This window comes from Pigmentiphaga sp. H8, assembly GCF_003854895.1.
Classification (GTDB): Bacteria; Pseudomonadota; Gammaproteobacteria; order Burkholderiales; family Burkholderiaceae_B; genus Pigmentiphaga.
The window spans coordinates 3,327,601-3,385,271 of the sequence record NZ_CP033966.1 but is presented as its reverse complement, the minus strand read 5'-3'; the positions used below and the strand labels follow the sequence as shown (position 1 = coordinate 3,385,271).

The window sequence follows — 57,671 nt, the reverse complement described above, 5'->3', positions numbered from 1 at the left end:
TCGAGCGGCTTGCCCGATGACGTGCGCAGTTCGGCCAGCCGGGCAACCAGGGTCTCGATGTTCTTGCGCAGCAGCGGCTCGCCGCCGGTCAGGCGGATCTTCTCGACGCCGTGGGCCGCGAACACCCGCGCCAGCCGCACGATTTCCTCGAAGCTGAGCAGGGCGTCGTGGGGCAGGTAGGGGTAGTCCTTGCCGAAGACTTCCTTGGGCATGCAGTACACGCAGCGGAAGTTGCAGCGGTCGGTGACGGAGATGCGCAGGTCGTGCAGCATCCTGCCGCGCGTGTCCGCCAGCCGGCCGGAGGGCGTGATGAGGTCGCCGGCGGCGACGGGAACGGGGCGGCGCGCGCGGTAATCGGTCAGCAGGATGGTTTTTGCGGTCACGGTACGAAGGGCAGCAGCAGGGGCGGGACCGGCCCGCCATGTACTGTAATACTACCCCATGGCACGGAAGGGTTGCGCCGTAGCACCGCGCCTGAGATCAGAGCGAGGACCCGGGGGCGGACAGCATGGCCTCGATGCTCTGGGCGCACGCCAGGTAGTCCTGCGTGGCCTGGCACCGCGGGTCGTAGTCAAGCACGCTCTGGTTGAAGGCAAGGGCTTCGCTGACCGACTGGTCCTGGTGGATGACGCCGACCACGCGCTTGCCGAAGTCGGCGCGCATGACCTGCAGTACGTCGCGCGCGAGCTGCCGCGAGTTGTCGACCTGGTTGACCACGAACACGTGGTTGATGAAGTCGGGCCGCGTGACGCAGTAGGTCTGGACCAGGCCTTCCATCATCGGAAGCGTGGCATAGGAAGCGGCGTCGGGCAGCGTCACGATGACGCTCAGCTGCGCCGCCGACAAGGCGGTGCGCATGTAGATCGAGGGGCCCGGGGGCGTGTCCAGCACGACCAGGTCCTGGGCGCCCAGGCCCAAGCCCTGGAGGTTGCGGGGCAGCCAGTCGGCGTGTACTTCCAGGTGGCGCTCGAAGGCCCGCCGGTCGTCCTCGTTGACGGCCCCGTAAGGCAGGACGACGACGCCGGACGAACTGGAGAAGCGGATGTCGCGCCAGTCCTGCCCGGCCAGCGTCGCCCGGGACGTGCCCGTGATGCGCTGGGGATCGTCGCCGAAATGCAGGTGCAAGGCGTTCTGGGGGTCGAGATCGATGGCGAGCACGTTGCGGCCGCCCTGCCGCAGGGCCGCGCAGAGGTTCGCGGCGGCCGTGGTCTTGCCGACGCCGCCCTTGGCGGAAACGACTGCAATGATCTTCACAGTCGATTCAAACGTTCGAGAAGGGATTCGCTTTTCTTGCCGGCCGGGGTTTGCGGGGCAGGTCGGGCCAGGCGGGTGAACAGCGCTTGCAACTGGGGTTCCGGTCCCCGCTCAGGAGCCATGCGGGCGTCGGTCGTGGAGACGCCGGCGTCGGCGCGCGGAGCGGCGGGAGGAGGCGATGCCGGCGAGGCGGACAGGTGGGGCTCGATGCGCCCAGCCGGTGACGGAACCGGTTCGGCGGCCGGCGGCGCGGCAACCGGCCGGGCGGCCGCGGGCAGGACGGTCGGCTGCGGTGCCTGCGGAAGGTCTCCGAGGACAGGCGCTTCCACGGGGGGAAGCCGTGCAGCCTGGTCCGCCTCGATCGAGGCCAGCAGCGGCCAGCGCTCGCGTGACTGGCGGGCTTCGTTGGCGCGACTGATTTCCTGGTACTGGCCAGGCTGGCCGCCGAAGTGCCGGAACAGGTTGGCGATGTCGTCGGATTTTTTCATGTATTTCCCATTGATCCGTTTGAGAGCATAGGGTATTGCCGAAGGGGGTTCGTACTGAAGGCAACAGTTGTTAACATTGTAACGGGCAAGCCCGTTCTTGCCGCCTATGCGTCTCGTAATGATCCCATACTGATTATCGGGTGAAGTCTAATGTTGGCGTTTACTAACTTGCCGCGAAAGGCGCGTGTTTCGCCCCGGATGACCGGGCTGGCCCCACGGGGCGCGGTTTCGCTTTTGCGATGATCGCCTCTGTGCGATGATCATGTATCACGGCTCCGTGTGCCTGGCGCCGATGACGGACTAGCGGTATATCGATTAAAAGAAGCGTGATGTTTGTTCGATTTTTCCATGTCGCCGATGCCTAGAAGGTCCAAGCCCGCCGAGGCCGTACGACAGTTCGCCAATGTCAGCGAACGGGCCATGCTGTTGCGCGAACTGGGCGTGCTGATCGGCGAGCGCCGGCGCGCCGCCGTCATGGCGCTGGCCTTGCCCTCCGACGCCGCTCCCCATCAGCGCGACGAAATCCTCAGCAAGATCCGCCGCTTCATCCGGGCGGACGACCTGCTTTGCATGCTCGACGACGCCAGCCTGATCGTCGTGTTGCGCGACGTCAACGACAAATCGGGAGCGATAGGCGCTGCCCAGCGGTTGTTCCAGCGGTCCTCGCTGTTGCAGATACTGGGTGCCAGCCAGGGGTCCTCGCTGGCGGCCTTCGGCATCGTCATGCTGCCCAGCGACCTGCCCCAGCCTTCCAACGTGCTGCTGCGCGCCCAGCAGGCGGCCCGCTACGCGCTGCGCACCCGCGCGCGCTGGGTGTGCTGGAACGACGGTCCCGAGGACCTGGACGGCGTGCTGATGTCGCGCGAGGACACGCTGGTCACCGAGGTCATACAGGGCCTGGACCGCGGCGAGTTCGAACTGTTCTACCAGCCTCAGCTCGAGATGCGGACCGGCCGGGTGCGTGGCGTCGAAGCCCTGGTGCGCTGGCATCGCAAGGGCACCCTGGTCATGCCCAACGACTTCGTGCCCGAGGTCGAGGCGGCGGGGCTCAGCTCCGCGCTGGGCATGTGGGTGCTCAGGCGCGCGTGCCAGCAACTGGCCCAATGGCGCGAGGAAGGCGTGTTCTGTGCCCAGGTGGCCGTCAATCTCAGCGCCGCCCAATTGCAGGGGGACCTGGCCGAGAGCGTGGGCCGGATCCTCGAGGAATACGGCATCGAACCGGGCCGGCTGGAGATCGAGCTGACCGAATCGGCCGAGATCCCCGATCCGGAAGAGGCCGGCACCATCACCCGGCGGCTGGGGGAAATGGGGGTGGGCTTCAGCCTGGACGACTTTGGCAGCGGATATTCCAATTTCCTGCGGCTGCGCTCGGCGCAGTTCGCGGCGGTCAAGCTGGACCGGCAGTTCGTGGCCGGGATGCTGGACAACACCTACGACAAGGAAATGCTGCGCACCGTCATCCAGTTCTGCCGCTCGGTCGATATCCAGACCATCGCCGAAGGCGTCGAGACGCCGCAGCAGCTGGAAGCGCTCAGGCACCTGGGCTGTGATGCCTGGCAGGGTTTCCTGTGTTCGCCCCCCATGGGGGGCGCCGCCGTCACCGATTTCCTGCGCCACGCCGACGCCCGCCAGGGCGTCGCGGTCACGCTTTAGCGCGGGCGGTCACAGCAGCGTGGCGGCCAGCCTCGCCTGGTTCTTGCCGCTGCGCTTGGCTTCGTACATCGCGTTGTCGGCCGCCTGCACCAGGCTGTCGCGGTTGATGCCGTGCTGCATGGCGATCGCGGCGCCTATGCTGGCCCCGACGTGGGCCGTGAAGGCCTGGCCGTTGCTGGTCAGACGGTAGGGCGCGCGCAGGATCTCGCACAGGTCGACGCATTTCTGCTGGATCGCGCCGCCATCGGCGGCCTTGCACAGCAGGACGCCGAATTCGTCGCCACCCAGGCGGGCCACGACATCCTCGCCGCGAAGAGCGGACCGCAGGCGCAGCGAGAAGGCCTGCAACAGCATGTCGCCGGCTTGGTGGCCGTGGCTGTCGTTGACCTGCTTGAAGCCGTCGATGTCCACGTACAGCAGGGCGAACAATTCCTCGTGCCGCTGGGCGCGGCTCAGGAAGCGATCCAGGGTCTCGATGAACAAGGCTCGGTTCGGCAGCCCCGTCAACTGGTCGTGCGTGGCCTGGTGGCGCATCTGCTCCTCGATGCGGCGCCGTTCGGCGATCTCCACCTGCAACTGCTGGTTGCGCTGTTCCAGCGTGGACAGCGCCTGCGCCAGCTGCTGGCGGCCGGTTTCCAGTTCCAGGAATACCTTGACCTTGGACAGCAGGATCGAGTCGTTGACCGGCTTGGCGATGTAGTCCACCGCGCCGCTGCGATAGCCCTTCAACTGGTTCAGGTCGTCGGCGTAGGCGGCGGTGACGAAGATGACGGGCGTGTCGCGATTGAGCGGTTCGTTGGACAGCAGGGCGGCGACCTCGTAGCCGTCCATCTCCGGCATGTTGACGTCGAGCAGGATCAGCGCGAAGCGCTGGTCCAGGCAAAGCGCCAGCGCTTCGTTGCCCGAGGTGACCGTGACCAGTTCGGCGTCGATCTGCGCCAGCAGCTTGCGCATGGCGAACAGGTTGGCCGGCGTGTCGTCCACGATCAGGATCTTGGGAGCGGGCAGATTGGTCTTCAAGATAGGCACATCCGGTTGAGTTCGCTCGCGATGTCGACGAGCGCGAGGCAATGGTCGGCACCCGCCAGGGAAAGCGCCGCTTCTGGCATGCTGGAGGCTTCCGCTTCCTCCGGGTCCTGCACCAGCGCGATGCCCGCCTGTTGCCGCACGCAGCGCAGTCCGCGGGCGCCGTCGTCGTTGGCGCCGGTCAGGATCACGCCGGCCATGCGGTGGCGGTAAGCATCGGCGGCCGATTCGAACAGCACGTCGATGCTGGGTCGCACGAAGCAGACCTTGGGGTCGACATTCAAATAGAAATATTGGTCGCGCCCGATCAGCAGATGATAGCCCGGCGGCGCGACATACAGCACGCCCGGCAGCACCGGCGCACGCTCCTGCGCTTCCTGCACGGGCATGGGGGTGTCGCGGGCGAGCAACTGGCACAGCGAGTCGCTGTCGGCCGAGGCCGTGTGGATGACGACGACGAACGCGGTCCGGGGGCAGGGGGCCAGGCCGCGCAGCAGGACTTGCAGGGCCCGCAACCCGCCGGTGGAACAGCCGATGGCGACCAGTTCCATCGCATCCCTCCGTCAGGTCGCCCGCACCGACCGGAATATCCGCGCCGGGCCGTCCACCGTGGCGAAGCTGGAAGCGGCCGAGGCCAGCGCGAGGTTCTCCTTGGTGCCCAGGCACAGGAAGCCGCCGCGCACGAGGCTGTCGGCGAACAGGGCCAGCGTGCGATCCTGCAAGCCGTTGTTGAAGTAGATCAGCACGTTGCGGCACAGGATCAGGTGAGCTTCGCAGAACACCCCGTCCGTGGCCAGGTTGTGGTTGGCGAACACGACGTTGCGGCATAGCGATTCGTCCAGCTTCACCAGGTCGTAGCGCGCATGGTAGTAATCGGCCAGCGTGCGGGTGCCGCCCGACTGCTGGTAGCGCAGCGAGGCCGCCCGCGCCTCGCGCACGGGGAAGATGCCTTCACGGGCACGCGCCAGCGCGGCGTCGGAAAAATCGGTGGCGTAGATCTGGCTGCGTTCGTACAGCCCGGCTTCCTCGAGCAGGATGGCGAGCGAATAGACTTCCTCGCCGTGGGCGCAGCCCGCCTGCCAGATGTTGATGCTGGGATACGAGGCCAGGGTCGGGAACACCTTGGTGCGCAGCGCTTCGAACACGAAGGGGTCGCGGAACATTTCCGAGACCGGCACCGACAGTCCGTCGATCACCTGCGGCAGGAAGGCGGTATCGCGCAGCATGCGCGAGGTGAGTTCGCCGATGTGCGCGACGCCATGCTGGCGGACCAGCCCCTGCACGCGCCGCTTGAGCGAGGGGCGCGCGTATTGGCTCAGGTCATAGCCGTGGCGCCGCCGCAGGGCTTCGACGAACAGGTCCAGCTCGATTTCGTCCAGGTCGGGTTCCATGGCGTTCCAGGCGGGCCTAGCGGTGCAACCATACTCGCATCATAGACAGCAGCTTGGGAATGTCCACCGGTTTCGGCAGGTAGTCGTTGGCGCCCGAGGCAAGGCTTTTCTCGCGATCGCCCTGCATGGCCTTGGCGGTGAGCGAGATGATGGGCAGGTGGGCGTGGCGCGGGTTCTTGCGGATCTCCTGCGTGGCCTCGTAGCCATCCATGATCGGCATCATCACGTCCATCAGGACCAGCTCGATGTCGGGGTTCTCTTCCAGCTGGCGCAGGGCCTTGCTGCCGTCCTGCGCCATCAGGACCTCCATGCCGCGCCCGCGCAGCGCCTTGGACAGCGCGAACAGGTTGCGCATGTCGTCGTCCACCATCAGGACCTTGCGCCCCTTCAGGTCATCGTCGCTGCCCGAGGCCGGCGCCGCGGGCCGCAGCCGCACGCTGTGCAGGAAGAGGCTGACTTCGTCCAGCAGCCGTTCCGACGAATGCGCGCCCTTGATCACCACGCTGTCGGTGTGGAGGCGTATCCGAAGTTGGTCTTCGCGCGACAGTTCCCGCGCGGAATACACCACCACCGGCGGGCGAGGCTCGACGGCGGACAGCCGTTCAAGGAAGTCGAAGCCGGAGATGCCGGGCAGGCCCAGGTCCAGCACGACGCAGTCGAAGGTCTCGTCGCGCAGCATGGCCAGCGCTTGTTCGGCCGAGCCGGCTTCCGAGATCTCGACGGGCTGGGACGACAGCAGGGTCCGCACCGACGTGCGGGAGGCCGGGTCGTCGTCGATGATCAGCAGCCGCCGGGCCTGTCCTTCGGTTGGCAGCATCAACCGGTCGATGGCGCCGTTGAGCGCGTCGGCCGACACCGGCTTGGTCAGGTAGCCGGCCGCACCGGAGTCGCGGGTGCGTGCCGGTTCGTCCAGTGCCGAGACGATGTGCACGGGAACGTGGCGCAGGCCGGGTTCGGCCTTGAGCCGTTCCAGGACCGTCCAGCCATCCATGTCGGGCAGCATCAGGTCCAGGATGATGCCGGTGGGATGATGCTGGCGGGCGAGTTGCAGGCCGGCTTCGCCGCCGTGGGCCACCAGGGCCGAGCAGCCCTTGCGCCGGATCATGTCGGCCAGGACGCGCGCGAAGGCCGGGTCGTCCTCGATCACGAGGATGGTGGTGTCGCGGGGGGAGGCCGGGTCGCCGGGCGGCGTGTCCGGCAAGGTCGTCGTGGCGTCGCTGGCGGTGGGGGCGGCCTCGACCGGGGGCGGAGGTTCGGCCGCGCCGGGCTGGAGCTGCGGCAGCACCACTGTGAAGACGCTGCCTTGCCCGGGCTCGCTGCGCAGCTGGATGTCGCCATGGTGCAGGCGCGCCAGGCGGCGCGAGATCGCCAAGCCCAGGCCCGTGCCGCCGAACTGGCGGCTGGTGCCGGCGTCGAGTTGTTCGAAGGCGCCGAAGATCTGCGCGAATTTCTCGGGCGGGATGCCGATGCCGGTGTCGTGCACTTCGATCGAGACGGACCGGTCGGCCGGAAAACCGGGAAGGTCGGTGGCCGGGCGCCGCAGCACCAGCCGGACTTCGCCCGACTGGGTGAACTTGAAGGCGTTGCCCAGCAGGTTGGTCACGATCTGCTCGAGCTTGCCGCCGTCGGCCTGCACCGCGGGCGGCAGGGTATCGCCGATCTCGACGGTGAAGCGCAGGCCCTTGCCGCGCGCCACGTGGTCGAACTGGCGCTTGAACCGGGAGGCGAAGCCGCGCAGGTCGACCTGTTCGAGCGCCAACTCCATCTTCCCGGCCTCGATCTTGGACAGGTCCAGGATGTCGTTGATGAGGCGCAGCAGATTGGTGCCGCCTTCATGGATGATGCGGGCCGATTCGATCTGGTCCTCGCTCAGGTTGCCTTCGCGGTTCTCGGCCAGGTCGTTGGACAGGATCAGCAGGCTGTTGAGCGGTGTGCGCAGCTCGTGCGACATGTTGGCCAGGAAGTCGGACTTGTACTGGCTGGCGCGGGCCAGCGCGTCCGCCTTGTCGGCCGTTTCCCGCTGCAGGGCCTCCAGCAGCGTCTTCTGCTGGTTCAGGATTTCCGACTGCTGGCGCAATTCCTCGTTCGAGGCCTGCAATTCCTCCTGCTGCGTGCGCAGTTCCTCCTCGGAGGTACGCAGTTCGGCGGCCTGGCTTTGCGTGCGTTCCAGCAGTTCCCGGGTATGCACGGAGCGCGTGATGTTCTCCAGCGACAAGGCCACGACGGGCAGCAGGGTTTCCAGCAGGCGATGGCGGCGGGCGTCCAGGGGGCTCATCAGGCCCAGTTCGATGACGGCCAGGACGTGCTCCATCGACAGGACAGGGATCAGCATCAGGCGGGGAGGCACCGCCTCGCCCAGTCCGGACCGCATGCGCAGGTAATGGCCGGGCACGGCATCGAGTTCGATGGTCCGGGCCTCGCGGGCGCACTGGCCGACCAGGCCTTCGCCCATCCTGAACGGCTCGAGTCCATTCTCGGGATCGGGCCGGTATCCATAGTGCCCGACCGGATGCAGCGTGTCGTCCTCGCCGCGCAGGTGGAACAGCGCCACGCCCGCGCCCAGCTCGGGACTGAGCTGCGACAGCAGTGCCTGAGCGAACTCGGTGTGCGAGGAGGCGCGCTGCAGGCGGTCGGCGACCGTTCCGACGCAGTGGCCCACCCAGTTCTGGTCCGAAATATCGATGGCCATCTGCTTGAACTCGGTCAAGGCCCTGGAGATGGTGCCGATCTCGTCGCGCCGGTCGAGCTGGGGCGTCTCGACGGCGTGGTCGTGCCGGGCCAGCCGCTCCATGAGTTCGCTCATCAGGCGCAGCGGCTGGGTCACGAGAGTGGCCGACAGCCGCAGGGCGGCCACGCCGCACAGCGCCGCCAGCAGCAGCGTGCCCCACAGCAGCCACTCGCGCTGGGATTCGGACTGCTCCAGGGCATGTTCGCGTTCGTCCAGCTGCTGCCGGGCATAGGTGCCGAAACCATCGAGTGCCGCGACGATCGCGGGCGTGGCGACCGGAGTGCTGTTGGTGAACTTCGGGAAGAGCCGCTCGCGTTGGCTGGCGGCCTCGGCCGGCGATTCCCTGGCCAGGCGCCGCAATTCGGGCAATACCTGCTGTTCGACGTTGTTGCGCCAGCTGGCGTCCAGGTCGCGGATGGTGTCCAGGCGGGTGCTTTGCGCGGCGTCGTGCCGGACCTGCTGTTCGAGGTGATCCAGGTGCCGGGCGATCGCGGCGTTGGCGGTATCCAGCGTCTTGGTGTCGGGGTCGCCCGAACTGAGCAGCAACTGCCGCAGTTCGGACTGCCGCTGGTACAGCACGCGGTTGGTCTGCTCGACCTCGCGCAGCAGGTTGACCGTGGTGCTGAACGCGGCCCGGTTCTGCTTCTCCTGTTCCAGGACCAGCGACGTGCCGATGCTGGAGACGATGAACAGGGTCAGCAGCGAGCCCACCAGCAGGGATACCTTGCCGGTCAGCGGGATGTTCCCCAGCCATGAGTTCTCGAGGGTCTTCTTGCTGGACATGGAGGGAATATCCCGTAGGGCAGGCCAAGCCGCCATTCTAGGCGTTGCGGCCGGGCGCGGGCAGCTTTGTGGTGATTTTGCGGCACTGCCGCGGGTGTTGCGTTTCGTGGCCCGAGGCCCGGGTTCGAAGCAAAAAAAATGCCGCACGCGAACGTGCGGCATCGTGACGGCCCGGCTGCGTGATCAGTGATGCAGGTCGGGACGAGTTTCGACCTGGACCAGCGCCTCGGACGTCGCCTGCGCGTGGACGCGCGGCTCGCGCCCCAGGCGGACCGGCGCGGCGGCCGGCGCGGCCTGGCGGGAGGCGGCCAGCTTGGCGCTGTCCGTTTCCACCCACTGCATGCCGGCCTGCTCGACCACGCGCACGAGTTCGTCGTGCGACGCGGCGGCCTGCGGCACCACGATCTGGGCCGGCGCATCCAGGATGGAGGCCGGTTGCGGGACCGGGGTTTCGGTCACGGGCGCGGGCGCTTCGGCCTGGGCTTCCACGGCAACCGGTTCGGGCTGCGCGGCGGGGGCTTCGGCTTGGGGCGCGGGCGTGCTCACGGCCTCGACCGGCAGGACCGGCTCGACCGGGATCGTGGCGGCCTGCTGGACAGGGGCCTCGGCGGCCGCCGCGGGCGCGGGTTCCTCGGCCGGCTGCGGGATCGCCACGGGCGCGGGTTCCTCGGCCTGGGAAGGCGCTTCCGAGGACGGCTGGGCTTCCTGGACCGGTTCGGCCGGCGCGTGCACGACTTCCGCCACCACGGGAACGGGCGTGTCGATGGGCCGGGCCTCGGCGGTGATCAGGATGGGCTCGGACACGACGGCCAGCGGCTCGACCGGGGCGGACACCGGCGCGCCATCCTCGTCATCGGCCGATTCGTCATCCGACAAGCCATCTTCGCCCAGGGCGGCGCCGGCTTCGCCTTGGCGGCGGCCACGGCGGCCGCGACGGCGGCGGCGCTTGCGTTCCGGTTCGCCATCGGCGCTATCGGCGCCATCGGCGGATGCGAATTGCTCTTCGTCCTGGAGGTCTTGCGGCTCGGCGGCCACCGGTACCTGCGGCACGACAGGAGCTTCGGGCGCAGCGACGACGGGCGCGAGCGTCTCGCCAGCCACGACGGCGGCCGCGGCCACGGTCGAGCCGGCGGCCTCATCGGCCGGCAGGTCCTCGCGGCGTCCCCCGCGGCGGCCGCGGCGGTTGCGGTTGCGGGCCTCGCCCGACTGCTGCTCGGCATCGTCGGCGGCAGGCGCGGCGGCGACGGGGCGCTGTTGCTCTTCCTGCCTGGGCGCGCGGGCGCGGTCGTCCCGGCGTCCGTCGCGGCGCTGGCCGCGCGAATCACGGGCTTCCTTGCGGCCTTCCTCGCCTTCCTGGCGATCGCGGTCGTCGGGGCGCGCTTCGCGGTTGTCGCGGCGGCCGCGGTTGCCGCCGCCCTGGGGCGTGCGGCGGCGGTTGCGATGGGCGTCACGTTCCTCGCGCGATTCGTCCTTGCGCGGGCGGGCGGCCGGCTCGGCCGGCTGGGCGGGACTGCCCTTGAGCCAGGCGAACAGGCGCGACACCAGCGCCGGGAAGCCGCCAGTGGCCGGTGCCGCGGCGGGTTGGGCCTTGGCGCTGGGCGAGGGCGTGGACGAGACGGGCGCCGGCTGGGCGGGGGTGATGCCCTTGACGATGGCCTCGGGACGGGCCTTGACCTCGTGTTCCTGCGCGGAATAGGCGAGATTGGTCTCGGGTGCCTCGGCCAGCTCGAAGCTCGCCTTGGCGCTTTCCAGCCTGGGGTCGTCGTGCCGCAGGCGCTCGATGCGATGGTGGGGCGTCTCGAGGTGCTTGTTGGGGATGAGGATGACGTTGACCTTGGAGCGCGCTTCCATCTTGGCGATGTCGGTGCGCTTTTCGTTCAGCAGGAAGGTGGCCACTTCCACCGGCACCTGTGCGTGCACGGCGGCGGTGTTTTCCTTCATGGATTCTTCCTGGATCAGGCGCAGCACCTGCAGCGCGCTGGATTCGGTGTCGCGGATGACGCCGGTGCCGTTGCAGCGCGGGCAGGTGATGTGCGAGCCCTCGTTCAGCGCCGGGCGCAGCCGCTGGCGCGACAGCTCCATCAGGCCGAAGCGGGAGATCTTGCCCATCTGCACGCGGGCGCGGTCGAAATGGAGGGCTTCGCGCAGGCGCTGCTCGACGGCGCGCTGGTTCTTGCCGTCTTCCATGTCGATGAAGTCGATGACGATCAGGCCGCCCAGGTCGCGCAAACGCAGCTGGCGGGCCACTTCGTCGGCCGCTTCCAGGTTGGTGCGCAGCGCGGTTTCCTCGATGTCGCTGCCCTTGGTGGCGCGCGCCGAGTTGACGTCCACCGCGACCAGGGCCTCGGTGTGGTCGATCACCACCGCGCCGCCCGAGGGCAGGGGCACCGTGCGGGCGTAGGCGGTCTCGATCTGGTGTTCGATCTGGAAGCGCGAGAACAGGGGCACGTCGTCGCGGTAGCGTTTCACCCGCTGGACATTGTCCGGCATGACCACGCTCATGAAGGCGCAGGCCTGGTCGGCGATGTCGTCGGTGTCGATCAGGATCTCGCCGATGTCGGGCGAGAAATAATCGCGGATGGCCCGGATGACCAGGCTCGATTCCAGGTAGATCAGGATGGGGCCGGCGTTCTCGCGGGCGGCGCCGTCGATCGCGGTCCAGAGCTGCATCAGGTAGGACAGGTCCCACTGCAGTTCTTCGACGTTGCGGCCGATGCCGGCGGTGCGGGCGATGATGCTCATGCCCTGCGGAACCTGGAGCTGCTCCATGGTTTCACGCAGTTCCTGGCGGTCTTCGCCCTCGACGCGGCGCGATACGCCGCCGCCGCGGGGATTGTTGGGCATCAGCACCAGGTAGCGGCCGGCCAGCGAGATGAACGTGGTCAGGGCCGCGCCCTTGTTGCCGCGCTCTTCCTTCTCGACCTGGACGATGAGTTCCTGGCCTTCGCGCAGCACGTCCTGGATGCGGGCGCTGCGGACGTCCACGCCTTCCTTGAAGTAGGTGCGGGCGATTTCCTTGAAGGGAAGGAAGCCGTGGCGTTCCTCGCCATAGTTGACGAAGCAGGCTTCCAGGCTGGGTTCGACGCGGGTGACGACGCCCTTGTAGATGTTGCCTTTGCGTTGTTCGCGGCCGGCGGTTTCGATGTCGAGGTCGATGAGCTTCTGCCCATCGACGATGGCAACGCGCAGTTCTTCCTGGTGCGTTGCGTTGAACAGCATGCGCTTCATGTATGAAGTTCTCCGTGGTCGTGTCGCGCCGAAAAACCGGCGCGCAGCCTCGGGCCGTCCGGAAGATGCGGGGTGCGCGGAGCGAGTGGAGGAAACCGGTGCGCGAAAAGCCGCACCCACGGACTCAGGTCACGATGACCGGCCGGGTGGGAATGCGCAAGGTCGGGAGAGAGCGCAGGCACCGTGGATGCCGCGGCCATCGCCCACTGACCGCGGTTCGCGGTGGGGGAGATGGACGGTTGCGGTATCGAAAGCAGTGGTATTCACGGTATTTGCGAGCCAGACAGACTCGCCTCTTGGGCGAGCCTTTGCGTATACGACGACGGTTTCTTTGTACTTGCGTCCGCGGGCGCATATCCGTCGTCGCGCGGTTGGGCTTCGGGTTCGAAGCCATTGCGGCGCGACGAGCGGGCGACCATGACGGCCCGGAAGAATCCGGCGGGCGGGACGGGTACAATTCCGGCACACTTTGCGACCTGTCCTGACCCGGCGGCGTGCTGCAAAGGCTGCACGGCTTGCCGCGAAACATTCAGCGGCAGGCGGCAGCCCGATAGGGAACGCGGCCTGGATTTGGAAAGGTCTCGCGCACATCTGGCGGAAACGCCGCATAAAAGCGCGTCTCGACGCCGGAAGCGCGGTTCAGGGACACAACGTGTACGTCACCCCTGTGCTCCAACCCGCCTGATTCGATCAGGCTTCAGGATTATATGTCGCTACCATTGTTGCGCAAAGCGAAATCCACGCCCGGCCAGGGCCGCCCCGCCCGGAACCCCGAACCTGCGGCGGCTCCCGCCGTGCGCCTGGTCGAAGTGGACGAGGCGCACGACGGCCAGCGGCTGGACAATTTCCTGCTGCGGCTGTGCAAGGGCGTGCCCAAGAGCCACCTGTACAAGGCCATCCGGGGCGGCCAGGTCCGGGTCAACCGGGGGCGGGTGCCGGTGGACCACCGGATCGCCACCGGCGACCTGGTGCGGGTGCCGCCGTTCCGGCTGCCCGAGGCGCCGGTGCGCTTCGTGCCCCCCAGCGAATTTCCCATCGTGTTCGAGGACGACGCGCTGCTGGCGATCGACAAGCCGGCGGGCGTGGCGGTGCACGGCGGCAGCGGCGTGGATTTCGGCGTCATCGAGCAGTTGCGGCGGGCGCGGCCCGAGGCCCGCTTCCTGGAGCTGGTGCACCGGCTCGACCGTGACACGTCGGGGCTGCTGCTGGTGGCCAAGAAGCGCAGCGCCCTGGTCGGCCTGCACGAATCGCTGCGCAACGGGCTCTGGAACAAGCATTACCTGGTCCTGGTCGCGGGCGACTGGGTCAACGACCGCCAGCACGTGCGCAAACCGCTTACCAAATGGTCCACCCAGTCGGGCGAGCGCCGCGTGAAGGTCGATCCCGACGGCCAGCCGGCCCACACCATCTTCACCCTCAAGCGGCGCTACGGTTTGTATTCCCTGCTGGACGCCGAACTCAAGACCGGGCGTACCCACCAGATCCGGGTGCACGTGACCAGTTGCGGGTTTCCCATCGTGGGCGACGACAAGTACGGCGAGGACCACGCCAACGCCGCGGCGGCCGGGCGCGGGTTCCGCAGGATGTTCCTGCACGCCCATACCCTGGCCATTCCGCATCCGCTGACCGGCGAATCGCTGGCGCTGGAAGCCCATCTGCCCGAAGATTGCGTCAAATTCCTACAGCAACTGGAACATCCATGACTTCACCCCTCCCGGGCTATTCGCTGGTCGTGTTCGACTGGGACGGTACCCTGATGGATTCGACGCCGACCATCATCGCCGCCATCCAATCCGCCTGCCGCGACCTCGGGTTGCCGGTGCCGCCCGACGAAGCGGCCGCCTGGGTCATCGGCCTGAGCCTGCAGGACGCGCTGATGGCCGCCGTTCCCACGCTGGCGCAGGACCAGGTCCAGGCCTTCGTCGCGCGCTACCGCTTCCATTACCTGACCCGCGATCCGCAATTGCGCCTTTTCGCCGGCGCCGAGCAGATGCTGGCGCGCCTGGCCGAGCGCGGAGCGCGGCTGGCGGTGGCTACGGGCAAGAGTCGCGTCGGCCTGGAGCGGGCCCTGGACGCCACCGGCATCCGCCGGTATTTCGACACCACCCGCTGTGCCGACGAGACCTTCTCCAAGCCCAACCCGGCCATGTTGTTCGAGATCATGCGCGAACTGGGCGCGGATCCGGCCTCGGCCGTGATGGTCGGCGATACCTCGCACGATCTGCAGATGGCCCGCAATGCCGGAATCCATGGCGTGGGCGTGACCTACGGGGCGCACGCCGTGGACGAACTGGCGGGGTGCGCGCCGCAGACGCTGGCCGGCAGCATTGCCGAGCTGGGCGACTGGCTGCACGGCCGCATCGCGGCCCGGGCAGCCTAGGGCCCGGCCCCCGCGTCCGCTGTCGCCGCGCCGCCACTTGCCCTATCCTAGCGATTGCTTACCTCGATCTTCGACCTTTCATAGCGAGTTGTCTTCATGTCCCAGGATGCCTATTCCTCCCCGCCCGATGCTTCGTCCCGCGCTCCGGGGGAATGGGAGCGCGATGTGCTGGAGAAGCTGGTTTTCGCGTCGCTCAAGGAGCAGCGCGCGCGGCGGCGCTGGACCATCTTCTTCCGGCTGCTGATGCTGGCCATCGTGATCCTGCTGGTACTGACCGCCACCGGCGTGCTGTTCCGCGGATCGGGGTCGAGCACGCCCGATCCGCATACCGCGCTGATCGAACTGGACGGCGTCATCGATGCCCAGGGCGAGGCCAGCGCCGACAAGATCAACGCCGCCCTGCAGGCCGCCTTCGACGACAACAACGCCAAGGGCGTGGTCCTGCGCATCAACAGCCCGGGCGGCAGCCCGGTCCAGGCCGGCATGATCTTCGACGAGATCCGCCGCCTGCGCGCCCAGAATCCCGATAAGCCGGTGTACGCGGTGGTCGAGGAAATCTGCGCCTCCGGCGGCTACTACGTCGCCGCCGCGGCCGACAAGATCTATGTCAACAAGGCCAGCGTGGTCGGCTCCATCGGCGTCATCATGGAAGGCTTCGGCTTCACCGGCCTGATGGACAAGGTGGGCGTCGAACGGCGCCTGGTCGTGTCCGGAGAGAACAAGGCGCTGCTGGATCCGTTCTCGCCCGCCAATCCCGGACAGCAGGCCCATGCGCAGGCGCTGGTGCAGGAAATCTTCCAGCAGTTCGTCGGCGCGGTGCGGGAAGGGCGCGGCGAGCGGCTGCATGAAACGCCGGACATGTTCACCGGGCTGATCTGGACCGGCACCAAGAGCGTCGAACTGGGCCTGACCGACGAACTGGGCACGGTGGACAGCGTGGCGCGCGACGTCATCCAGGCCGACACCGTGGTGGACTACACAGTGCGCGAGAACTTCGCCGAGCGGGTCGCCAAGCGCGTGGGCGTGTCCTTCGGCGCCGGACTGGCCAAGACCGGCCTGGGCGGGGCCGGCGGCGTCTGGCATTGGAAGTAAAGGGCCGCTCCGCGATTCCGGGGCGCCAGGCGCGGCGCCCTTAGCGCCGCAGTTGTCCCAGGATGGCGCGCCGGATTTCGCCGAAGCGTGGGTCGGCGCGGTCGCGAGGGCGCGGCAGGTCGACCCGGGTCGCGGCGACGACGCGGCCGGGGCGTGGCGCCATGACCGCGATGGTGTCGCTCAGGTAGACGGCTTCCTCCACGTCGTGGGTCACCACGATCACCGTCACCCGCCGCTGCGACCAGATGCGCAGCAATTCCTCCTGCAGATGGACCCGCGTCAGCGAATCCAGGGCGCCGAAGGGTTCATCCATCAGCAGTATTTCCGGTTCCGAGACCAGTGCGCGGGCGATCGCGGCGCGCTGGGCCATGCCGCCCGAAAGCTGGTGCGGATAGGCCTTGGCGAAGGCGGACAGCCCCACCAGTTCCAGCATCGCCGCCACGCGGCGGTCGCGCTCGCGCGCAGCGAGATCGAGGCTGTCCAGTCCCAGCGCGACATTGCCGGCGATGGTCAGCCAGGGAAAGAGGCGATGGTCCTGGAACACCATGCCGCGCTCGATGCCGGGCCCGGCGATGGGCCGGCCGTCGATCAGGATCTCGCCGTCGAAGGCCGCGTCCAGGCCGGCCACCAGGCGCAGCAGCGTCGACTTGCCGCAACCGGACGCGCCCACGATGCTCAGGAATTCGCCGTGCCGCAGGTCCAGGTTGATCCGCTCCAGGACCGGCAGCGGCTGGTCGTCCACGGTGTACTGCTTGGCCACCCGGCGCAGGGACAGCGCGTACGAAGCGGGTTGGGCAAGGGAAGGGGAGGAGGTCGTCATTCAGCGGTCCCGCCAGGTGATGATGCGTGAAAAGACATGGCGCGAGGCCCGGTTGCAGGCATAGCCCACCAGGGCCAGCGCGACGGCGCCGGCCAGCACCAGGTCCATGCGGAACAACTCCCGCGCCGCTACCAGGAACGAGCCCAGGCCGCGTCCGACGCCGATCGCGTATTCGGCGCCCACGGTGCCTATCCAGGCCGTCAGCAAGGCGATTTCCAGGCCGATCAGGATGGCGGGCAGCGCGGCCGGCAGGACCATCTTCGTCACCCGCCGCCACGGCCGCAGCCTGAGCACCGCCGCGGTTTCCCAGTAGGCGGGGGCGATGGCCCGCACGCCTTGCTCGGTGTTCAGGAAGGCGGGGAAGAAGGCCGACAGCGAGATGAAGACCACCTTGGCGACCTCGCCCGTGCCGAACCAGGCGGTCAGTAGCGGAATCCAGGCGAACAGGGCGACCTGGCGCAGGCCGTGCAGCGTGGGGGCGATTGCGCGCTGGAGCGGGCGCGACAATCCCAGGGCCACGCCCAGCGCGACGCCGGCGCAGGCGCCCAGCGCGATGCCCGCCGTGGCCCGCGTCAGGCTGGCGGCCAGCGCCGCCCAGATCTGCCGCCCGTCCGGATCCACGAATGGCGACGACAGGACCTGGTGCAGCGGCACCAGCAGCGGGGTGCGCACGAGGCCGGTATCGACCACGGCCAGCCACAGCAGCACCAGGGCGGCGGGCAGGGCGGCGCCGCGCCGCACGCGGGGCGCAAGGCGTGAGAGGGCGGCCAGCGGCCCTGGCCAGGCCGTGTCAGCCATGGGAGGGCACCTTGCGGTTCAGGGCCTGCTCGACGGCCAGCAGCGCGCGATCCAGCGCGAAACCCGCCAGGCCCACCACGATCATGCCGACGATCACGAGGTCGGTCTGGAACTGCTTGCGGCCCCACACCATCATGTAGCCGATGCCCTCGGTGGCGGCCAGCATCTCGACCACGATCAAGGCTATGAACGCGTGGCCCAGGCCCAGCCGCACGCCGCTGAAGACCGGACCCAGGCTGGCGGGCGCGATCACCCGGATAAAGCGGGTCCAGGGCCGCAGGCGCAGCACCCGCGCGGTTTCGAGGTGGGCCTTGGGGATGTCGCGTATGCCCTGGGCGGTATTGATGACGATGGGCACGAAGACCGCCTTGGCGATGATCAGGATCTTCAGCGTCTCGGCGATGCCGAAGACCAGGATCAGGATGGGTATCCAGCCGATGGAAGGAATGGCGAACAGCGCGCGCAGCAGCGGGTCGAGATAGTCGCGCACGGTGTCCGAGACCCCCAGCGCGATGCCGGTGGCCAGGCCCAGCGCAGCGCCCAGCAGGAAGCCCAGGCCGATGCGGTGCAGGCTGACGGCGAAGTTCGCGGCGATGTCGCCGTTCCCCAGCAGTTCCACGAAGCTGGTCCATACCCGTTCCGGCGCCGGCAGGATCTGCGGCGCCACCCAGCCCTGGGAGGCGGCCAGTTGCCAGGCGCACAGGGCCAGGGCCGGCAGCAAGAGCGGCAGCAGCGCTGCGCGCCAGGCCCGTGGCGCACGGGGCCGGGCCGGGGAGGCGGGGACGGCGAGCGCGTCCAGGCGGGCGTCGGTATGGGAGGTCATGGCAATCGCTCCCGTCAGCCTTCCAGCGGCTTGCCGTTGGCGTCGCGCCGCGGCCAGTTCCCCTGCAGGCCGAGCTGGTCCAGCGCCTGGTCGACGTACCTGGGCAGGAACCATTGCTGGAGATCTATGCCCGAGCGGATCAGTTTCTGTTCCTGGCTGAAGGCGACGGCGTCGCGGTACTGGGAGACGAAGAACGTGTCGATGCGCGGATTGAAGACGTCCTTGAGCGCCACCCCCGCGTACTCGTCGCGCAGCGCCGGGTAGGGCACGCCGGAGCGGGTCCAGATCCGCAGGGCTTCCTCGCGGTTTTCCTCATGTCCCAGCCATTCGGCCGCGCGCACCAGCCCGCGCACCACGCGCTGCGTGGCTTCGGGGTAGCGCTGCTCGAACGACTCCGTCACCGTGATGGCGCCGAAACCGGCCGCCTTGGGACCGATGTCGTGCGAGCTGTAGAAGACCTTGGCCAGGCCCTTGTCGCGCAGCGACAGCAGCACGCTCGAACCGATCACCGCATCCACGCTGCCCGCCGTGAGCGCCGCCAACTGGTCGGCGGTGGCAAGGTCGAGCAGCGTCACGTCCTTGAGGGTCAGGCCGTTTCCTTCCAGGGCCTTCAGGAAGGCCCAGTGCAGCACCGTGCCCTTGGCGACGGCCACCCGCCTGCCCTTGAGGTCCTTGAACGACTTGACGGGCAGGTCGGGCCGGGCCACGCCGAAGATGGTGGTGTAGCCGTACGAGGTCACGATGCGCGTGGGCAGCCCGTTGGCGCGGCCGACGATGTTGGGCAGCGACCCGTACTGGGCGAAATCCAGCCGCCTGTTGGCGATGGCCTCGTTGATGGCCGGCCCCGTGCCGGTGAAGTACTCGAAGCTCAGCTTGACCGGCGTGCCCTTGAATTCATCGGCGATGAACCCCTTGCCCTGCGCGATCGCCAGCACCGCCAGCCCATAGGGCTTGCCGAACCCCTGCCCGAAACCGCCGAACCGCACCTGCTCCGGCCAGCCCTGCGCCTGCGCGCCCGCCGCTACCAACCCCGACACCACGACCGCCGCCGCATAACGTATGAACCGCATATTCCTATCCTTTTAAAAAACGATGCTCTTGCCGTTGCCAGGGCTATTCAATGGGCTCGGCTCAGGAGCTCGAAACTGCTGTCCCGCTGCGCTGTTGCCGTGCGCCCGGCGCCCCAGCCGATCGCGGCGCGGTAGCTGCCCATCAGGGGCCGCGCCGCGGTTTCCTCGACCGCCTGCGCGGCGTCGGCCGGCGCCGCCACGTACAGGGCGTCCACCGGGCAGTACAGCTCGCACATGAAGCAGGTCTGGCAATCGGACTGCCGGGCGATGCGCGGCGGGCCGCCGGGAACGAGGTCGAAGACATTGGTGGGGCAGGCGTGCACGCAGATGTTGCAGGCGGTGCAGCGTTCGGCGCTGACGATCTCGATCATGCCGCCACCTTGCCCGCGTAGGCGCCCGGCGTCGCGGGCGTCGAGACAGGCTGCGCCCGCACCCAGACGTCGTCCAGTCCGCCGCTGACCAGCCGGTGGTGCTGGGCGGGATCGACGGCCGCGTGCTCGGCGCGCCGGTGCATGCCGCGCGTCTCGGTGCGTTGCAGGGCGCTGCGATACATCCAGCGCGAGGTCGCCAGCATGGCCGCCGCCTCGCGGGCGCGCACCCACTGCGTGCCCGTGCCCGCCGGCCGGCCGCGGCGCACGCGGGCCCACAGCGCATCCAGCCGCCCCAGCGAGTCCTCCAGCAGCGGTCCGCTGCGCGTCCAGTTGCGTTCGGTGGGAAACACCTCGGCCTGCACCGCGCGGATGACCGCATCCGCGTCCCAGGAAGCGGACGGATCGCCGTCCAGCCCGGCGACGCCGGCGCGGTGGACGTTGCGGTGGCCGAAGGCTCGCGCCTCGCGGGCGAACCGGGCGGCGCCCGCGCCGGCCCAGAAACCCGAGGACATGGCCCAGGCGGCGTTGTGGCTGCCGCCGCCGGTGAAGGCCCCGCAGATCAGCTCGCGCGTGGCGGCGTCGCCCGCGGCATACAGGCCGGCGACCGTCGTGGCGCAGTCGTCGCCGACCACGTGCAGGCCGCCGGTGCCGCGCACCGTGCCTTCCAGGCGCAGCGTGACCGGGAAGTGCTGGGTGAAGGGGTCGATGCCCTGCCGGTCGAAGGGGACGAAGAAGTTGGGCTGCGCGGTGCGCATCCAGGCGCGAATGGCGCCGTCGGCGCGGTCCAGGCAGGCATGGACGGGCTGCGTCGCCAGCGTCCTGGCGATGACGCCGCGCCCGCGCGACGAACCCGCTCCTTCGATGCGCCGGCCGTCGCGGTCATAGAACGTCGCCCAGTTGTAGAACAGGGACTTGGTGACCGATGCGAAGGCCGGACCCAGCCCGTAGGCGTTGGAGAACTCCATGCCCGAGAGTTCGGCGCCGGCCTCGGCACCGAGCAGGTAGCCGTCGCCGGTCAGGACGTTGCAGCCCAGCGCGCGGCTCAGGAAGGCGCAGCCGCCCGTGGCCAGCACCACGGCGCCCGCGCGGGCCACCCACGTCGCGCCCGTCTGGCGGTTGATGCCGACAGCGCCGCAGACCGTGCCGTGTTCGTCCACCAGCAGTTCCAGTACCGGGCTGTGGTCGAGAATGCGCGCGCCCGCCTGCTTGGCCGCCTTGCGCATCAGGCGCATGTAGTCCGGGCCCTGTAGCGAGGTCTGCCGCAACTGGCCGTGTTCGTCCTGGGGGAAGGGATAGCCCCATTCCGTCAGCGTCTCGATGTTGTTCCACGTCTGTTCGAGCACGCGGTCCATCCAGGCGTGCTCGGCCAGGAAGCCGCCCATCTCCAGGCGGCTGGCCTTGGCCTTCTCGCGCGCGGCGGCGTCGCGCGGGACATGCCAGACGCCCGTGCCGGACGGCGCGGTCGCGCCCGAGGTGCCGCAGTATCCCTTGTCGGCGAGCACCACGCGCGCGCCGCGCGCGGCCGCGCCGACGGCGGCCCACGTGCCCGCCGGGCCGCCTCCTATGATCAGCACATCGGCATCGTGCCGGACCGAGGCTTCGGTACCGGACAGGGGGTGCAAATCGCGTACCGCCATGTTCGTCTCTCCTGGAACCGGCCATGGGCCGGAGTGCGGGGGACCGCAGCGGAGAAAGGAATGCCTTCGCCCGCATGCCGGTCATGCATGTCCAGGGATGCTAGAGACGGACGGCTGGCCGCCCAACGATTTGTTTCGCGCTTGGTTATCCGTTTATCGCATGTGTTGCCGGCGCTAAGCCTTGGCCAGGAACAGGAACAGTGTGGGCTGCTTGTCCAGCTCGGGCGGCGGCTGGCGCTTCCAGTCCGCGATGCTTTGTGTGCGCACCCATTCGCGCTCGGTCGTGAGCGCGCGGGCGACGCACAGCAGGGTGGCGGGCCGCAGGGTGGCCAGCATCGTCGCGAACATGGCGCCGTTGCGATAGGGCGTTTCGATCAGGAGCTGGGTCTGGTTGTGCCGCGCCGAGGCCTGCTCCCATTCCCGCAGTTGGCGTGCGCGCTCGCCCGCATCGACCGGTGCGTAGCCGTGGAAGGCGAAGCGCTGGCCGTCGAGGCCGCTGGCCATGAGTCCGAGCAGGATGGAGGAGGGGCCCACCCAGGGCTGCACGCGTATGCCCAGGGCGTGCGCGGCGCGGGCCACGCGCGCGCCGGGGTCCGCCACGGCCGGGCAGCCGGCCTCGGAAACCAGGCCGATCTCGCCGCCCGCCGCGATGGGCTTGAGCCAGGCCGCGATGTCGCGGTCGTCGGTGCGGGCATCCAGGGTGTGAATGATGATTTCCTGGATCGGCCGCACGGTGCCGATGGCCTTCAGGAAGGCGCGCGCGGTCTTGGCGTTCTCGGCGATGTAGGTGTCCAGCCGGCCGGCCAGGGCGCGGGCCTCGGCGGGCAGCCAGCGCTCGGGCGGGGCGTCGCCGAGCGAGACGGGGACCAGGTGCAGGATGCCGGAGGATTTCATGCGCGGGGCTCCTCGAGCGCGTCCAGCGGGTCCATGCCGAAGCCGGCCAGCAGCCGGGTCAGGGCGATCAGCGGCAGGCCGATCAGGGCGGTGGGGTCGTCGCTTTCTATCCGCTCCATCAGTGCGATGCCCAGGGCCTCGGCCTTGGCGCTGCCGGCCGTGTCGTAGGGGCGCTCGGCGTGCAGGTAGGCGCGCAGCGCCCGGTCGGACAGTTCACGCAGCATGCACCGCGTGGTCACGACGGCGCTGGCGGGGTGCCGGCCGTCGTCCACCGCCACGGCGGTGTGGAAGGCCACCGTGCGGCCGCGCATGGCCTGCAGTTGCGCGAGCGCTTGCTCGAAGCCGCCGGGCTTGCCGATGGGGGCGCCGTCCACCGTCGCGACCTGGTCCGAACCGATCACCAGCGCGCCGGGGTGGGCCTGGCTCACGGCGCGGGCCTTGGCCAGGGCCAGGCGCAGGGCGAGGTCCCGGGGCGCTTCGCCCGGGGCCGGTGTTTCGTCCACGCCGGGCGCGGCCACGGAGAAGGGAAGCCGCAGGCGTTCGAGCAGTTCGCGGCGGTAGGGGGAGGTCGAGGCGAGGATCAGGGACCGCGCCGTGGTTTCAGGGCTTGCCATGGTGGGATAAGTGTTTGACTTGTTTGACTCTTTTCGGGTTTTCACGCTATTATCCAACGTTTTCCCGAGCTTCTTTTCCTTTCCGGGTGTCTTCACGGACTGCATGGCGGGACTGCGTGGACGTTTCGGAAAGCAGGCAGAAGAAAGTGCGGTGGAAAAACATGCAAGGCGGCAGGTCGTGAAAGACTCCAGCGAATCCGGCGCGGTGCGCCACATCGATGCGTTCGAGTTCGTCAGGCTCGGGCGATCGCTCGAAGGCAGCGCGCCGCTCGCGCGTTTCGTCCGCTTGCTGGACGGCTTGCCCGGGCAGGATCCTTCGGCGGTGGTGCGCTGGTCGGCCCAGGCCGATCGCGGTCCGCTGGGCGAACCCCTGATCCGGCTCGCGGTCGAAACGGTCCTGACCGTGCAGTGCCAGCGTTGCCTGGGGCCGCTGGCGATGCCCATCGAATCCGAGGTCGCGTTGCAGCTGGTCGAAACCGAGGCCGAGCTCGACGATCCGAATACGTTCGATGAGTCCGACCTGGAAGAGCTCGACGCGGAGCAGGATTTCGAGAAAGTGCTGGGGTCGCGCCGATTCGATCTGTTCGAGCAGGTCGAGGACGAGTTGATCCTGAGCGTGCCGTACGTTCCCCGGCACGACATCTGTCCCGATGGCGGGGGCGGGCCCTCGGGCGATGAACCCGAGAAAAAGCCGTCGCCGTTCGCGGTGCTGGCCGGGCTGAAGGGCTCGGCGGGCGATGTCGGCAAATAAGCGACATATTTTGTGTATAGTCGCAGCGGGCCGGACAAGGGGCCTTTGATTCCCCGGTCCGGCGCGATGCGGATAAGTAAGCGAGCGTTGTAAGCGTTTTCGCGGCAGTTTGGGTTTTTGGACGGCGTTTCGGGCAAGCCTGCGCAGACCGCCGTCATCATTCGAGAAAGCAGGTTTTAGAACTCGCGGCGGTCACGCGTAGGCATCTGGCTTACAATGCGCGCCGTTCCTAGGAGTCCAGTCACATGGCCGTTCAGCAAAACAAAAAGTCGCCCTCCAAGCGTGGTATGCACCGCGCCCACGATTTCCTGACCAATCCCCCGGTCGCCGTCGAACCGACCACGGGCGAGACGCACCTGCGTCACCACATCAGCCCCAACGGCATCTACCGCGGTCGCAAAGTCCTCAAGACCAAGAACGACGAGTGATACCGAACGGCCCCGGGCAGTCCCTTGCACTGGGGTCGTTTACTCAGGGGTGGAATGCGGACGCCGCGAGGCCTACAGGTCGGCGTTCTTCCCCTGGGCACTTGCGGAATGCATTTTCCGGTCTTGTCTGTCCCGCCGAACCAGGTTTGCCAATGACCGATACAGCATGTGTCTGTAGAGAGCCGGGCAGCCCTGAGGCGCGCGGACAGGCGTTTCTGCGTCCATGGCTATGATCCGTATCGCGATCGATTGCATGGGAGGCGATTTCGGCCTGCCCGTGACGATTCCTGCTGCCCTGGCGTTCTCCGACCGTCATCCCGGCGTCGAGCTGCTGCTCGTCGGCCTGGCCGACCAGATCGAAGCCCGCCTGGCTCAGGCCAAGGCCGCGCCCGCCCAGCGGGAGCGGCTGCGCATCGTGCCCGCCACCGAAGTCGTCACCATGGACGACAAGGTCGAGGTCGCGCTGCGCCGCAAGAAAGACTCCTCCATGCGCATCGCCGCCGAACTCGTGCGCGACGGCCAGGCCGACGCCTGCGTCTCGGCGGGGAACACCGGTGCATGGATGGCCATTTCCCGCTATGTGCTCAAGACGCTGGACGGCATCGACCGTCCCGCGATCGCCAAGGCCATTCCCAACCAGTCGGGCGGCATGACCGTCATCCTGGACCTGGGCGCCAACGTCGATTGCACGGCCGAGCACCTGCTGCAGTTCGCCATCATGGGTTCGGCGCTGGTTTCCAGCGTCGGCCATCGCGAGCGGCCCACCGTGGGCCTGCTCAACATCGGCGAGGAAGCGATCAAGGGCAACGACGTGGTCAAGCAGGCCGCCGAGCTGCTGCGCGGCAGCGCGCTGAACTTCCACGGCAACGTCGAGGGCAACGACATTTTCAAGGGCACCGTGGACGTGGTCGTCTGCGATGGCTTTGTTGGTAACATCGTGCTCAAGTCTTCCGAGGGCCTGGCCAAGATGCTGGGTGTCTTCATCAAGGAAGAGTTCAAGAGAAACCTGTTCACGCTGTTGATGGGCGCCATCGCCACGCCGGTGCTGAACCGCTTCCGCCAGCGCGTGGACCCGCGCCGCTACAACGGAGCGGCGCTGCTGGGATTGCGCGGCGTCGTCATCAAGAGCCATGGTTCCGCCGATACCTACGCGTTCGAATGGGCCCTGCAGGACGCCTACGACGCGGTCGAAAGCGGCTTGCTCGGCCGGACTGCGCAAACCATTGCGCAGATCACGAGCGTGCCGGCCGGCGGGATCGAGCATGAGGCCGGCCTCGAGCCGTCCTCGCACGGAGATATTGCATGAGTGCAACAACGGCGCATCCGTCCAGCAGCCCGGCTCCCGCGGCATGGTCGAGAATCGTCGGCTCGGGCAGTTGCCTGCCCGAGCGCGTGGTCAGCAATGACGAGCTGGCGGCCGAGCTGGCCCAGCGCGGCGTCGAGACGTCCGATGCCTGGATCGTCGAGCGTACCGGCATCCGCCAGCGCCACATCGCCGAGCGCGGCGTCACCTCCAGCGACCTCGGCACCGAGGCCGCGCGGCGCGCGCTGCAGGATGCCGGGATCGACGCCGCCGAGCTCGACCTCATCATCGTCGCGACCTCGACGCCCGATTTCGTCTTTCCCAGCACGGCCTGCCTGATCCAGGCCAGGCTCGGCGCCTCGCGCGCCGCGGCCTTCGACGTCCAGGCCGTGTGCACGGGCTTCATCTACGCGCTGACCACCGCCGACAGCTTCGTGCGCGCCGGCCGGGCCCGCAAGGCCCTGGTCATCGGCACCGAGGTCTTCTCGCGCATCCTGGACTGGAACGACCGGTCGACCTGCGTGCTGTTCGGCGACGGCGCCGGCGCCGTGGTGCTCGAGGCCTCGCCCGAGCCGGGCGTGATGGCCGCCAAGCTGCATGCCGATGGCAGCCAGACCAAGATCCTGTGCGCCGCGGGCAACGTGGCCTATGGCGAGGTGACCGGCGACCCCTTTCTGCGGATGGAGGGGCAGGCGGTCTTCAAGCAGGCCGTCACGGTGCTCGACCGGGTGGCGCAGGAAGTGATGGAGGAAGCGGGCGTGCCGCTGTCCGACCTGGATTGGCTCATTCCCCACCAGGCCAACGTGCGCATCATCAACGCCACCGCCAAGCGCCTCGGCATCCCGCTCGAACGCGTGGTGTCCACGGTGGACCTGCACGCCAACACCTCGGCGGCCAGCGTGCCGCTGGCCCTGGACGCCGCCCGCCGCGATGGCCGCGTCAAGCGGGGCGACCTGGTGATGCTGCAGGGCGTGGGCGGCGGATTCACGTGGGGCGCCGTGCTGGCGCGCATGTGAGTCCGGTAGGAAAACAGAACAAGCGGGGCTTTACCCATGACTAAAATCGCATTCGTCTTTCCCGGCCAGGGTTCGCAGTCGGTCGGCATGCTCGACGGCTTCGCGGGCAATGCGTCGGTGGCCGACGTCGTGGCCCGTGCCGGCGCCGCCCTGGGCGAGGACCTGGGCGGCCTGATGGCCAACGGCCCGGCCGAACAACTGAACCTGACCACCTACACCCAGCCGGTCATGCTGACCGCCGGCGTGGCGGCCTATGCCGCCTGGCAGGCGGCGGGCGGGCCGGTTCCGGCGGTCGTCGCCGGACACAGCCTGGGTGAGTACGCGGCGCTGGTCGCCGCCGGCTCGCTCACGCTCGAAGATGCCGTGCGGCTGGTCCGCATCCGTGCCGACGCCATGCAGTCCGCGGTGCCCGTGGGACAGGGCGGGATGGCGGCCATCCTGGGCCTGACCGACGACCAGGTGCGTGCCGCCTGCGCCGCCGCGGCCCAGGGCGAGGTGGTCGAGCCGGTGAACTTCAACGCACCGGCGCAGGTGGTGATCGCCGGCAACAAGGCCGCCGTGGAGCGCGCCTGCGAAGCCGCCAAGCAGGCGGGCGCCAAGCGCGCGCTGCCGCTGCCGGTTTCGGCGCCTTTCCATTCCAGCCTGATGCAGCCGGCCGCCCAGACGCTGGCCAAGGCGCTGGAAGCCATCGACATCCAGTCGCCCCATATCCCGGTGCTCAACAACGTGGACGTGGCCGCGCCGACCCAGCCGGCGGCGATCGCCGACGCGCTGGTCCGCCAGGCCTGGCATCCGGTACGATGGGTGGAAACCATACAGCTGATGCAGTCCCAGGGGATCACCCATGTCGTCGAGTGCGGGCCGGGCAAGGTGCTGACGGGCCTGGCCAAGCGCATCGCTCCCGACCTGACGGCGCTGGCCGTGACGGACCAGGCATCGCTTGAAGCCGCGTTGGCGGCGGTAGCCTCCAATTAGGGCTCCCCCCCCCCCTACGCGCTTCGCGCGCCCCCCAGGGGGCGATGCGGGTGGACCGGCGGAGCCGGATCCACCGCGTCCTGGCAAAAGCAGGAACGGGGGGGTAACTCGGGGTTGGATGGATAGTCTGGGGCGCTGGGGCGCGCCGGGGTGAGATAAGGAAAAATCATGGAATTGCAAGGCAAGGTCGCGCTGGTGACGGGCGCGTCGCGGGGGATAGGCAAGGCGATCGCGGCGGAATTGGCCGCGCGGGGCGCGACCGTGATCGGGACCGCGACGACCCAGGCCGGCGCCGACACCATCACGGAGGCGCTGGGCGGGTTCCCGGCCAAGGGCCGTGGCGTGGTGTTGCAGGTGAACGACGCCGCGGCGGTCGACGCGCTGGTGGACGAAATCGGCAAGGCCGACGGCGGTCTGCACATTTTGGTCAACAACGCCGGCATCACCCGGGATACACTCGCGATGCGCATGAAGGACGAGGATTGGTCGGCGGTGATCGACACCAATCTGACGGCGGTGTTCCGCCTGTCGCGTGCCGTCATGCGGGGGATGATGAAGGCCAAATGGGGCCGTATCATCAACGTGACCTCGGTGGTGGGGGCCAGCGGCAACGCCGGCCAGGCGAACTACGCCGCCGCCAAGGCCGGGGTGGCCGGCATGACCCGCGCCCTGGCGCGGGAACTGGGCAGTCGCAACATTACCGTCAACTGCGTGGCGCCGGGTTTCATCGATACCGACATGACCCGTGCCCTGGGGGACGAGCAGACCGGTGCCCTGCTGGGACAGATCCCGCTGGGCCGCCTGGGCCGTCCCGAAGACATCGCCCACAGCGTCGCCTTCCTGGCGTCGCCGGGGGCCGGATATGTAACCGGCGCCACCCTGCACGTCAACGGTGGCATGTACATGAATTGATTTCCGCGTATTGCAACCGCGATATGCATTCGTCCGGCCGGGCCGCTTTAGACAAGCGAGCTTGGCTATAATTCAGTTAGATATAGACCCTTTTGGAGGATCTCCATGGATAGCATCGAACAGCGCGTCAAGAAGATCGTCGCTGAGCAACTCGGCGTCAACGAAGCCGAGATCAAGAACGAATCTTCTTTTGTCGACGACCTCGGTGCCGATTCGCTCGATATGGTGGAACTCGTCATGGCGCTCGAAGACGAGTTCGAGACCGAGATTCCCGACGAGGAAGCCGAGAAGATCACGACCGTGCAGCAAGCCATCGACTACGTTGGCGCGCACATCAAGAAGTAAGTCGTTTTCGTGCGATGACGCAGGCGGCTCATCGGCCGCCTTCGTTTTTTAAGTTCGGCGCGGCCATGCGCGACCTTGCCGGAGTCAACGGCGGGAGGGCAGCTGCCGGATTCGCTTTTTCTCCGCGCACTTGAGGAGTAGTCAGTGAAGCGACGCGTCGTCATCACCGGTCTCGGTATCGTTTCCCCTGTGGGCAATGACATCGCCTCCGCATGGGACAACATCGTCAACGGCCGTTCAGGCATAGACCGCATCACCCGCTTCGATCCCACCGATTTCAACTGCCATATCGCCGGTGAAGTCAAAGGGTTCGACGCGAGCCAGTTCGTGCCCGCCAAGGAAGTGCGCCAGATGGATACCTTCATCCATTACGGCATCGCGGCCGGCGTGCAGGCCTTGAAGGACAGCGGGCTTGAAATCACCGATGCCAACGCCGAGCGCGTCGGCGTCATCGTCGGCTCGGGTATCGGCGGCCTGCCCCGCATCGAGGAAACCGAGGCCGATTACCTGCAGCGCGGTGCGCGCCGCATTTCGCCTTATTTCGTCCCGGCGTCGCTGATCAACCTGATCTCGGGCCAGCTGTCGATCCGCTTCGGCATGAAGGGGCCCAGCTACGCCGTGGTATCGGCGTGCACCACCGGCCTGCACAGCATCGGTGATGCCGCGCGCCTGATCGAATACGGCGATGCCGACGTCATGCTGGCCGGCGGCGCCGAGTCCACCGTGTCGCCGCTGGGCATCGGCGGCTTCGCCGCCATGCGCGCGCTGTCCACCCGCAACGACGACCCCAAGACGGCCTCGCGGCCCTGGGACCGCGATCGCGACGGCTTCGTGCTGGGCGAGGGCGCGGGCGTGCTGGTGCTCGAGGAATACGAACACGCCAAGAAGCGCGGCGCGCGCATCTACGGCGAATTCGCCGGCTACGGCATGAGTTCCGACGCCCACCACATCACGGCGCCCGATCGCGAAGGTCCTTGCCGCGGCATGGTCAACGCGCTGCGCAACGGCCGGATCAACAAGGAAGAGGTCCACTACGTCAATGCCCACGGCACGTCGACGCCGCTGGGGGACAAGAACGAGACCGAAGCCCTGAAGCTGGCCTTCGGCGACCACGCCAAGCAGATCGTGGTCAGCTCGACCAAGTCCATGACGGGCCACCTGCTGGGTGCCGCCGGCGGCATCGAAGCGGTGTTCACGACGCTGGCCATCTACAACCAGATTGCTCCGCCCACCATCAACATCTTCAATCAGGACCCCGAGTGCGATCTCGACTACTGCGCCAACCAGGCGCGGCAGATGAAGATCGACGTCGCGCTGTCGAACTCCTTCGGGTTCGGCGGTACCAACGGCACGATGATCGTGCGCAAGGTCTGATTTGAACGATCTCGGGGCGGCACCCTCCGGCCTGTCCATGCTGGCGCATCTGCGGCCTTCGCGCCGCGCCGGCCTGCTGGGGCATTGCATCGCCCTGGCAGCGGGATGGGCCGCGGCCGCCGGGACCTGGTTCGCGCTGGCCGGTTCGCCGCTGGCCTGGGCGGCAGCCCCGGCCGCCGGCCTGGGCCTGGCGCTGGGCGCCATTGGCTGCCAGCGCCGGGCGCGCCTGTCGTTTCGCGCGCTTGCCGTCGACGCCGGCGGCAACTGGTCGTTGGCCGACCGGCAGGGCTGGCGGCGTTTCCGGCCGCATCGCATCTGGCGTTCCCCCCTGGGCTGGCTGACGCTGCAAGGCGATCTCGCGCCGCCGCCGGGACGGCTCCAGCCGCCCGCGCGGGCGACGCTTACCGTATGGGCCGACAGCCTGGATGCCGGGGAGTGGCGGCAGCTGCGCATAGCCGTCGCCTGGACCGAGCAGCGGGGCGAGGGCCTGCTGGTCGCGCCCCAGGCCCGTGATCCCCGCCTGGGAACCCCGGCATGACGAGCGAACGCGAGATCGACGCCGAGCTGGTCGCCCGCGTGCAGCGGGGCGACAAGAAGGCGTTCGAGCTGTTGATGCTGAAGTATCAACGCAAGATCCTGCGCCTGTTGTCGCGTTTCATCCGCGATCCCAGCGAAATTGAAGACGTCGCCCAGGAGGCCTTCATCAAGGCCTATCGCGCGCTCCCGCAGTTTCGCGGGGAAAGCGCGTTCTACACCTGGCTCTACCGCATCGCGATCAACACCGCCAAGAACCATCTGGTGGCTTCGGGCCGGCGTCCCAGCTCGCCGTCCGAATATGAGAACGAGGACGGTGAAACTTTCGACGAAACCGACAACCTAAGCGATATCAATACGCCAGAATCCATGATGGCGACCCGCGAAATTGCCGAAACGGTCAATTTGGCGATCGAGGCTCTTCCCGAAGAGTTGCGAACGGCTATCGTGTTGCGCGAGATTGAAGGAATGAGCTATGAGGATATCGCCCAGTCGATGGGATGTCCCATAGGCACCGTGCGATCCCGGATCTTCCGGGCGCGCGAGGCAATTGCGGCCCGGTTGCGGCCTCTGCTGGATACCCAGGACGACAGGCGTTGGTAGCCGGGGGAGAGCAGGGCATGGATTTTGGGCAAAATGGCAGGTAACCGGGCAATCGGCAGCCCCGGAGGTTATGGAAATGCAGGTGACATCGCATCGGAATGAGTCCGTCGGTTTCGGCCAGGAAACGGCCGCGTCTGCGCAGGACGAACTGGACGGGTTGAATCGGGCCCGGGTAGAGGAATGGCTGTCGGCCTACATGGACGGCGAACTCGCCGACGAGGCCGATGAAGCGAAGGCGGCCGTGTCCGCCTATCTGGCTACGGGCGGCGGCCGCGCCGACTGGGACCTGTACCATCTGGTCGGCGACGTGGTGCGCACGCCCGAACTGGCGCTGCCCATGTCGTCCGGCTTCCATCAGCGCTTCCTCGAAGCGCTCGAACACGAGGCGCCCATCGTCGCGGCCCCCCGACGGACGGTCTCCCGCCGCTTCATGACGCGCTATGGTTTTCCCGGCCTGGCCGCCGCGGCCGCCGTCGCCTCGGTCACCTGGATCGCCCAGCCCTATTTCGGCGGGCAGGGTGCGCCGGTCGAGTTTTCCGCCAGCGCCCAGCCGGCCGCCGCGCCGGCCATCGCCCAGGTCGCCGCGCCGGCCGCTCGCCGGGCCGCGCCGGTGGTCGACGTTTCGCTGGGCGAGTACCTCGAGGCTCACCGGCAGATCGCTGGCCGGAGCGCCATCCGGCAGGTGTCGGCCACCTCTTTCGAACCCGCCGCAGGGCAACGTTGAAGGAAGGTCTCGTGTCGGAGGTTAGTCGTTCGGCCGTGGTGTGGTCCACGCGTTCCCTGGCGTTCGCCATGTTGTGCCTGGTGACGATCGCGTCCCAGGCGCAGTCCTCGGCCCCCGCGGTTCCGGCCGATGGCACCGGGTTGTTGCAGCGCATTCAGTCCTCGGCCCGGGAACTCAATTATTCCGGCGTCTTCGCGTATCAGCAGGGCGCCTCGATGCAGTCTTCCCGCATCACCCACGTCTACGACGGCAAGAGCGAGCACGAGCGGCTGGAACTGCTCGACGGCCAGCCGTTGGAGTTTCTGCGCAAGGACGACGAGATCCAGTGCCTGCTGCCGCAGAAGCGCGCGGTGCTGATCGAGACGCGCACCGCCCGCGACCGTTTTCCCGGCCTGATGATAGGCGGTCCGGACCAACTGGGCGAACACTACGACGTCAGCGTCGAGGCCGAGCCCGAGCGCGTGGCCGACCGCGATTGCCAGGTCATTACCCTGCGTCCCCGGGACAACGACCGCTATGGCTACCGGCTGTGCGCCGACAGCAGTTCCGGGCTGCTGCTGCGAGCCCAGACCCTGTCGCCCGAGGACGAGGTGGTCGAGCAGGTCGCGTTCATCGCGCTGCAGGTGGGGGCGGATGTCGACCGCAAGCAGCTCAAGCCGCGCTGGAAGACCGAGGGCTGGCGCGTCGTGCGCACGCAGCTCAAGCCGGTCAAGCTGGCCGATCTCGGCTGGAAGGTGGGCGAGCCGGTGGGTTTCCACAGGATGATGGAAGTCCAGCGGTCGATGGGCGGCAAGCCCGACGTCAAGCAGGTCATGCTCTCGGATGGCCTGGCGGCGATCTCCGTCTTCATCGAACCCTATAGCGAATCGCATCCCAAGCAGGTCGGGCCGGGCGTCCGCGGCGCTATCAACGTGGTGGGGCGCCGCCTGGGCGACCATTGGATCACCGTGCTGGGCGAGGCGCCCCTGGGCACGATCCAGCAGATCGCCGATTCGATAAGCTATACGCCGGTGGCCGCGCGCAAGCCCTGAGTGCTGCCGGTTTCCTGCCTTTTCTTTACCCGGAGCTTACATGTCAGTTTTCCATGGTGCTGCGCGCTATCCGCATCCAATGAAACGGGTGTGCTCGACCCTGGGCACCGCGTTGCTGCTGGCCTTGTTCGCCGCGTTGCTGCTGGTGGCCGGCCAGCCGGCGGCCCAGGCGCAGACTCGGGCCCTGCCTGATTTCACCGATCTGGTGGCCAAGGCCGATCCGGCCGTGGTCAACATCCGAACCACCGCCCGGGCCGTGGCGCGCGGCCCCTATGGCGGCGGGGGCGGCCAGGATCCCTACGAGCTTTTCCGCTGGTTCTTCGGCCCCGATTTCGTGCCTCCCGGCCGGGGGCCCCGGCAGCCGACCCCTCCGGGCAACAATGACGAGGGCCAGGAGGTGCCGCGTGGCGTGGGATCGGGGTTCTTCATCTCGGCCGACGGCTACATCCTGACCAACCACCACGTCGTCAACGGCGCCGACGACATCTACGTCACGCTGACGGACCGCCGCGAATTCAAGGCCAAGGTCATCGGCTCGGACGAACGCACCGACGTGGCCCTGATCAAGGTCGAGGCCGCGGGCATGACCCCGCTCAAGCCCGGCGATCCCACCCAGTTGCGCAAGGGCGAGTGGGTGATGGCCATCGGCTCGCCATTCGGGCTCGATTCCACCGTTACCGCGGGCATCGTCAGCGCCACCGGCCGGGATACGGGCGACTACCTGCCGTTCATCCAGACCGACGTGGCGGTCAACCCCGGCAACTCCGGCGGCCCGCTGCTGAACATGCGCGGCGAGGTGGTGGGCATCAATTCGCAGATCATCTCCCGCAGCGGCGGCTTCATGGGCATTTCGCTGGCCATTCCCATCGACGAAGCCATGCGCGTGGTCGACCAGCTGCGTTCCAGCGGGCGGGTCATCCGTGGCCGCATCGGCGTGCAGATCGGCGAAGTCAGCAAGGAAGTCGCCGATGCCATCGGGCTGGGCCGCACGGCCGGCGCCTCGGTGGGCATGGTGGAGCCGGGCAGTCCCGCCGAGAAGGCCGGGATCGAGCCGGGCGACGTCATCCTGAAGTTCAACGGCAAGACCATCGAGCGTTCGTCCGACCTGCCGCGCACGGTGGGCGAGACCAAGCCGGGCACCAAGGCCACGATTCAGGTCTGGCGGCGTGGCAGCACCCGCGACCTGTCCATCACCGTGGGCGAACTCGAGCCGGACAAGGCCGCCGCCGCCCGCCAGGACGAGGGCGGCAGCCAGGCCCAGAAGACCAACGTGCTGGGCCTGGCGGTGTCCGACCTGCCGGCCGCCCGCCGCCGCGAGCTGCGAGTCCGGGGCGGGGTGCAGGTGGATGCCGCCGACGGTCCCGCCGCCCGGGCCGGTATCCGCCAGGGGGATGTCATCCTGGCGCTGGACAATACCGAAATCACCGGCGCGTCGCAGTTCAACGGGCTGGTGGCCAAGATCGACCGGAACAAGGTCCATGGCGTGCTGGTCCGGCGCGACGACCTGACCCAGTGGGTGCCGATACGGCCCACGAGGTAGTCGGGCAGACATTCGCGCTCGGCGGTAAAATGCCGGGTCGCGACATATCTATCGGGCAGGCCGTGCGGGAACGTCCCGCACGGCTGATACAGGCGGGGCGCGTTGCGCCCCCTTTTTTTGCAAATCCCCAAGGGCACCGCGGACCCGGCCTCGCCGGTCAGCCAGTGCCGCGCCCCCTTGAAGGGGCGCGCGCAGCGCGTAGGGGGTGGGCTTACTACTTGGATCGCATGCAGCACATTCGCAATTTCTCCATCATTGCCCACATCGACCACGGCAAATCGACGCTTGCCGACCGCATCATCCATCGCTGCGGGGGCTTGTCGGATCGGGAAATGGAGGCCCAGGTACTCGACTCGATGGACATCGAGCGCGAGCGCGGCATCACGATCAAGGCTCAGACCGCCGCGCTGCACTATCAGGCGCGGGACGGCAAGACCTACAACCTGAACCTGATCGACACCCCGGGGCACGTGGACTTCTCGTACGAAGTCAGCCGCTCGCTGTCGGCCTGCGAGGGCGCGCTGCTGGTGGTCGATGCCTCCCAGGGCGTGGAGGCGCAGACCGTTGCCAACTGCTATACGGCCATCGAATTGGGCGTCGAGGTCGTGCCGGTGCTGAACAAGATGGACCTGCCGCAGGCCGATCCGGAAACCGCCAAGCAGGAAATCGAGGAAGTCATCGGGATCCCCGCGGATGACGCCATCCCGGCCAGCGCGAAGACCGGCATGGGGATCGACGACATCCTGGACGCGGTCATCGCCCGTATCCCGCCGCCCGAGGGCAGCGCCACCGAACCGCTGCAGGCGCTGATCATCGATTCGTGGTTCGACAACTACGTGGGCGTGGTGATGCTGGTGCGCGTGATCAACGGCGTGCTCAAGCCCAAGGAAAAGCTGCTGCTGATGGCCACGGGGGCAACCCACCTGTGCGAGCAGGTCGGCGTGTTCACGCCCAAGTCCGAGGCCCGCACGCACCTGTCGGCGGGGGAAGTGGGTTTCATCATCGCCGGCATCAAGGAACTCAAGCACGCCAAGGTGGGCGATACCATCACCCACGCCTCCAAGCCGGCGGCCACGCCGCTGCCGGGTTTCAAGGAGATCAAGCCGCAGGTGTTCGCTGGCCTCTACCCGGTCGAATCCAGCGAGTACGACTCGCTGCGCGATTCGCTGGAAAAGCTCAAGCTCAACGACGCCGCGCTGATGTACGACCCCGAGGTGTCGCAGGCGCTGGGCTTCGGCTTCCGCTGCGGTTTCCTGGGGCTGCTGCACATGGAAATCGTGCAGGAGCGGCTCGAGCGCGAGTTCGACATGGACCTCATCACCACCGCGCCGTCGGTGGTCTACGAGGTCGAGCTGCGCGACGGGTCGGTGGTCACCGTCGACAGCCCGTCCAAGATGCCCGAGGTGGGCAAGATCGCCGACGTGCGCGAGCCCATCGTCACGGTCACGCTGTTCATGCCGCAGGAGTACGTGGGGCCGGTCATCACCCTGTGCACGGCCAAGCGCGGCATCCAGATCAACATGGCCTACCACGGCCGCCAGGTCCACCTGACCTACGAGATCCCGCTGGCCGAGATCGTCCTGGACTTCTTCGACAAGCTCAAGTCCGTGTCCAGGGGCTATGCCTCGATGGACTACGAGTTCAAGGAATACCGCAGCGCCGACGTGGTGCGAGTCGACCTGCTGATCAACGGCGACAAGGTCGACGCGCTGTCGCTCATCGTGCACCGCGCCAACGCCCGCGCCCGCGGACGGGACGTGACCGCCCGCATGCGCGAGCTGATTCCCCGCCAGATGTACGACGTGGCCATCCAGGCCGCCATCGGCGCCGAGGTCATCGCGCGCGAGAACGTCAAGGCCTTGCGCAAGAACGTGCTGGCCAAGTGCTACGGCGGGGACATTTCCCGCAAGAAGAAGCTGCTCGAAAAGCAAAAGGCCGGCAAGAAGCGCATGAAGCAGGTCGGCAGCGTCGAGATTCCGCAAGAGGCCTTCCTGGCCATTCTGCAGGTGGAGGACAAATGAACCGCGGTGTTGTGAATCATATCGAGGGGAAGGCGGCATGAGCCTGAATTTCGCGCTGATCCTGTTCGTGCTGCTGGTCGTGACCGGCATCGTCTGGGCATTCGACCGCGTATCGCTGCGCCCGCAGCGCGCCGCCCGCATGGCCCGCGCCGCCGCCGAGTTCGACGCCGGGCGCGCCCAGTCGGTACGCGCCGCCAGCGGCGAGACCGAAGTCGTGCGCCAGCGCCAGGAAGTGGTGGACCGCGCCGGCAAGATGCCGTGGTGGGTGGAGTATTCGGTCAGCTTCTTCCCGGTCATCCTGTTCGTATTCGTGCTGCGCTCGTTCGTGGTCGAGCCATTCCGCATCCCATCCGGCTCGATGATCCCCACGCTGCAGATCGGCGATCTCATCCTGGTCAACAAGTTCTCGTACGGCCTGCGCCTGCCCATCGTGGACAAGAAGGTCGTCCCGCTGGGTGACCCCCAGCGCGGCGACGTCGTCGTCTTCCGCTATCCGGTCGATCCGCAGGTCGACTACATCAAGCGCGTGATCGGCGTGCCGGGCGACGAAGTGGCCTACCTGAACAAGCGGTTGACCATCAATGGCCAGGAAATACCCACGAAGAAAATAGGGGAATACTTCGACCCCGACCGGGTTTCCTATGCCGCGTTGTATAACGAAAATATCAAAGGTGTAGAACACCAGATATTGATAGATGAGCGGCGTTCGCCGGAAATCGATCCGTTTGGCGGCTTTCCGAACCGGGACGCTTGCGAATATTCCCGCGAGGGCGTGCGTTGCAAAGTGCCCGCAGGCAATTATTTCGTCATGGGCGATAATCGGGATAACAGCGCGGACAGCCGGTATTGGGGTTTCGTGCCGGATTCGAATATCGTGGGCAAGGCGTTTTTCGTCTGGATGAACTTCGGGGACCTGAAACGGATTGGCCGCTTCCATTGATGTCTTGCGCCATGCGCCGCACCGCATGAACTCGTCGCCTACCTCCGCCTGTCGCACCCCATTGCAAGCGCCCGCAGCGCGCAGGGGGGAGCCATGACCCTCGAAACCAGCCTCGCCTACAGTTTCAAGAACAAGAGCCTGCTGGAGCAGGCGCTGACGCATCGCAGCCATAGCAGCAGGCACAACGAGCGCCTGGAATTCCTGGGCGACAGCGTGCTGAATTGCGCGATCGCCTCCTTGCTGTATGACCGCTTCGCCCGCATCGACGAAGGCGACCTGTCCCGCCTGCGCGCGAACCTGGTCAAGCAGGCGTCGCTGGCGGATATCGCGCAGCGGGTGGAACTGTCGCGTTTCCTGCGGCTGGGCGAAGGCGAGCTGAAAAGCGGCGGTTTCCGCCGGCCCTCCATCCTGGCCGACACGCTCGAGGCCATCTTCGGCGCCATCTTCATGGATGGCGGCTTCGATGCGGCCAGCGCGGTAATCGCCCGACTCTACAAGCCGGTGCTCGAAACCGTCGATCCCAAGACGCTGGGCAAGGACGCCAAGACGCTGCTGCAGGAATACCTGCAGGGCCGCAAGATTGCGCTGCCGGTCTACACGGTGGTGGCCACGCACGGCGCGGCCCACAGCCAGGAATTCGAAGTCGAGTGCGCCATCCCCAAGCTGGATGTGCAGGTGGTCGGCATAGGCGGCAGCCGCCGCGCCGCCGAGCAGGCGGCCGCCAAGCAGGCACTGGAGGCGGCGCTGGCCGCCAACCCGACGCCCGCCAAGCGCTCGCCTCGTGCGCGCAAGACGGCGCAGTTGTCGCTGCCGGTGGCGGTGGCGCAGGAAGTGCCGGACGATTCGGCCAAGGCTGGAGAGGGCGCCGCCTCGGCCGCCGCGCCGATTGCCGCCAAGGCGCCCGTCGTCACCGAGGCGCCGGTCGCCAAGATCACCTCGACCCAGGCGGCCGAAGGCAAGGCGCCGGTCCCGGCGGCCGCTCCCCGGAAAGAACCCCAGGCAGTACCTTCGGCGCCGCAGCCTGCGGGCGAGACCCTGTCCGCCTCGAGCCAGCCCGCTGTCAAGAAATGACCATGTCTTCAGATTCCTCCACCGCCAGCCGCTGCGGTTTCGTCGCCATCGTCGGCCGGCCCAACGTGGGCAAGTCGACCCTGCTGAACGCGCTGATCGGCGCCAAGGTCAGCATCGTCTCGCGCAAGGCGCAGACCACGCGCCACCGCATCCACGGCGTCTTCACGCGAGGCCCCGAGCAATTCGTGTTCGTCGACACGCCCGGGTTCCAGACCCGCCACGGCGGCGCGATGAACCGCATGATGAACCGGGTGGTGACCCAGGCGCTGGCCGACGTGGACGCCGTGGTGCACGTGGTCGAGGCCGGCAAGTGGTCCGAGGGCGACGCCAACCTGCTGCCCCTGCTGCCGGCGCGGGCGCGGCGCATCCTGGCCGTGAACAAGACCGACCTGCTCAAGGACCGCGACGCGCTGTTTCCCTACGTATCGCGCATCATGGGGCTGCACCCCTACGATGCCGTCGTGCCGGTCAGCGCCGCCAAGTCGCGCCAGCTCGACCATCTGCTGGACGAAATCGCCAAGGGCCTGCCCGAAGGCGAGCCCATGTTCGAGGAAGACACCCTGACCGACCGGCCGGTGCGCTTCATCGCCAGCGAACTCATCCGCGAGAAGATCTTCCGCCTGGTCGGCGACGAGTTGCCCTACGGTTCCACCGTGGTCATCGAGCAATGGGAAGAGCAGCCCCGCGTGACCCGCATCGCGGCCTGCGTGATCGTCGACCGGGACAGCCACCGGCCGATCCTGCTGGGTACGGGCGGCGAACGGATGAAGCGCATCGCCACCGAGGCCAGGCAGGACATCGCCAAGCTGATCGACAAGCCGGTGCACCTGGAAATCTACGTAAAGGTGCGCAAGGGCTGGGCCGAGCGCGAAAGCGCGCTGCGCGACCTGGGTTATGAGTAATTCCCAGGATCCCGTGGCGCCGGACGAGATCTTGCCCGACGCCGCAGGATCGCTGTTCCGGCGGACGCCCCTGGGGGCCGCCCCCGCGCCGGCCAAGCAGGCGCGTCCGCGCGTCCGCGGGCAGCGGGTGGACGATGTTCCCGCCTTCCTGATCCACAGCTATCCCTATCGCGAAACCTCGCTGATCCTGGACGTGTTCACGCGTTCCCATGGAAGGCTGGCGCTGGTGGCCAAGGGCGCGAAGCGGCCCCATTCGGCGCTGCGGCCGGTGCTGATCGCCTTCCAGCGGCTGAGCCTGTCCTGGAGCGGTGCCGGCGAGATCAAGACCCTGGTGCGGGCCGAGTGGTTCGGGGCCCCGCAGCGTTTGCAGGGCGCGGCGGCCATGTCGGGCTGGTATTTGAACGAACTGCTGCTGCGCCTGCTGGGGCGCGACGATCCCCACGAGTCGCTGTACGACGCCTATGTCGAGGCCTTGTCCCGCCTGGCCGCGCATCCCCGGCTGTCGGGGGCCTTGCGGGCGTTCGAATGGCGGCTGCTGTGCGAGATCGGCTATGGCTTCGACCCGGCCGCCACGGGCGCGGACGAGCCCGTGCGGGCAGGGGCCCGCTACCGTGTCCCGCTGGAGGCGGGGCCGGAGCAGGAAGAGCCCGAAGCGCCGCAGTCGGGCACGCCCATCACCGGCGAATCGCTGCTGGCGCTGGCCGAGGGCCGCTTCGACGATGTCGCGGCCGAGCCCGAGCTGCGCCGCTTGCTGCGGGAACGGCTGGACTATCATATGAATGGCCGGCCGATGTCGACGCGGCAGGTCCTGCACGACCTGAGGAGTTTCCCGCCCCTACGCGCCGACGCGCGTCCCCCGGGTGGCGATGCGGGTGGACCGGCGGAGCCGGATCCACCGCATCCTGGAAAAATCGCCGACCGATAGGCGAGAGTGGGCTGAATGGACGGAATTGTTGGATATCTATGATTGATCTGGGCGTCAATATCGATCACGTGGCGACGCTGCGGCAGCAGCGGCACGCTTCCTACCCGGATCCGGTCCGGGCCGCGCTGGTGGCCGAGGAAGCCGGGGCGGACCTGATCACCCTGCATCTGCGCGAGGACCGCCGGCACATCCAGGACGCGGATGTCGAAAGCCTGCGGGGCAAGCTTCGCACGCGCATGAACCTGGAGTGCGCGATCACGCCGGAGATGCTGGCGATCGCCTGCCGGATCCGGCCGCAGGACGTCTGCCTGGTGCCCGAGAAGCGCCAGGAGCTGACCACCGAAGGCGGGCTGGACGTGCTGGGGCATTTCGACGAGGTGAAGGCCGCCGTGTCGCGCCTGCACGACGCCGGCGTGCGGGTGTCGCTGTTCATCGATCCGCAGGCGGATCAGATCGAGGCCGCCGCCCGCACGGGCGCGACCGTGATCGAGCTGCACACCGGCGCCTATGCCGAGGCCGTGGCCGATGCGGCGCAGCGCGAGCTGGCGCGCATCCGGGATGCGGTGGCGGTCGGGCTGCGGCAGGGCCTGCGGGTCAACGCGGGCCACGGATTGCACTACGAGAACGTGCAGCCGGTCGCGGCCCTGGATGGCATCGCCGAGCTCAACATCGGCCATGCCATCATCGCCCAATCCGTGTTCAGCGGCCTGGAGGCCGCGGTGCGCGAGATGAAGGCCCTGATGATCACCGCGCGCAGCGGCGCCTTGCCGAGACCGGCGCATTGATGCCCGAGTCGCTGCGCGACGGCGCGCTTCCCGCCCTGGCCGGCATCGGCATCGACCTGCTGCGGGTCGAGCGCATCGAACAGGCCCTGGCCCGGCGCGGCGACCGCTTCGCGCAGAAGATCCTGGGCGCCGAGGAATTCGCGAAATTCACCGCGCGCAGGAACCGCGACCCGCAGCGCGGCGTGCGTTTCCTGGCCACCCGTTTCGCCGCCAAAGAGGCCTTTTCCAAGGCCGTGGGACTGGGCATGCGCATGCCCATGACCTGGCGCCGCATGCAGACGCTCAACGCTCCCGGCGGACGGCCCATCGTGGTCCTGGCCGAGCCGCTCAAGACCTGGTACGAGGCGCGCTTCGGCGCCGCCCACGTGTCGCTGACCGACGAACACGACATGGTTGCGGCCTACGTCATCGTCGAGACGCGGCGCCCGTGAAGAATCCGATCATGACTGCATCCCTTGCTTCCTCTTCGTTTGCCCCCGGCCCCGTGATGGTGGACGTGGCGGGTCTCGAGCTGACCGCCGCCGAGGCCGAGCGGCTGCGCCATCCGCTGGTGGGCGGGGCGATCCTGTTCGCCCGCAATTTCCGCGACCGGGCGCAACTGGCCAGGCTGACCTCCGACATCCATGCCGCGCGCGGCGAGCCGCTGCTGATCGCGGTCGACCACGAGGGCGGACGGGTCCAACGTTTCCGCAGCGACGGCTTCACCGCGCTGCCGCCCATGCGCGCCCTGGGCCGCTTGTGGGAAAGCGATCCGCTCGAAGCCATGCGCATGGCGACCGATACCGGCCGGGTGCTGGCCGCCGAATTGCGGGCCTGCGGCGTGGACCTGAGCTTCACGCCGGTGCTGGACCTGGATTTCGGCGAAAGCCGGGTCATCCGCGATCGCTCCTTCCACCGCGACCCGCGCGTGGTGGCCATGCTGGCCCGCGCGCTGATCCAGGGCCTGGCGCTGGCCGGCATGTCCGCCTGCGGCAAGCATTTCCCCGGCCACGGCTTTGCCGCGGCCGATTCCCACCATGAAATCCCGGTGGACGACCGGGCGCTGGACGAGGTGCTGGGCGAGGACGCCCAGCCCTATCGCTGGCTGGGCGACGCCATCCTGGGCGCCGTGATGCCGGCGCACGTCATCTATCCGAAGGTCGACAAATCGCCCGCCGGGTTCTCGCGCAAGTGGGTGACGACCGTGCTGCGCAAGCGCCTCCAGTACGGCGGCGTGGTGTTCTCCGATGATCTCACCATGGAAGGCGCCTCGGTGGCGGGCGACATCCATGGCCGGGCGATGGCCGCGCTGCGCGCGGGCTGCGACATGGTGCTGGTCTGCAACCGGCCCGACCTGGCGGACGACCTGCTGGGCCGGCTCGAGTGGGCCCAGGATCCGGCCTCGGTGGCGCGCATCCGTTCGCTCAAGCCGAAATTCGCCGCCCGGGACTGGCAGACGCTGACGGCCGATCCGGCCTATCGCAAGGCCCGCAAGGCGGTCCAGGCGCTGGCGCGGGCCGGCGCCTGAGGGAAGGGCGGGACATGGCCGGCCACAAGCAGGACGAGACCCAGGCTCCGGAAACGCCGGCGGCCCCGCAAGACGCCCCGGAGGCCTTCGACATCAAGTCCTTCCTGGCGCAGCTTCCGCACCTGCCGGGCGTGTACCGGCATATCAACGCGGAAGGCGAGGTGATGTACGTCGGCAAGGCGCGCGACCTGAAGAAGCGCGTGTCCTCGTATTTCCAGAAGCAGGTGGGCAGCCCGCGCATCGCGCACATGCTGGCCCGGGTGACGCGCGTCGAGGTCACCGTGACGCGATCCGAGGCCGAGGCCCTGCTGCTGGAAAACAACCTGATCAAATCGCTGGCGCCGCGCTACAACATCCTGTTCCGCGACGACAAGTCCTATCCCTACCTGAAGGTCAGCGGCCACGCCTTTCCCCGCATCGCCTACTACCGCGGGGCCACCGATCGCGCCAACCAGTATTTCGGCCCGTTCCCCAACGTGTGGGCGGTGCGCGAAAGCATCCAGATCCTGCAGAAGGTCTTCCGCCTGCGTACCTGCGAGGACACCGTCTTCGCCAACCGCTCGCGGCCCTGTCTGCTCTATCAGATCCATCGCTGCTCCGGGCCCTGCGTAGGCCTGGTCTCGCCCGAGGACTACGCGCTGGACGTGGAGCGGGCCACGCAGTTCCTGCGCGGCCAGACCCAGGCCGTGCTGACCGACATCGAGACCCGGATGTTCGCCGCGTCGCAGGAGATGCGCTTCGAGGAAGCCGCCACGCTGCGCGATCAGTTGTCGGCGCTGTCCCGCGTGCTGCACCAGCAGACCATGGAAGGGGGCAGCGGCGATACCGACGTGATCGCGGTCGACATGCAGGGGGGCAAGGTCTGCGTGAACCTGGCGATGATACGGGGCGGGCGCCACCTGGGCGACAAGGCCTTCTTCCCCACGCATACCGACGGCGATTCGCCCGCCGAGGTGCTGGAGGCCTTCCTGTCCCAGCACTACATCGACCGCGCCTTGCCCGGCACCATCGTGGTGTCGCATCCCTTGCCCGACGCCGACCTGGTCGCGATGCTGGCGGAGCAGGCCGGCTCGAAGGTCAATCTGGTCAAGCAGCCGCAGGGCGTGCGCAAGAGCTGGCTCGAACAGGCCAGGAAGAACGCCGAACTGGCGCTGGCGCGCGTGCTGGCCGAGGCCGGGTCGCAGCAGGCGCGCACCGCCGCCCTGGCCCAGGTGCTGGGCATAGACGCCGACGAGGCCGCGCTGGAAACCCTGCGCATGGAGTGCTTCGACATCAGCCATACGGCGGGCGAGGCGACGCAGGCCTCGTGCGTGGTCTATCACCACCACGCGATGCAGCCCAAGGAGTATCGTCGCTACAATATCGACGACATCACCGGCGGCGACGACTACGCGGCCATGCGGCAGGTGCTGACCCGCCGCTACGAGAAAATCGCCGACGGGGGCGGGATCATGCCCGACGTCGTGCTGATCGACGGCGGCAAGGGGCAGGTCGAGATCGCCCGCCAGGTATTCGCCGAACTGGGGCTGGACATCGGCCTGCTGGTCGGCGTCGCCAAGGGGGAAGGGCGCAAGGTCGGCCTGGAAACGCTGATCTTCGCCGACGGCCGCGAGCCGCTGGCGCTGGGGGGCGAATCGGCCGCGTTGATGCTGGTCGCGCAGATCCGCGACGAGGCCCACCGGTTCGCCATCACCGGCATGCGTGCGCGGCGGGCCAAGACCCGCAACGTGTCGCGGCTGGAGGAAATCGAGGGCGTCGGCGCCAAGCGCCGGCAGCGTCTGCTGGCGCGCTTCGGCGGCCTGCGCGGGGTGGTCTCGGCCAGCGTGGAGGACCTGGCGTCCGTCGAGGGCATCTCCCTGGAGCTGGCCGAGCGCATCCACCGGCAATTGCACTAGGGCCTGTCCACAGCCCCAGCCTTCCCGAGAACTTTTCCCCGTAGCCTGTTAGCATTCGACCATGCCTCTGAACCTGCCGATTATCCTGACCTGGGTGCGGATCGCCATGATCCCGCTGGTCGTCAGCGTGTACTACGTACCGGAGCATGTGCTGCCCACGGCCGTGCGCGATGCGGTGGCCACGGGCATGTTCATCTTCGCCGCGCTGACGGACTGGCTGGACGGCTGGCTGGCGCGGCGGCTGAACCAGACTTCCTCGTTCGGCGCCTTCCTGGACCCCGTGGCCGATAAGCTCATGGTCAGCGCGGCGCTGCTCGTGCTGCTGAACCTGGGGCGGGTCGACGCCATGATCGCGCTGGTCATCATCGGCCGCGAGATCACCATTTCGGCCCTGCGCGAGTGGATGGCCAAGATCGGCGCCAGCACCAGCGTCGCCGTGCACTGGCTGGGCAAGTTCAAGACCGCGGCGCAAATGACGGCCATCCCGTGCCTGCTGTATGGCGGGCGCGTATTGGGTATCGACCTGCTGTGGTGGGGATCGCGGCTGATAGAGATCGCCGCCGTGCTGACGGTGTGGTCGATGATGTATTACCTGCAGCGGGCCTGGCCGGTCATCCGGCGATCGACTTAGGGCGCCGGCAGGGGCAGGATTCGCGGCGCAGGCCGCAGTGCAAGAAGCAGGAGACGACGTGCAGCAAGCATTGGCCGCCCCCGGGATGAAGTTCGCCCGGCGCAGGCTCGACTGGAAGGTCATCGGATTGGTGGGAATCGCCCATGCCAGTTCCCATTTTTTCCAACTGGTGATTCCTTCGCTGTTCGCGCCGCTGGCGACGGAGTTCGGACTGGGGTTCGCCGAACTGGGGGTCCTGGTCGCGGTGTTCTATGCGATCTCGGGCGTGGGCCAGGCCAGTTCCGGCTTCGTGGTGGACCGGGCGGGCGCGCGTCCCGTCCTGTGGTTCGGGCTGGCCTGCTTCGTCGTGGCGGGCCTGCTGCTGGGCCTGGCCAGCAACTATGGCTGGCTGATGGCGGGGGCCGTGGTGGCCGGCATCGGCAACTCGGTCTTCCACCCCGTCGATTTCTCCATCCTCAACCGCCGCGTCAGCAACCCCCGCCTGGGGCATGCCTTCAGCGCGCACGGCATCACCGGCAACCTGGGCTGGGCCACCACGCCCATATTCATCACGACGCTTACCCACCTGTTCAACTGGCGCGTGGCCGCCTTCGGCGCGGGCCTCCTGGTAGCGGTCATCCTGACCATGACGGTGGTGGGCCGGCGCCTGCTGGCGGTGGAGGCGGCGCGCCGGCCGGCCCGCGGCCGCCGCCTGGAAGCGGCCGCGGCCGGCACCTCGCTGGGCGCGCTGCTGGTCAATCCCGTGGTCTGGGGCGCCTTCCTGTTCTTCATGTTCTCGTCCGTGGCGATCTCGGCGGTCCAGAATTACACCATTCCGATCCTGGGATCCATCTACGGCATCTCCAGCGTGACCGCCAGCACGGCGCTGTCCGGCTACATGGTGGCCGGCGCCTGCGGCATGGTGCTGGGCGGCTTCCTGGTTTCCAGCGGCCCCCACAGCGAGCGCATCGTCGGCATGTCCTTCGTGGCGGCCGGCGCGCTGCTGGCCCTGCTGGCCATGGGCTGGCTGCCGGCGGCGGCGGCCGTGCCCTGCGTGGCCCTGGCGGGGTTGTGCGCGGGCGTCGCGGGCCCGTCCCGCGACATGCTGGTACGCCGCGTCACGCCGCGCGGCGCCACGGGGTCGGTCTACGGACTGGTCTATTCCGGCATGGACACGGGCTCGGCGCTGGCGCCGCTCGCCTTCGGCGTCATGCTGGACGCGGGCCTGCGGCAGGGGCCCTATCTGGGCGCGTTTCTTGCGTTCTGCCTGGCGGCCTTCTTCGCCGCGCTGATCGCCGCCAAGGCCCGGCGCGCGCACTGACGGGCCATGCCCGCCGGAAGCGGGGACTTCCCTCGTTCCCGGCGGGTCGTCCGATCTTTCCTTTGTGGTCGCAAAACCGACTGAAACATGTTGCACATGCCAAACTCGCATGATTGTGACATTCTTTTCAATTGGAAAAGATTTACGGAACGATAGCCCCTGGAAAGCGGTCTATAAATGATGTATTTAAATCACTTTAAAGTGGTGTAAAGAACCAGGAAAAAAACTCCGGCATGCTCGGCACCAGCCTGGCGCGTCACGCATGAGCCGCAAGCCGGGGCGGCGGCCAGCTGGGAAGCCCCTGGCGGGCCTTCTTCCCACGATGCGATTCCCTTCGGATTTCTATTGCGCGGCATCCCAGAAGCTATGCGATCTTCGCTCTCTTTGTACCTGTTGGGGCCCTTGGCCATGGAAAGCGCGGATGGACCGCTTTCCATTCGTTACAACAAGGCAAGAGCGTTGCTGGCGTACCTGGCGCTGGAGGGTGGCTTCCATACGCGCGAGGCGCTTGCCTTCCTGCTGTGGCCCGACGCCAGCGTGCAGGCCGGCCGGGAGAATCTGCGGCGCATGCTGTTCCTGCTGAAAGACGCGCTCAAGCCCGATGCCATCGAAAGCAGCCGCGACGTGCTGCGGCTGCGGGCAGAGGCCGGGCTGTGGACCGACGTGGGGGCCTTCACGTCCGTCCTGGACAGCGAACAGCGCGCCCTGGCCATGGGCGCGATCATCGATGCTGAACGCATCGCCCATGCGGTGGCGCTGTATCGCGGCGAGTTCCTCCAGGGACTGGAGCTGGACGACGCGCCCGATTTCGGCAATTGGGTGCAGATGCGCCGCGAACAGTATCACCAGCGCTATCTCCAGGCCTTGGGGATGCTGGTCGAAAGCCACGAGCGGGAAGGGAACCTGCAGGCCGGCATCGAATGCGCCGAGCAATGGGTGGCCGTGGCGCCGCTGGACGACGCGGCCTGGCACCAGATGCTGCGCCTGCTGGTAAAGGCCGGCCAGTTGGACCGGGCAAGACGGGAATTCCAGCGCTATCGCCACCTGCTCGACATGGAACTGGGCGCTGCCCCGGATGCCGCCGTGGCCGCGTTGCTGGAGACGCCCGCCGCGGGCCGCGAGGCCGGCACGCGTCGGCAGGCGCCGCTGGGGGAGCGGCGCCAGTTGACCGTGCTGTCGTGCGAGTTCGAGGTGACCGGCGAACCCGAGGACATCGCCGAGGTCCAGCACCAGCTGATGGCTTGTTGCGAGCCCACGCTGCGGGCCGCCGGCGCGCACGTGGTGCGCATGCCCAGCGGCCTGCTGGGCTACTTCGGCTATCCCTTCGCGCAGGAAGACGCCGCGCGGCGTGCCGTGACGGCGGCGCTGCTTTGCCACGACAGCATCTGGTCGCGGCAATGGGGCGACGAATCGACGAACCTGCCGGTGCGCGCGGCCCTGGGCGTGCATACCGGCATCGCCATCAGTTCCACCGAGAACGACGTGCCCGACGCCGGCGGCATGGTGTCGCGCCTGGCCTTCCAGCTCGGCGCCATGGCCGGGGGATCCGGCGTGGCCGTGAGCGACGTCACCCTGCACCTGCTGGGCGACGGATACAGCACCGAATCGGCGGGACAACTGACCGACCGTTCCCGCGGGGTCGAGGTGGACGTGTTCCTGGTCAGCGGACAGCGTTCCCCGCAACGGCCGGAGGCGGCGCGAGCGTTCTGCGGGCGGGACGAGGAAATGGCGCGGCTGGTCGATGCGTACCACCGGGGAGGGGGCTACGTCGGCCTGGTGCGGGGCGAGGCGGGACTCGGCAAGTCTTTTTTGGTCGAGCATTTCTGCGACACCCTGCAGGTCGAGCGCGTGGTCCTGCAGTGCTCGTCCGCGCTCAGGCAGATGCCTTACCATCCCTTCGTGCGCTGGATGCGCGCCTGGCGCGAGCGCCTGGCCGCCGAGCAGCCCGGCCTGCCTGAAAGCGCGGAGCGCATACTCGACGCAATCGGCGAGCGCATGCTGGCCGGGGCGCAGATGGGCGCGCCGGGGCCGGGCGGGCCCGGCGGCGTGGAAGAGATCGGCTCGCTGTGCCATGAGCTGCTGCGCGTGATGGTGCCCCCGGGCGGCGTGATCTGCTTCGACGACGTGCACTGGGCCGATCCGTCCACGCGCGACGTCCTGGCGCTGCTGGTGGAGTGTCCCTTGCCCGACAGGATGCTGCTGATCACCGCCCGTCCCGAATTCGTGCCGCCCTGGAAGCACTCGGTCGAGGTCGACCATCTCGATCTCGGGCCCATGGACGATTTCGCGGTCGTCGACCTGGTCCACGCGGTGGCCGAGGGCAAGGACATCGATGCGGACCTGCTGCGCGACATCATCAAGCTTTCCGAAGGAATACCGCTGTATGCCGAGGAACTGACACGCGACGTGCTGGCGGAACGGCGCGACCCGGTGGCGCCCTGGTCGCTGCCGGCCTCGCTGCAGGACCTGCTGATGGCCCGCATCGACAGCGTGGGCCGGGCGCGCCACGTCGCGCAGTTCGCCTCGGTGGTGGGCGGCGACTTCACGCTGGACCTGCTGGCCGAGGCCACGGGCGAGCCGCGCGCCGAACTGGCCGAGGCGCTTGCCATCATGCTGCGCCAGAACATCATCGTGCGCTGCGACGAGAAAACCTACACCTTCCGCCATGCCCTGCTGCGCGAGGCGGCCTACCAGTCGCAGACGCGGGTGGCGCGCGTCCAGGCGCATGCGCGCCTGGCCCGGCGGCTCGAGTCGAGCCTGGCCGAGGGCAGTCCCGAGGTGCTGGCCTGGCATTACTCCGGCGCAGGCAGCCGCGCCCCCGCGGTCAAGTACCTGCTCGAGGCGGCGCGCAAGGCGGCCGCGCAGTGCGCCTATCGGGAGGCCGTCAGCTACTACCGCAGCGCCCTGGAATGGTTCGAGCGCCAGGGCGAGGGGATAGACGCCATCATGGAGGAACTGCGCATCCGGATGGAGTTCGGCATCCAGCTGTGCGCGCTCTACGGCTTCGGTTCCGAGCAGGCGGTGGAGACCTTCCGGTCGGCGCTGACCCTGGCGCAGCCGCTGGGCGACGATCCCCGGCTGTTCCCGATCTATTGGGGGCTGTGGACCAGCGCCAGCTCGTGGGCCAATTTCTCGATGACGCTGACGCTGGCAGAAACGCTGCTGCGGATGGCGGGCGCCGCCGAGGATCCCAATCTTCTGTCCCACGCCTATTACGCCAGGGGCTACAGCCATTTTTTCCTGGGGCGCTTCGCCGAAGCCGTGGCGGATCTCGAACACGGCGCCAAGGCCTACCAGCCTCAGCAGGCCAACCTGGTCCTGGGCGAGGACGCCCGCGTGACGAACCTGGCCGTTCTGTCCATCGCCTGCTGGCACACCGGCCACGTCGAGGATGCCTTGCAGGCCTCGCGCGAATCGGTGGCCCACGCGCGCCGGATCGGCCACCGCTATTCGCTGCTGTACGCGCTGGTGTCGGCCACCGAGCTGCACCGCCTGAACCGCGAGGTCGACCAGGTCGCCACCCTGTCGTCCGAGGCGCTGCAGATCGCGCGCGAAATGGGAACGCCGCTGTGGGCCGTCTGCGCCGAGACCAGCGAGGCCTGGGTCAAGGCCGTGCGCGGCGATGCCTCGGCGCTGGGGGAGATGGCCTCCTGCGTCCAGAGGATTCCCGCCATCATGAAGGGCATCGCGCCGCTGCTGGTCGCGCGCTGGACCGACGCCTGCGACCTGGTGGAGGACGTGGGCGCGGGGCTGGACGCCACGGCGCACGGGCTGCGCGAGGTCACGCAAACCCAGGCGCGCTACGTGCAGTCCGAATTCGAGCGCATCAAGGGCAAGCAACTGTTCCGCCAGGGACAGCCGGCCAGCGTGTTCCGCCCCTGGCTGGAGCGGGCGTTGGCCACCGCCTGCGCGCTGGACTCCCCGCCGCTGGCGCTGCGCGCGCTGACCAACCTGGTGCGCTATGCGTGCCCCATCCCCAGTTCCGACCACATGGCGCTGATGGCCCGCATGATGGCGCGCGTGCAGGGGGGCGACCAGCTGTGGGAAGTCCGCGCCGCGCGCGGCCTGCTGTCCCGCTATGGGGCGCGGGTGGTCCATTCCCTGCGCTGACGGTACCCCGCCGTCCCGGCCGCGCGGGCCCGATATTCACGTCAGCCATACCCGGTATGGCTGGGCCCGCGTAGACACCCGAAGGCCCCACCTCTACCTTAGACACATGTCCGGCAGGACGCCGGCGCGCCATCTGGCCGCGCCCGCATCCCCGCCGCCGTTCACGCAATCCGGAGAACGACACATGAGTCGGAAGTGGTCCCCGCAGCAACTGGTCGACGTCGAGCTGGGCACGGTCAGCCGCGAAGTCTACGTCAATCAAGACATCTTCCAGGAAGAGATGGAACAGATCTTCTCCCGTGCCTGGCTGTTCGTCGGACACGAGAGCATGGTGCCCAATCCCGACGACTACTTCGTCAGCCGGATGGGGAACGATTCGGTCATCCTGACCCGCGACCGCCAGGGCCAGCTGCAGGTCCTGCTCAACAGCTGCCTGCACCGCGGCATGCGGCTGTGCCGCTACGACCAGGGCAACAACCGCACCTTCACCTGTCCCTATCACGGCTGGAGCTATTCCACCGACGGCAAGCTGGTCGAACGGGCCGGCGAACTGGTCGGCGTGCCGGGCTTCAAGACCCATTACTACGGCGAGCTGGACAAGAAGAACTGGGGCCTGAAGGCGGTGGCCAAGCTGGTCAACTACAAGGGCACGATCTGGGCGACCTGGGACGAGAACGCGCCGTCGTTCGAAGATTACCTGGGCGACATGAAGCTGTATCTGGACTTCGCCCTGGACCATCGCGACGGCAGCGCGGGCGGATCGGAGATGATAGGCGGCGTGCAGAAATGGCGCATTCCCTGCAACTGGAAGACCGCGGCCGAGAACTTCAACGCCGATCTCTACCACGACATCAGCCACCGGTCGGTGGACGTCGTCGGCATCGGGCCCGGCGGCAAGGGCCGGCGCGATCCCACGCCGCACCGGGTGTCGATCTCCTTCAAGGACCTGGGGCACGGGCTGGTCGGACGCGCGCCGTACTACGAGGAAAATCCCTATACGCCCATCTTCGCCAACTATCCCGAGGTGGAGCAGTACTACCGCAAGGTGTACGAGGAACGCGAGCGGAACCTGGCCGGCACCATGCGCGTGCTGCACAGCGTGGGCACCATATTCCCCAACATGGCCGTGCACGGCCGCCAGCCGCGCACCATCGCGGTGTTCCATCCGGTCAGCGCGACCGAGACCGAGATGTGGCGCATCTATCTCGTGGACAAGGACGCCCCGCAGGAGGTGAAGGACGCGGCGCGCGCCTATTACCTGCGCTACTCGGGGCCGGGCGGCATGACCGAGTCCGATGACATGGAGAACTGGTGCTACGCCACCGAGTCGAGCACCGGCACCATCGCCCGCACGCTGCACTACAACTACCAGATGGGCATCGGGCACGCCAAGCCGGTGCCGGGCCTGCGCGGCGCGGTGACGACGGGCGAGTTCACCGAAGAGAACAACCGGAACTACTACGCGAGATGGGCGCAGTTCATGGAAGGGCGCTCGTGGGACGACCTCATGCCCACCTACGGCGAATAAGCGGAGCGCGCCATGACCGACACTCACCTGAATCCCGACCACGCCTTCCTGCTGCGCGAGGTCGAACAGTTCTTCTACCGCGAGGCCGACCTGCTGGACGAGCGCCGCTTCGACGAATGGCTGACGCTGCTGCACGAGGACATCCGCTACTGGATGCCGATCGCGCGCAACGTCAGGCGCGACAACCGCGAACGCGAACGGACCCGGGAGGGGCTCGAGGCCGCGTGGTTCGACGAAGGCCTGCCGACGCTGCGCCAGCGGGTCGAGCAGATCAACACCGGCATGCATTGGGCCGAGGAACCCGCCTCGCGCACCTCGCACCTGCTGACCAACGTACGCATCCTGGAGACGTCCGGCTCCGGGCTGGACGAGGAAATCCGGACCCGTTCGCGCTTCATCGTCTACCAGAACCGCCTGGACACCGAGGTGGCCTGGTTCGTCGGCAAGCGCAACGATACGCTGAGCCGCACCGAATCGGGCTGGAAGGTCCTGCGGCGCGAGATCCTGCTGGATCAGACCGTGCTGCTGGGCAAGGCGCTGACCGTCTTCTTCTGACTGGGGGTATCGAAACATGGATCGTCGAGATGTGCTGAAGATGCTGGCCGGCGCCGCGGCGCTGGGTGGCTGTCCCGCGTGGGCCCAGGACGGTTTTCCGTCGCGCATGATGAAGGTCGTGGTCGCCTATCCGCCGGGAGGCGTGACCGACATCGCCGGGCGGCTGATGGCGGAAATCCTGAGCAAGGAACTCGGCAAGCCCGCCATCGTCGAGAACAAGGGCGGCGGTACGGGCACGATCGCCCAGCAATACGTGCTGCAACAGCCGCACGACGGTCACGTGCTGCTGTCGGGGGGCCTGGGCGGCCTGATCCTGCCCGTCATCCTGAATCCCAATCTGCCGGTGGATCCCCAGGCCAGCTTCACGCCGGTGGCGCAGGTGGCGGAGTTCGTCAACGTGCTGCTGGTGGGGCGCGACGTAAAAGCGCGCAACGTGAGCGAACTGATCGAGTACGCCAAGGCCAACCCCGGCAAGCTGAACTACGCCACCAACGGCGTGGGCACCTCGGCCCATTTCACTTCGGAGCTGTTCAACCTCCAGGCCGGCACCAAGGTGATCCACATCCCGTACCGGTCCAGCGGCGAAGTCATCTCGGGCCTGCGCAACGGCGACGTCCACATGGCGTTCGCCAACGCGCCCGCCGTCAATGCCCTGGTCAAGGCCGGCACGCTCCGTGCCATCGCGGTGACCAGTGCCCAGCGCACCAAGGACCTGCCCGACGTGCCGACCATGATGGAGTCGGGCATGCCGGAGTTCGTCGTGACCAGCTGGCTGGGCGCCTACGCGGCGGCCGGCACGCCGCCCGACGTCATCCGCAAACTGGGCGAGGTCATCGTGCGCGGCGCGCAGCAGCCCGAGAACGTGCAGCGTTTCGAGACCGTGGGTTTCCAGGTCGCCACCAAGGACGCGGCCGCCTATGCCGCTTTCAACCGGGCCGAACTGGCGCGGTGGAAGGAAGTGGCGCGGCTGGCGAACATCCGCGCCGAAGGGTGAAGCATGAGCGGACACAACGCGCTGAATCTGATCGACATCAAGCCGGGAGCCCGGCTGCGGACCAACGAGGGCGCCATCGTCGAGCTGATCGAGAATCCGCAGGACGGCGTCTGGCTGATCTGCCGCTACGTGGAACACCCGTCCGAGCCGGAGCTGGTCGGCGATGACGAACGGACCGTGTTCGCGCAGGACATCGTCGGCCTGGCCGACGGCCATCAACAAGGAGAGGGGTCGTGACCGCTAGCTGGACCGACAGGAAGAACGCGGCCTGTCCGCGGGGCGTGGGCCTGGTGACCGAAATCTATGCCACGCAGGCGTCGGGCAGCGAGCTGACCGACGAGGCCGGCCGCCGCTACATCGATTTCGCCGGCGGCATAGGCGTGCTGAACGTTGGCCACAGGCATCCCCGGGTAGAGGCCGCCATCGTCGAGCAGGCGCGGCGCTTCACGCATACCTGCTACCAGGTGGTGCCCTATGCTTCCTACGTGACGCTGGCCGAGCGCCTGAACGCGCTGGTGCCGGGCGACTTCGCGAAGAAGACGGTCTTCTTCACCACCGGAGCGGAAGCGGTGGAGAACGCGGTCAAGATCGCCCGCGCGGCCACCGGCAGGACCGCCATCATCGGCTTCACGGGCGCCTTCCATGGACGCACGATGATGGGCCTGGCGCTGACCGGCAAGGTCGCGCCCTACAAGACCGGCTTCGGTCCCTTCCCGGGGGACGTCTACCGCGTGCCGTTCCCGTCCGCCGATACGCCGGAGGCGGTGGCCCGTTCCCTGGCCGCGCTGGAGGACCTGCTGCGCTACGACGTCGAGGCCGCGCGCGTGGCGGCCATCGTGATCGAGCCGGTGCAGGGCGAGGGCGGTTTCCAGCCCGCACCGCGGGCGCTGATGCGAGGCCTGCGCGCGCTGTGCGACCGGCATGGCATGCTGTTGATCGCCGACGAGATCCAGTGCGGCATGGGACGTACCGGCGCGATGTTCGCGATGGAGCATTTCGGCGTGGCGGCCGACCTGACCACGGTGGCCAAGAGCCTGGCCGGCGGCATGCCGCTGTCGGCCGTGGTCGGGCGGGCCGAGGTCATGGACGCGGTGGCGCCGGGCGGCCTGGGCAGCACCTATGCCGGCGCGCCGCTGGCGGTGGCCGCCGCGCATGCTGTCCTGGACGTGTTCGAACAGGAAGACCTGCTGGAGACCGGCAACCGGCTGGCCCGCGCGATGCGCGAGCGGCTGGAGGCGGCGCGCGCCCGGCATCGCTGCATCGGCCAGGTGCGCGGCCTCGGGCCCATGCTGGCCATGGAGCTGCTGGACGAGCAGGGGCGGCCCTCGGCGGCGCTGGCGCAGGCCGTGCGCGAGCACGCGCTGGCGCGTGGGTTGATCCTGCTGGTGTGCGGCAGCTACGGCAACGTGATCCGTTTCCTGTTCCCGCTCAATACCCCCATGCCCGTGTTCGAACAAGGCCTGGACATCATCGACGAGGCGCTGGCCGAGGCGACGCGGCAGGAGATGGTGGCATGAACGCTTCCGATCGGCAGACCGGCGCCGAATGGCTGCTGCGCAGCGCCGCCGCCTCGGGCATCGAGGTCTGTTTCGCCAACCCCGGCACGACCGAGCTGCCCTTCGTCGGCGCGATGGATGCCGTGCCGCAGGTGCGGCCTATCCTGTGCGCCTTCGAAGGCGTGTGCTCGGGCGCCGCCGACGGCTACTACCGCATGCGCGGCACGCCGGCGATGACGCTGACCCACCTCGGCCCGGGTTTCGCCAACGCCATCGCCAACCTGCACAACGCCCGGCGCGCCGGCTCGTCGGTCTACAACGTGATCGGCGAACACATGTCGTGGCATGTGGAGGCCGATCCGCCGCTGGCCAGCGACATCGAGTCGCTGGCGCGGCCCGTGTCGGCCGGCGTCTACCGGGCCGATTCGCCGGCCTCGCTGGTGATGTCGGTGCGCCAGTCGCTGGCCAACGCGATGGCGCCCCAGGGCGGCATCCATACCCTGATCCTGCCCATGGACCTGCAGGCGACGGCGATGGACGAGCCGGTCTTCGCCGCCCGCGCGCCGGATACGCCGGCGATGCTCGATGCCGGCCTGGTCGAACAGGTGGCGGCCCACGTCGCCGCGGGTAGGAAGATCCTGCTGCTGCTGGGAGGCGACGCCCTGCACGAGCCGGCGCTGATGGAGGCGCTGCGGTTCCGGGGCCTGGCCAACGTCGAGGTCGTGGGTGAGACCTTCCCCGCGCGCAGCGAACATGGCGGCGGCCTGCCGGCCATCCGCCGCTTCAATCCCGCGGCCGAACAGGCCCATGCCTATCTGCTGGGCTTCGACCTCGTGGCGCTGGTCGGCGCGCGGCGTCCGGTGGCGTTCTTCGGCGTGGAGGGCTACCCCAGCTACTTGGGCGATCCGGCGCGCATGGTCGAGCTGTGCCAGGAAGGGCGGGGCGGCGCGGCCACGCTGGCGGCCCTGGCCGATGATCTGAAACTGGCCCGGCGCGGCCTGGAGACGGTCGAACGCGTGACCGACCAGGACCTGGGCGAGAACCTGACGCCCGAGAGCGCCGCGCGCGTGGTGGCCGCCTGGCTGCCGGACCAGGCCATCATCTCGGCCGAGGGCAAGACCCTGGCCTTTCCCTTCAACGCCATCGCCGCGCGGACCTCGCGCCATGCCAGCATCGTGCTGACCGGCGGCGCGATCGGGCAGGGCATCCCGGCCGCGTTCGGTGCCGCCGTCGCCGCGCCGGACCGCAAGGTCGTGGGCCTGCAATCGGACGGCAGCGCGCTCTACACGGTGCAGGCCCTGTGGTCGATGGCGCGCGAGAACGCGGACGCGACCATCCTCATCGCTTCCAACCGCCGCTACAACATCCTGATCGACGAGATGCGCCGCAACGGCTACGAGCTTGCGTCGCCGCCGGTGCGCGACTTGCTGCAACTGTCGCGTCCCGAGCTGGATTGGCAGGGCATGGCCGCGGGCTTCGGCGTGCAGGCCGAACGCGCGACGACGGTAAGCGAGCTGCGGAGATCGTTCCGGCGCGCCATGGCCGAACGCGGACCGCGCCTGATCGAGGTCATGCTGCCTTGAGCGGCGCCAGTCACGTAAGAATCGACGACATGCATGCGAACTACGTAGCGGGGCAATGGCTGGAAGGCGAGGACGCCACGCGCGACATCAATCCTTCCGACGTGAGCGATCTGGTCGGTGAATATGCGCACGCCACGCCGGCGCAGGTGGAGCGGGCGATCGGCGCGGCGCGCGATGCGGCACCCGGGTGGGGCCTGGCCAGCGCGACACAGCGCGCCGAATGCCTGGATGCCATCGGCATCGAGCTTCTGCGGCGCAAGGACGAACTGGGACGGCTGCTGGCCCGCGAAGAGGGCAAGACCCTGCCCGAGGCCGTGGGCGAGGCGGCGCGCGCGGCGGCCATCTTCCGCTTCTTCGCCGGCGAGGCGCTGCGGGTACGGGGCGACCGCCTGCCGCAAGCCCGGGCCGGCGTGGACGTGGAGGTCACGCGTGAGCCCGTGGGCGTCGTGGGGCTGATCACGCCGTGGAATTTTCCGCTGGCCATCCCGGCCTGGAAGATCGCCCCGGCGCTGGCATACGGCAACGCGGTGGTCTTCAAGCCGGCCGACCTGGTGCCCGGCAGCGCGTGGGCACTGGCCGAGATCATCAGCCGTGCCGGGCTGCCCGAGGGCGTCTTCAACCTCGTCATGGGGCGCGGCAGCGTGGTCGGGCAGGCCATGCTGGACGATGCGCGCATCGACGCACTGAGCTTCACCGGATCGGTGGCGACCGGCAGGCAGGTGGCGCGGGCGGCCACGCAGCGGTTCGCCAAGGTGCAGATGGAAATGGGCGGCAAGAACCCGCTGATCGTGATGGACGATGCCGACCTGGGCCAGGCCGTCGAGTGCGCCGTCCAGGGATCC

General features: G+C 68.2%; 52 protein-coding genes (2 of these 52 only partly in view). 36 read left to right on the top strand and 16 right to left on the bottom strand.

Annotation, left to right across the window (positions count from 1 at the left end; genetic code table 11):
* The 3 genes from moaA to bcsP form a co-directional block, all read right to left on the bottom strand.
* Positions 1-383, bottom strand: the 5' end (the start) of a protein-coding gene (gene moaA / locus EGT29_RS15985) for a GTP 3',8-cyclase MoaA (protein ID WP_370282396.1). The gene continues 721 nt to the left of window position 1, outside the view; 383 of the gene's 1,104 nt are visible here — the first part of the coding sequence; the start codon lies at positions 381-383; its stop codon lies off the left edge, out of view.
* Positions 384-480: 97 nt separating this feature from the next.
* Entirely contained in the window at positions 481-1,254 is a 774-nt protein-coding gene (gene bcsQ, locus EGT29_RS15980; protein ID WP_124689910.1) for a cellulose biosynthesis protein BcsQ, read from the bottom strand.
* A complete protein-coding gene (gene bcsP, locus EGT29_RS15975) occupies positions 1,251-1,742 on the bottom strand; it encodes a cellulose biosynthesis protein BcsP (RefSeq protein ID WP_124689909.1) in 492 nt (163 codons plus the stop codon). Before bcsP ends, bcsQ begins: the two co-directional genes overlap by 4 nt.
* Before the next feature lie 348 nt (positions 1,743-2,090).
* On the opposite strand from bcsP, the gene EGT29_RS15970 reads away from it, so the two are divergent.
* Positions 2,091-3,395 (top strand): GGDEF domain-containing phosphodiesterase, encoded by a 1,305-nt coding sequence (locus EGT29_RS15970; protein ID WP_124689908.1) that lies wholly within the window; start codon positions 2,091-2,093, stop codon positions 3,393-3,395.
* Positions 3,396-3,404: 9 nt separating this feature from the next.
* Here the strand turns inward: EGT29_RS15970 and EGT29_RS15965 are convergent, their stop codons facing one another.
* The 5 genes from EGT29_RS15965 to EGT29_RS15945 form a co-directional block, all read right to left on the bottom strand.
* Positions 3,405-4,415, bottom strand: a complete 1,011-nt coding sequence (locus EGT29_RS15965; protein WP_202865540.1) for a diguanylate cyclase — start codon at positions 4,413-4,415, stop codon at positions 3,405-3,407.
* Positions 4,412-4,972, bottom strand: a complete 561-nt coding sequence (locus EGT29_RS15960) for a chemotaxis protein CheB (protein ID WP_124689907.1) — start codon at positions 4,970-4,972, stop codon at positions 4,412-4,414. Before EGT29_RS15960 ends, EGT29_RS15965 begins: the two co-directional genes overlap by 4 nt.
* A 12-nt stretch (positions 4,973-4,984) precedes the next feature.
* Positions 4,985-5,812 (bottom strand): protein-glutamate O-methyltransferase CheR, encoded by an 828-nt coding sequence (locus tag EGT29_RS15955; protein ID WP_124689906.1) that lies wholly within the window; start codon positions 5,810-5,812, stop codon positions 4,985-4,987.
* Positions 5,813-5,828: 16 nt separating this feature from the next.
* A complete protein-coding gene (locus tag EGT29_RS15950; RefSeq protein ID WP_124689905.1) occupies positions 5,829-9,323 on the bottom strand; it encodes a response regulator in 3,495 nt (1,164 codons plus the stop codon).
* 183 nt (positions 9,324-9,506) lie between these two features.
* Entirely contained in the window at positions 9,507-12,551 is a 3,045-nt protein-coding gene (locus EGT29_RS15945) for an Rne/Rng family ribonuclease (RefSeq protein WP_124689904.1), read from the bottom strand.
* Positions 12,552-13,258: 707 nt separating this feature from the next.
* Here EGT29_RS15945 and EGT29_RS15940 point away from each other — a divergent pair.
* The 3 genes from EGT29_RS15940 (at position 13,259) to sppA (ending at position 16,023) form a co-directional block, all read left to right on the top strand.
* Positions 13,259-14,254 (top strand): RluA family pseudouridine synthase, encoded by a 996-nt coding sequence (locus tag EGT29_RS15940; protein WP_124689903.1) that lies wholly within the window; start codon positions 13,259-13,261, stop codon positions 14,252-14,254.
* Positions 14,251-14,931, top strand: coding sequence for an HAD-IA family hydrolase (locus tag EGT29_RS15935; RefSeq protein WP_124689902.1), 681 nt, complete (start codon positions 14,251-14,253; stop codon positions 14,929-14,931). Before EGT29_RS15940 ends, EGT29_RS15935 begins: the two co-directional genes overlap by 4 nt.
* 96 nt (positions 14,932-15,027) lie before the next feature.
* Positions 15,028-16,023: a signal peptide peptidase SppA gene (sppA, locus tag EGT29_RS15930; RefSeq protein ID WP_124689901.1), complete on the top strand. Its 996-nt coding sequence runs from the start codon at positions 15,028-15,030 to the stop codon at positions 16,021-16,023.
* 40 nt (positions 16,024-16,063) lie between these two features.
* Here the strand turns inward: sppA and EGT29_RS15925 are convergent, their stop codons facing one another.
* From EGT29_RS15925 to EGT29_RS15890, 8 genes are all read right to left on the bottom strand, one after another.
* Positions 16,064-16,843, bottom strand: a complete 780-nt coding sequence (locus tag EGT29_RS15925) for an ABC transporter ATP-binding protein (protein WP_124689900.1) — start codon at positions 16,841-16,843, stop codon at positions 16,064-16,066.
* A complete protein-coding gene (locus EGT29_RS15920) occupies positions 16,844-17,641 on the bottom strand; it encodes an ABC transporter permease (protein WP_124689899.1) in 798 nt (265 codons plus the stop codon).
* Entirely contained in the window at positions 17,634-18,464 is an 831-nt protein-coding gene (locus EGT29_RS15915) for an ABC transporter permease (RefSeq protein WP_161567832.1), read from the bottom strand. The genes EGT29_RS15920 and EGT29_RS15915 overlap by 8 nt, the downstream gene beginning before the upstream one ends.
* Before the next feature lie 14 nt (positions 18,465-18,478).
* On the bottom strand, positions 18,479-19,534 hold the full coding sequence (locus tag EGT29_RS15910; protein ID WP_124689897.1) for an ABC transporter substrate-binding protein: 1,056 nt from the start codon (positions 19,532-19,534) through the stop codon (positions 18,479-18,481).
* Positions 19,535-19,581: 47 nt separating this feature from the next.
* Positions 19,582-19,905 (bottom strand): ferredoxin family protein, encoded by a 324-nt coding sequence (locus EGT29_RS15905; protein ID WP_124689896.1) that lies wholly within the window; start codon positions 19,903-19,905, stop codon positions 19,582-19,584.
* On the bottom strand, positions 19,902-21,542 hold the full coding sequence (locus tag EGT29_RS15900) for an FAD-dependent oxidoreductase (RefSeq protein ID WP_124689895.1): 1,641 nt from the start codon (positions 21,540-21,542) through the stop codon (positions 19,902-19,904). Before EGT29_RS15900 ends, EGT29_RS15905 begins: the two co-directional genes overlap by 4 nt.
* Positions 21,543-21,716: 174 nt before the next feature.
* Positions 21,717-22,436, bottom strand: coding sequence for an SAM-dependent methyltransferase (locus tag EGT29_RS15895; protein WP_124689894.1), 720 nt, complete (start codon positions 22,434-22,436; stop codon positions 21,717-21,719).
* A complete protein-coding gene (locus EGT29_RS15890) occupies positions 22,433-23,050 on the bottom strand; it encodes a Maf family nucleotide pyrophosphatase (RefSeq protein WP_124689893.1) in 618 nt (205 codons plus the stop codon). The genes EGT29_RS15895 and EGT29_RS15890 overlap by 4 nt, the downstream gene beginning before the upstream one ends.
* 178 nt (positions 23,051-23,228) lie before the next feature.
* On the opposite strand from EGT29_RS15890, the gene EGT29_RS15885 reads away from it, so the two are divergent.
* The 32 genes from EGT29_RS15885 to EGT29_RS15730 all read left to right on the top strand — a co-directional run.
* Positions 23,229-23,801, top strand: coding sequence for a DUF177 domain-containing protein (locus tag EGT29_RS15885; RefSeq protein ID WP_238160013.1), 573 nt, complete (start codon positions 23,229-23,231; stop codon positions 23,799-23,801).
* Positions 23,802-24,046: 245 nt separating this feature from the next.
* On the top strand, positions 24,047-24,229 hold the full coding sequence (gene rpmF, locus EGT29_RS15880; protein ID WP_087840528.1) for a 50S ribosomal protein L32: 183 nt from the start codon (positions 24,047-24,049) through the stop codon (positions 24,227-24,229).
* Between the two features lie 229 nt (positions 24,230-24,458).
* Positions 24,459-25,535 carry a phosphate acyltransferase PlsX gene (plsX, locus tag EGT29_RS15875; protein WP_124692384.1) on the top strand — a complete coding sequence of 359 codons (1,077 nt, stop codon included), beginning with the start codon at positions 24,459-24,461 and terminating at the stop codon, positions 25,533-25,535.
* Entirely contained in the window at positions 25,532-26,548 is a 1,017-nt protein-coding gene (locus EGT29_RS15870) for a beta-ketoacyl-ACP synthase III (protein WP_124689891.1), read from the top strand. Before plsX ends, EGT29_RS15870 begins: the two co-directional genes overlap by 4 nt.
* 36 nt (positions 26,549-26,584) lie before the next feature.
* Complete coding sequence (gene fabD, locus EGT29_RS15865; protein WP_124689890.1) at positions 26,585-27,523, top strand: ACP S-malonyltransferase; 939 nt, start codon at positions 26,585-26,587, stop codon at positions 27,521-27,523.
* A gap of 168 nt (positions 27,524-27,691) precedes the next feature.
* On the top strand, positions 27,692-28,435 hold the full coding sequence (fabG, locus tag EGT29_RS15860) for a 3-oxoacyl-ACP reductase FabG (RefSeq protein ID WP_124689889.1): 744 nt from the start codon (positions 27,692-27,694) through the stop codon (positions 28,433-28,435).
* A 105-nt stretch (positions 28,436-28,540) separates the two neighbouring features.
* Positions 28,541-28,780, top strand: a complete 240-nt coding sequence (gene acpP / locus EGT29_RS15855; protein WP_087779058.1) for an acyl carrier protein — start codon at positions 28,541-28,543, stop codon at positions 28,778-28,780.
* Positions 28,781-28,924: 144 nt separating this feature from the next.
* Positions 28,925-30,154 carry a beta-ketoacyl-ACP synthase II gene (fabF, locus tag EGT29_RS15850; RefSeq protein ID WP_124689888.1) on the top strand — a complete coding sequence of 410 codons (1,230 nt, stop codon included), beginning with the start codon at positions 28,925-28,927 and terminating at the stop codon, positions 30,152-30,154.
* A 1-nt stretch (position 30,155) separates the two neighbouring features.
* Positions 30,156-30,692, top strand: coding sequence for a hypothetical protein (locus EGT29_RS15845; protein ID WP_124689887.1), 537 nt, complete (start codon positions 30,156-30,158; stop codon positions 30,690-30,692).
* Positions 30,689-31,291 (top strand): RNA polymerase sigma factor RpoE, encoded by a 603-nt coding sequence (gene rpoE, locus EGT29_RS15840; protein WP_124689886.1) that lies wholly within the window; start codon positions 30,689-30,691, stop codon positions 31,289-31,291. Before EGT29_RS15845 ends, rpoE begins: the two co-directional genes overlap by 4 nt.
* An 82-nt stretch (positions 31,292-31,373) precedes the next feature.
* Positions 31,374-32,015 (top strand): sigma-E factor negative regulatory protein, encoded by a 642-nt coding sequence (locus EGT29_RS15835; RefSeq protein WP_341433931.1) that lies wholly within the window; start codon positions 31,374-31,376, stop codon positions 32,013-32,015.
* An 11-nt stretch (positions 32,016-32,026) separates the two neighbouring features.
* A complete protein-coding gene (locus EGT29_RS15830) occupies positions 32,027-33,046 on the top strand; it encodes a MucB/RseB C-terminal domain-containing protein (RefSeq protein WP_238160012.1) in 1,020 nt (339 codons plus the stop codon).
* A gap of 79 nt (positions 33,047-33,125) precedes the next feature.
* On the top strand, positions 33,126-34,586 hold the full coding sequence (locus EGT29_RS15825) for a DegQ family serine endoprotease (protein ID WP_124692382.1): 1,461 nt from the start codon (positions 33,126-33,128) through the stop codon (positions 34,584-34,586).
* 227 nt (positions 34,587-34,813) lie between these two features.
* Positions 34,814-36,607: a translation elongation factor 4 gene (lepA, locus tag EGT29_RS15820; RefSeq protein WP_124689884.1), complete on the top strand. Its 1,794-nt coding sequence runs from the start codon at positions 34,814-34,816 to the stop codon at positions 36,605-36,607.
* A 37-nt stretch (positions 36,608-36,644) separates the two neighbouring features.
* Positions 36,645-37,547 carry a signal peptidase I gene (gene lepB / locus EGT29_RS15815; RefSeq protein ID WP_124689883.1) on the top strand — a complete coding sequence of 301 codons (903 nt, stop codon included), beginning with the start codon at positions 36,645-36,647 and terminating at the stop codon, positions 37,545-37,547.
* A gap of 93 nt (positions 37,548-37,640) precedes the next feature.
* Complete coding sequence (gene rnc / locus EGT29_RS15810) at positions 37,641-38,618, top strand: ribonuclease III (RefSeq protein ID WP_124689882.1); 978 nt, start codon at positions 37,641-37,643, stop codon at positions 38,616-38,618.
* A gap of 2 nt (positions 38,619-38,620) precedes the next feature.
* The gene (era, locus tag EGT29_RS15805; protein WP_124689881.1) at positions 38,621-39,520 is read left to right on the top strand and encodes a GTPase Era; all 900 of its coding nucleotides are present in this window, start codon (positions 38,621-38,623) and stop codon (positions 39,518-39,520) included.
* Entirely contained in the window at positions 39,513-40,445 is a 933-nt protein-coding gene (gene recO, locus EGT29_RS15800) for a DNA repair protein RecO (RefSeq protein WP_124689880.1), read from the top strand. Before era ends, recO begins: the two co-directional genes overlap by 8 nt.
* A gap of 38 nt (positions 40,446-40,483) precedes the next feature.
* Positions 40,484-41,230, top strand: coding sequence for a pyridoxine 5'-phosphate synthase (gene pdxJ, locus EGT29_RS15795; protein ID WP_124689879.1), 747 nt, complete (start codon positions 40,484-40,486; stop codon positions 41,228-41,230).
* Positions 41,230-41,661 (top strand): holo-ACP synthase, encoded by a 432-nt coding sequence (acpS, locus tag EGT29_RS15790; protein WP_124689878.1) that lies wholly within the window; start codon positions 41,230-41,232, stop codon positions 41,659-41,661. The genes pdxJ and acpS overlap by 1 nt, the downstream gene beginning before the upstream one ends.
* Before the next feature lie 11 nt (positions 41,662-41,672).
* The gene (gene nagZ, locus EGT29_RS15785; protein ID WP_124689877.1) at positions 41,673-42,737 is read left to right on the top strand and encodes a beta-N-acetylhexosaminidase; all 1,065 of its coding nucleotides are present in this window, start codon (positions 41,673-41,675) and stop codon (positions 42,735-42,737) included.
* A gap of 14 nt (positions 42,738-42,751) precedes the next feature.
* The gene (gene uvrC / locus EGT29_RS15780; protein ID WP_124689876.1) at positions 42,752-44,632 is read left to right on the top strand and encodes an excinuclease ABC subunit UvrC; all 1,881 of its coding nucleotides are present in this window, start codon (positions 42,752-42,754) and stop codon (positions 44,630-44,632) included.
* A 61-nt stretch (positions 44,633-44,693) separates the two neighbouring features.
* Positions 44,694-45,263, top strand: a complete 570-nt coding sequence (gene pgsA, locus EGT29_RS15775) for a CDP-diacylglycerol--glycerol-3-phosphate 3-phosphatidyltransferase (RefSeq protein WP_124689875.1) — start codon at positions 44,694-44,696, stop codon at positions 45,261-45,263.
* 85 nt (positions 45,264-45,348) lie between these two features.
* Positions 45,349-46,563: an MFS transporter gene (locus EGT29_RS15770; protein WP_124692381.1), complete on the top strand. Its 1,215-nt coding sequence runs from the start codon at positions 45,349-45,351 to the stop codon at positions 46,561-46,563.
* Positions 46,564-46,971: 408 nt separating this feature from the next.
* Positions 46,972-50,673: an AAA family ATPase gene (locus EGT29_RS15765; protein ID WP_161567831.1), complete on the top strand. Its 3,702-nt coding sequence runs from the start codon at positions 46,972-46,974 to the stop codon at positions 50,671-50,673.
* Positions 50,674-50,857: 184 nt separating this feature from the next.
* Positions 50,858-52,201, top strand: a complete 1,344-nt coding sequence (locus tag EGT29_RS15760) for an aromatic ring-hydroxylating dioxygenase subunit alpha (RefSeq protein ID WP_124689873.1) — start codon at positions 50,858-50,860, stop codon at positions 52,199-52,201.
* A 12-nt stretch (positions 52,202-52,213) separates the two neighbouring features.
* Positions 52,214-52,756: a 3-phenylpropionate/cinnamic acid dioxygenase subunit beta gene (locus tag EGT29_RS15755; protein ID WP_124689872.1), complete on the top strand. Its 543-nt coding sequence runs from the start codon at positions 52,214-52,216 to the stop codon at positions 52,754-52,756.
* Positions 52,757-52,772: 16 nt separating this feature from the next.
* Complete coding sequence (locus EGT29_RS15750; protein WP_124689871.1) at positions 52,773-53,750, top strand: tripartite tricarboxylate transporter substrate binding protein; 978 nt, start codon at positions 52,773-52,775, stop codon at positions 53,748-53,750.
* A gap of 3 nt (positions 53,751-53,753) precedes the next feature.
* Entirely contained in the window at positions 53,754-53,987 is a 234-nt protein-coding gene (locus EGT29_RS15745) for a hypothetical protein (RefSeq protein WP_124689870.1), read from the top strand.
* Positions 53,984-55,267, top strand: a complete 1,284-nt coding sequence (gene gabT, locus EGT29_RS15740) for a 4-aminobutyrate--2-oxoglutarate transaminase (protein ID WP_124689869.1) — start codon at positions 53,984-53,986, stop codon at positions 55,265-55,267. Before EGT29_RS15745 ends, gabT begins: the two co-directional genes overlap by 4 nt.
* Positions 55,264-56,829, top strand: coding sequence for an acetolactate synthase large subunit (locus EGT29_RS15735; RefSeq protein WP_124689868.1), 1,566 nt, complete (start codon positions 55,264-55,266; stop codon positions 56,827-56,829). The genes gabT and EGT29_RS15735 overlap by 4 nt, the downstream gene beginning before the upstream one ends.
* Positions 56,830-56,858: 29 nt before the next feature.
* Positions 56,859-57,671 carry the 5' portion of an aldehyde dehydrogenase family protein gene (locus EGT29_RS15730; protein ID WP_124689867.1) on the top strand. It continues 618 nt past the right edge of the window, so 813 of the gene's 1,431 nt are visible here — the first part of the coding sequence; the start codon lies at positions 56,859-56,861; its stop codon lies off the right edge, out of view.

Coding starts and splice junctions, on each gene's coding strand:
- uvrC (WP_124689876.1), top strand. CDS start 42,752: ATGGCCGGCCACAAGCAGGACGAGACCCAGGCTCCGGAAACGCCGGCG.
- EGT29_RS15935 (WP_124689902.1), top strand. CDS start 14,251: ATGACTTCACCCCTCCCGGGCTATTCGCTGGTCGTGTTCGACTGGGAC.
- nagZ (WP_124689877.1), top strand. CDS start 41,673: ATGACTGCATCCCTTGCTTCCTCTTCGTTTGCCCCCGGCCCCGTGATG.
- plsX (WP_124692384.1), top strand. CDS start 24,459: ATGATCCGTATCGCGATCGATTGCATGGGAGGCGATTTCGGCCTGCCC.
- EGT29_RS15915 (WP_161567832.1), bottom strand. CDS start 18,464: ATGACCTCCCATACCGACGCCCGCCTGGACGCGCTCGCCGTCCCCGCC.
- recO (WP_124689880.1), top strand. CDS start 39,513: ATGAGTAATTCCCAGGATCCCGTGGCGCCGGACGAGATCTTGCCCGAC.
- pdxJ (WP_124689879.1), top strand. CDS start 40,484: ATGATTGATCTGGGCGTCAATATCGATCACGTGGCGACGCTGCGGCAG.
- EGT29_RS15765 (WP_161567831.1), top strand. CDS start 46,972: ATGGAAAGCGCGGATGGACCGCTTTCCATTCGTTACAACAAGGCAAGA.
- EGT29_RS15750 (WP_124689871.1), top strand. CDS start 52,773: ATGGATCGTCGAGATGTGCTGAAGATGCTGGCCGGCGCCGCGGCGCTG.
- EGT29_RS15905 (WP_124689896.1), bottom strand. CDS start 19,905: ATGATCGAGATCGTCAGCGCCGAACGCTGCACCGCCTGCAACATCTGC.
- EGT29_RS15950 (WP_124689905.1), bottom strand. CDS start 9,323: ATGTCCAGCAAGAAGACCCTCGAGAACTCATGGCTGGGGAACATCCCG.
- EGT29_RS15745 (WP_124689870.1), top strand. CDS start 53,754: ATGAGCGGACACAACGCGCTGAATCTGATCGACATCAAGCCGGGAGCC.
- EGT29_RS15825 (WP_124692382.1), top strand. CDS start 33,126: ATGAAACGGGTGTGCTCGACCCTGGGCACCGCGTTGCTGCTGGCCTTG.
- EGT29_RS15925 (WP_124689900.1), bottom strand. CDS start 16,843: ATGACGACCTCCTCCCCTTCCCTTGCCCAACCCGCTTCGTACGCGCTG.
- fabG (WP_124689889.1), top strand. CDS start 27,692: ATGGAATTGCAAGGCAAGGTCGCGCTGGTGACGGGCGCGTCGCGGGGG.
- lepA (WP_124689884.1), top strand. CDS start 34,814: ATGCAGCACATTCGCAATTTCTCCATCATTGCCCACATCGACCACGGC.
- pgsA (WP_124689875.1), top strand. CDS start 44,694: ATGCCTCTGAACCTGCCGATTATCCTGACCTGGGTGCGGATCGCCATG.
- EGT29_RS15920 (WP_124689899.1), bottom strand. CDS start 17,641: ATGGCTGACACGGCCTGGCCAGGGCCGCTGGCCGCCCTCTCACGCCTT.
- EGT29_RS15945 (WP_124689904.1), bottom strand. CDS start 12,551: ATGAAGCGCATGCTGTTCAACGCAACGCACCAGGAAGAACTGCGCGTT.
- EGT29_RS15910 (WP_124689897.1), bottom strand. CDS start 19,534: ATGCGGTTCATACGTTATGCGGCGGCGGTCGTGGTGTCGGGGTTGGTA.
- EGT29_RS15760 (WP_124689873.1), top strand. CDS start 50,858: ATGAGTCGGAAGTGGTCCCCGCAGCAACTGGTCGACGTCGAGCTGGGC.
- EGT29_RS15900 (WP_124689895.1), bottom strand. CDS start 21,542: ATGGCGGTACGCGATTTGCACCCCCTGTCCGGTACCGAAGCCTCGGTC.
- EGT29_RS15870 (WP_124689891.1), top strand. CDS start 25,532: ATGAGTGCAACAACGGCGCATCCGTCCAGCAGCCCGGCTCCCGCGGCA.
- EGT29_RS15735 (WP_124689868.1), top strand. CDS start 55,264: ATGAACGCTTCCGATCGGCAGACCGGCGCCGAATGGCTGCTGCGCAGC.
- era (WP_124689881.1), top strand. CDS start 38,621: ATGTCTTCAGATTCCTCCACCGCCAGCCGCTGCGGTTTCGTCGCCATC.
- EGT29_RS15960 (WP_124689907.1), bottom strand. CDS start 4,972: ATGGAACTGGTCGCCATCGGCTGTTCCACCGGCGGGTTGCGGGCCCTG.
- rpmF (WP_087840528.1), top strand. CDS start 24,047: ATGGCCGTTCAGCAAAACAAAAAGTCGCCCTCCAAGCGTGGTATGCAC.
- EGT29_RS15770 (WP_124692381.1), top strand. CDS start 45,349: ATGAAGTTCGCCCGGCGCAGGCTCGACTGGAAGGTCATCGGATTGGTG.
- rnc (WP_124689882.1), top strand. CDS start 37,641: ATGACCCTCGAAACCAGCCTCGCCTACAGTTTCAAGAACAAGAGCCTG.
- EGT29_RS15970 (WP_124689908.1), top strand. CDS start 2,091: ATGTCGCCGATGCCTAGAAGGTCCAAGCCCGCCGAGGCCGTACGACAG.
- EGT29_RS15755 (WP_124689872.1), top strand. CDS start 52,214: ATGACCGACACTCACCTGAATCCCGACCACGCCTTCCTGCTGCGCGAG.
- lepB (WP_124689883.1), top strand. CDS start 36,645: ATGAGCCTGAATTTCGCGCTGATCCTGTTCGTGCTGCTGGTCGTGACC.
- acpP (WP_087779058.1), top strand. CDS start 28,541: ATGGATAGCATCGAACAGCGCGTCAAGAAGATCGTCGCTGAGCAACTC.
- EGT29_RS15890 (WP_124689893.1), bottom strand. CDS start 23,050: ATGGCAAGCCCTGAAACCACGGCGCGGTCCCTGATCCTCGCCTCGACC.
- EGT29_RS15940 (WP_124689903.1), top strand. CDS start 13,259: ATGTCGCTACCATTGTTGCGCAAAGCGAAATCCACGCCCGGCCAGGGC.
- EGT29_RS15895 (WP_124689894.1), bottom strand. CDS start 22,436: ATGAAATCCTCCGGCATCCTGCACCTGGTCCCCGTCTCGCTCGGCGAC.
- acpS (WP_124689878.1), top strand. CDS start 41,230: ATGCCCGAGTCGCTGCGCGACGGCGCGCTTCCCGCCCTGGCCGGCATC.
- EGT29_RS15955 (WP_124689906.1), bottom strand. CDS start 5,812: ATGGAACCCGACCTGGACGAAATCGAGCTGGACCTGTTCGTCGAAGCC.
- bcsP (WP_124689909.1), bottom strand. CDS start 1,742: ATGAAAAAATCCGACGACATCGCCAACCTGTTCCGGCACTTCGGCGGC.
- sppA (WP_124689901.1), top strand. CDS start 15,028: ATGTCCCAGGATGCCTATTCCTCCCCGCCCGATGCTTCGTCCCGCGCT.
- rpoE (WP_124689886.1), top strand. CDS start 30,689: ATGACGAGCGAACGCGAGATCGACGCCGAGCTGGTCGCCCGCGTGCAG.
- fabD (WP_124689890.1), top strand. CDS start 26,585: ATGACTAAAATCGCATTCGTCTTTCCCGGCCAGGGTTCGCAGTCGGTC.